The following is a 57671-nucleotide window of genomic DNA, read 5'->3' as shown; positions in this document are numbered from 1 at the left end:
CGCTCACCGCGCCGCGAATCAAGTCCAGCAGGTCTTCGGTCGGAAAGCCGTCGGAGTCGGCGACGTCCTCGATGACCATCGAGTGATGGGCAACGATCAACGCCGAGACCATCCGCGCGAGCCAGATCGGGTCGCCGTCGCGAATCGTGCCTTCTTCCTGCCCGCGAGCGATGGCAGAGGCGAAGAGCTTCATACCGCTGTGGTAGCTCTCGGTGTAGTCGGCGAAGTCCGGCAGGACCTCCAGCCCGGTGGCATACACCCGCATGGTCAGCCGGCCGTACGCCGGGTATTTGTGATAAAAAGCCATGCTCGCGGACGCGATGCACAGCAGCTGATCTTGCCCGCTTCGGTCATCGGTAAGGCACGCGCGGATGAGCTCGCCCTGTTCCGCGCTGCGCCGATTCATCACGGCCGAAAGCAGATCACGCTTGCTCTTGAAGAATGTGTATACGGCGCCGACCGAAAATTCGCTCGCTGCGGCAACCTGCTCGAGGCTCGTTCCTTGGTAACCCTGATTGCCGAACAGTTGCTCGGCCGCGTCGAGAACCTGCTCCTGGTTCAGCTGAATGCGCTGCAGGCGGCGTTTCTCGCGCAGACTCAACGCGTCGTTCTCCGGCTCTGGTGCGGTCACGGACCCAGCTCGCTTAGGCGCAACTTTCGCCGCCCTCGGAGACTTCGCAGACTTGGTCGGCGATTTGACACCCTTGGCTGCGGCAGGACTCCTTGGCATGCTCACATTGTTACACGGGCCAAGCGGCGGGCCGTGTTGCATCGAGGAAAACGCGACGAAAACTACTGCTTCACGGCTGCCGAATGCGCCTTCAATTGACCGAGGTCACACTCGGTCAAGATGTTGCCGACATTGCTAGGACCGCAGTGATGCCTCAAGATACGCTCCAGCCGTACTCAGTACCGCTCGAAGCCAATCCAGCGATGAACGGACCGCCTGATGAGTCAACCTGCCCTTACCCGGCGCGAACTCGGCAAGCAGCTGTACGCCGAGATAATGACCGTGCCAGCGCCCGCGGACTCAGATCCGTTCAATGACGCGCTATTGGAATTCGTCTTTGCCGAGATCTGGTCTCGTCCGGGCCTGAGTAGGCGTGACCGCCGTTTCGTGACGCTTGCCTGTGTCGCGGCAGCTGACACGATCCAGCCGATCGAAGATCACGTTTACGCAGCGCTCAACAGCGGTGACATCACGATCGACGAGATGTTGGAAACAGTTCTGCACTTCGCGGTCTACTGCGGGTGGCCGAAAGGCTCACTGTTCAACCAGATCGTGGCTGAGCAGTGGGCTCGAATCCATTCCGAACGCGGTCTAGCGGTTCCCGAGCCGACGCCCATTCTGCCCCTGACAACCTCGGCCGATCCCGAGCTGCGACTTCAAGGTGGCGAGAAGGCGTTCAAGGACATCAACGTGCTGGCCGGCGCGCCCCCACGCGACAATCCGTATTCCGGAGCGGGGATCTTGAACTTCGTGTTCGGCGAGATGTGGCAGCGCCCCGGATTGGGGTTGCGCGAACGGCGCCTCATCACCGTGGCATGCGTGGCGCTCGATGACACCGCGATTCCAATCCAGTCTCACGTCTACGCATCGATGGCAAGCGGCGACGTCACCGTTGAGCAGATGAAGGAGCTCGCGCTGCAGTTCGCCGCTTACTACGGCTGGCCCAAGGGCTCATACCTGAACTCGACCATCGACGAACAGCACACCCGCATCGAGGCCGAACGAGCCGCTACTTCTTGATCCTCGGCTCGTTATCGATCACCGGCCCGTTCTCGATCATCGGACCTGCTCGATCATCGGCCCTGCTCGGCAGACCGTCGGCGTCGCCCCGCACACGTCAGGATCGCGCCACCGACCAGCAATCCGAGGCCTGCAACCAGGATCGGACGCGATGCCGCGCCGGTATTGGCCAGTTCGGCAGCGGGGTCGGCGGCAGCCTGCTCAACCGTGCCCGCCGCCGCTGGTGGCTTGACGATCGGAACAGCCACTGCCTGCAGCGATATCGAGGTCAGATCACAATCGAGGTTGAGGCAGGACGGATCTCCAGCGGTGGACACTGCGAACAACCCGACCTTCGCCGTCCCCAACTTGATTGCTTTGACTGTGAGTACCACGCTGGCTGATTGGCCAACGGCCAGATTGCCGACGAACCACACCCTGCCGTCGCTGGAGTTCAAAAGGTTCGTCAGCACCGAGTTGTCCGCCGGTACAAGGGTATTGCCCTGGCCGGGCGTGGCCACCGATGCGAGTAGAGCGTGAGCGGCGGGCACGCTGGCGCTCATACCCGCTATCGGCGAGCCCACATCCCCGCTGAAATCGGTGATACTGAAGTTGTCGCCGACGAGAATGCCGATTGCGATGGTGTCATTGGCTGGCTGCGGTCCGCTGTTGTGCACGGTCAAGGTGATGCTCGCCTGACCTGCGAGTTGGACCTTCGTCTTGTTCGACGTGATCGAGTAGCTCAGCGCCGCGGAACCGGTGAAGCTGAATTGCGGATTCACCTCGTTGTTCGTCGGATCAGTATCGGTGCCTTCGCCCGGATTCACCCCCGCACTGACGGCGAGTGTCGCGACTTGCCCGACCGGCGGGGTGGCCGCCGTGGTGATGTTGATGTAGATCGTCGGATCCATCGTCGTGACGTAGTGGCCGAGGCTACCGATGAGGCAGCTGACGTGTTGTGGGTCGGACGAATCAGGCGTGCAACTCAATGGGTCGCCGTCCGAGTCGCGGTAGACGCCATCGGCTGCCAACACGGTCCCGGGCGGCAGAACGACATCCAAGGTGGTCTGAGGCGTGCCGTAGCCGAGATTCTTGACGTCAACCGCCAGCGAGAGTTCGACGCCAGTTCCCAGTGCACCCACCTGATCTTCGCCGCTGTCGGGGGTGAGCGTCACCTCGATATCGGGCTGGTTGATCGCGACCGGCACCGCATTCGACAGGGCCGATTGCGGCGACGCGCCAGCTACCCAGGCCAGTGTCGCGGTGGCGGATGTGGTGGCTGAAGCACCCGCACCGACTGTGGCGACAAAGGTGATGATATGTGTGCCAGCGGCCAGACCGTCGGTCGGATCGGCTCCGGTCTGGACGGTGATGTCAACCGAATCGGGCTGGCTGACCTGTCCGGCCGGCACCGGCAGTCCGTCGAGGGTCACGCCCGCAACCAGGGCTGGCAACTCCGCTGGCTGATGCGTGGTGAGCGTTGTCGAGCCGATGTTCGACAACACGTCGATCGAGTAGCTGAAGATGACGGTTCCAGGGCCGTGCACCGTGGCCGGCGCCGATCCGGTAACACTCACCGTCGGTAACGCTCCCGCCGGGCTCGCAAGTATTGCCGTCGTTCCGAGCGCAAGCAGGATGGCGGCCGTCGAAGCGGCCAGCCGAGTATGAAGTCGCATGATCCCCGTGGTTTTCAATTGTCGCGATGGTCGACGCAACCTATCCGAGTCGGCCCCCGGTATCAAGTCCTTGTTAGAAACGCATCTCCGGCACGAGTGTCATAGGCTGGCGTGAACATCGTCTGACGCCGACCTCGGAGGGCCCGATACACGTGACGGAAGCCGGTACTCAAACCATCCTCGAAGTGCTCACCAGTGATCATCGGGGGATTCGCTCGCTGCTAGAGACGTGTCGAACCTCGGTATCGAGCGAGAATGGTCAGGCTGAGCGTGAACTCCTCGTTTCAGAGTTGGTGCGACATTTCGTCGCCGAAGAGCAGTTCTTGTACCCGCTGATCCGAGACAACATCGATGGCGGCGATGCAATTGCAGATGATGCATTTCATGCTGATCGTCGCGGTGAGAAAGCCATGCGGTCATTGGAAGATCACGATGAGACCATCGACGAAGTCACCCGTTCCTTGGATTCGCTCGATGCGCAGCTCGCTGAACACATTCGGTTGCTGGAGACGGAGCTGTTCCCGCAGCTTGCCGGCAAGCTGACACCCGAAGAACTACGCGAGCTCGGCGACCAGGCATTGGGGGCCGAGCAGCTGGCCCCGACCCGCCCGCGGCGTTTCGCTACCGAGTCCGCTCCACTGAACAAGGTAGCGAGCGCCGTCGAGGGGTGGGTCGACAAGGTTCGAGATTCCTATGGTCACCGAGGGACTGAGCCGACGAACGTCGACGAGGTCTAGGCAACCCATGGCGGTCTGCTTACCGGTGACGCGTCACGTCTGTGAACGCTGGACAGCCTCTTCATAGAGTCGGACCACTTCGGCGCGCACCTGCGAACGCTCACTGATCCGCTCGCTCCAAGGCAGCCGGACTTGCACATCGCGACCGGTGACCCGGGCGAGAAACTCGATGCCGTCGGCGTCCATGCCACTCATCATCGCCCTTTCCGCTGAAGGGAGTTCGCCCAGCACCTGAACGATCAGCACGTTGTCATCGGCGTGATCCTCGTTCATATGGCGCATGATCTGCGCCACCACTTCCGGTGTGAATTGATCGCTGCAATCGGTCATTGCGTTCCCAGTCTCAACGATATCTGGCCGAGCCGGCCGGACGCCGCAACGTCGAGGCCATAAGCACACCACATCCGGCCAGGACCAGGGCTATTCCGAGGAGTAGAGCTGTCTTGGAACTCGCGCCGGTGCTTGCCAGACTGCCGCTCATCCCCGGATCGAGCAAGGCCACCGGGGCTGACGACGACGTCCGGTCGAGGGCGGCCGCCGGGTTCAGGACGGTGAACGTCGCTTGCACAGTCTTGGCCGAACTCAATCCGAGCAGGTTGACGGTGTGTACCCCGGCGCTGAGATCAACGGGAACGCTGACGCTCAACCGATACGTTCCGGTGCTCGATGCCTGGCTGATGCCCAGGTCGATGGGATCCGAATGCAGGATCGCCTGTACCTGCTCGCCGGCGTCGAATCCCGATGCGGTGACGATGAAATTTCCTCCGGGCTGCACGGTCGTGTCCGACAGTGCAATAGCGGCTGAGGTCGATGCGCTCCGAGTGGGTGATGAACTCGGGCCGGCCTGACCCGGATTCGGAAAGCCAGCAAAGGTGATCACCGTGTGCGTGTCCTGGCTACGGTCGGGCGATCCGTGCGCAGCAAGGGTGTAGATGGCACACTGCGTCACGGTGCAATCGGTCGCGTTGGTTCCAGAGCCGAACGTCGCCGGAAAGCTCAGCGTCGTGGTGAAAGATCCGTCAGCTGTGAGGACGTCCTGCCCGGGACCCGGCGACGCGCCAAGGTGAACCCATTTGACCGCGCCGAACACGTCAGCGTTGGTCGGGTCGTACTTGGCGGTCGCGGCGACCCCCACGTAAATCCCATTTCCAGTAGTGGCGAAACCAGATCCAGTCACCGTCACGGTCGCCGAGTCGAGGGCGAGATCACTGCTGGGTTGCACGGAAACCCGGATAGCCCCCGGCGCATGCGTTGGCGGTGCACTGGTGGCTGGCGTGCTGGTTGCGAACGTGATCGGCGACCAGACATCCTGATCACGATTGGCCAGATCGGTGTGGTCATTGAAGCTGGCGATGTAGCACGAAACGGCCAGGCAGTCGGTCACTTCGGTCGCTCGGGCGGGGGTGTAAGTCGCTGTCAACGTGACCGTAGTGCTGAACGTCCCATCGGCTCCGACCGCGGGAACGTACTGAGCGTTTGCATAGTTCGATGGCACTCCGCTGGCGGGATGTGCGACGGTCTGGGCCACGTAGACCCCCTTGCCCGGCTTGAATCCGCGCCCTGAGACGGTGACCGCTTGGCCTGGTTGCAGTGCGGTGGCCGCGCTCAGGGTCAGCTTCGGGCCGAAGAAGGTCAGCGCACTTTCCGTGTCCTGACTGCGATCCGGCGAGCCATGTGCCGCAAGGGTGAAGACGGCGCACTCGTCGATCGTGCAGTCCGTTGCAGTGCTACCGCTTCCGAACAGGGCGGCCACGTTCAACGTGGTGCTGAAGGTTCCGTCCGCACTGAGCGCGTCCTCGCTTGCCGACGCGGTCCCTCCAGGGTGGATCCACTTCACCGCGCCGAACGCGGCTGCGTTCGTCGGACTGAACTTCGCCGTGTCGGCGATACCGAGGTAAATGCCAGCGCCCGTCGTGGAAAACCCCGATCCAGAGATCGTCACTGCGTCGCCGGCGGGTAGCAACCCGGCTGATTTGGACAGCGTGACGCTCGGGCCGGGTGCGACGCCGACGGCGGCACCGGCTTGCGAGCTCAGGCTCAGCACGGCTCCGCCCACGATCAACGCGCCCGACAAGACCAGCGCCCCGAGATGCCTCTTTCGACTGCGACTCTTCTCCATGCCTTCGATCTCCCGTTCACAGTTGCTCAATGGATTGCTGCTGAAACTCGTTCGCGATCAGTCGTGACGAACCCACCGCCCGAGCACTCTGCGGGCAGCGAAGCCGCTGGCGGCGAGCACGACGGCGATCGCGCCGAGGACCCAGGGCAGCACCGGTCGTCCATCGGAATCCACCGCCGCATCAGCCGCCGTACCAGCCGCCGCCGGCGGCATATCGACCGCGATCGAGCTCGCCGACTTCGTTTTGACCGGTTCGGGGGTCAGGCCGGCCGTGCGGCTCTTGGCGGCCGCGCTACTCGCGGAGCTAGCCGCCGTGCGGGAAGGAGCGAGCGTTGGCTGGGCCGCCGATGTCACAGCTACCGTCGGGGTTGGCGCCACGGCGACTTTCGGTGGAGCTTTCGGTGGAGCTTTCGGTGGGGCTTTGGGTGGCGCCACGGGTGACCCCTTGGGGGGCGCAGTGGCAGCGGCCGGCGACGCAAACGACACCCCGACGAAGGCGTCCTGGCTGCGGTCGGACGAGCCATGCGCCGCCATCGTCAGAATCTTGCAGGCGCCGGCGGTGCTGCAGCTGTGACCGTTGATGGCTCCGGTGACCGTGAGGCTGACCGAGAACGTGCCGCCCGCGGTGAGGGGGGCCTGACCGGCTCCGGCGCCGCCGACATGAACCCAGCGAGCATCGGCGCAGTTGTCGGCGCTGGCCCAGTATTGGGGAACGAGCCGGCACCAGGCCACGTAGACACCGTTTCCGGTCGTGGCATAGCCCGCGCCGGTCACCGTGACGACCGCGCCCGTCGGCGGGACGCCGGACACCGGCGAGGCATCCAACCGCGGACTTGCGCCAGCTTCTGGACTCGCCAGTACGAGGGCCGCAAAGGCAAACAGGCTGCCGGCGACAGCGGCCCCAGCGGTCGACCTCCGTGGCGTCCACATCTCATGCTCCTTAAATTAGGGCTACCTAAGTTAGGAGAGGCTAACCTATGCTTCAGCCACACTGTCAAGGAGGTCTCACATGGTCATGTCGAGTAGCAGGATTCACGGCCCAACGCGAGCCGCTGAACCGATTGGCTTCGCCGCGATGCTTCGCAACGCCACGTGGAGCGCTCACGGCAAGGCCGAAACCGGCGGCGCGCTGAGCACCTTGATCCGCGGTCATGGGGATCTGCTGCTCTATCGCACTCTGCTGAGCCAGCTCTACTTCGTGTACGCCGAACTCGAATCTGCGACCGAGGCCATGCGCGTCGATCCGGTTGTCGCACGATTCGCGGCGTTCGAACTCACTCGCTTGCCCGCACTACAAGCCGACCTGGACACCGTGGCCGGACCCGGCTGGGCAGCCACCATTGCGCCTTTGGCCGAGACCGAGCACTACCTGACCCGATTGCGCCAGGTGGCCAAAAGCTCGTCCGGCCGATTCATTGCGCACCACTACACGCGCTATCTCGGCGACCTCTCCGGTGGCTTTGCGATCGGCTCGGCGGTTCGGCGCTCACTCGGGCTGACCGGTCCGGACGGACGAAGATTCTTCATTTTCGAAGACATCGCCGACCCGATCGCCTTCAAGGAAAACTATCGCCGGGAACTTGACCGAGCCGCTTGGACAAACCTGGAACGGGACGAAATCGCCGCCGAGACTCGGCACGCCTACCGGCTCAATACCGCGTTGCAGGTTGCCGTCGAGCGTGCGGCACATCGAGAACGAGCCACCGGCCAGTGATCAAACGACTAGTCACCCGACCGAACCTCACGGTCGCGGCCGCGCTGATCGCAGTGCTCTTCGTTGCCCTGCCGGCCAATGCATCCTCCCAAATCACCAACGGACAGGGCAGCGATGGACAGGGCAGCGATGGCCAACGACTGGCCCTCTCACAGTCAAGCCACCTGAACGATGCCGGCCAGACGATCACCGTGACAGGCAGCGGCTTCAACACCGCGAAGGGCATCTACCTGGCGTTCTGCGTCAAACCCAAACCTGGCGCGGTTCCCACGCCGTGCGGCGGAGGCGCCGATACCAGCGGCAAGACCGGTAGCTCAGTGTGGATCTCATCCAACCCGCCGAGCTACGGCAAAGGCCTTGCCGTTTCGTATGGTGCCGGAGGCACCTTCACCGTGCAGCTGCATATCGCCGCGACGCTCAACGAGACCACCGACTGCCGCAAGGTGCGGTGCGCAGTGGTGACCCGTGCCGATCACACCCGTACCGAGGACCGCAGCCAGGACGTCATCGTCGCGGTGAGCTTTGACGGCAAGGCAACGAGCACGAGTAAACAAATACTGCGGTTTCTCGTCCCGCTCGGTTTGTTCGGCGTCCTCGCCGCAATCGGCACACGCTGGTGGATCCGTCGGCGGGTAGGTCAGAGCATCGATGCGTAGCAGTCACCGCGGGGCGAGCGTGATCGCGATTCTCAGCACGTCCATTCTGGTATCGGCCTGTGGCCAAACGCCATCGATCAGCACGGCTGGCAGCGCGGTAAACGCCAAGACACTTCACGTGTTACCGGGCACCCGGGTGCCGGCGTTGCCGGTGTCGATCGTGGGCGCCGACGGTCGAAGGGTCACGGTCACAGACGTCAGTCGCATCATCGCGCTGACCGGAAGCATCGCCGAGGTGGTGTTCTCGCTGAACCTAGGTTCGCGCGTCGTAGCACGCGACATCTCCACTACCTTCAAGCAGGCTTCGGGACTCCCCGTCGTCACCCGAGCGCACGATGTCTCGGCAGAATCCGTGTTGTCCTTGCGCCCGACTGTTGTATTGGCCGACACCGATACCGGGCCACCCGAGGCGATCGCGCAGCTCAGGGCTGCCGGGGTACCGGTGGTGATCCTGCCGATCGCGGACTCGGTAGCCGACGTAGTACCCCGCATCCACGCCGTCGCGAACGCGCTCGGCGTTGCGTCAGCGGGCGACCAGCTGGCTAACCGGACGACCCTGAACATCGCTACCGCTCGCGGCGCGGTCGACCGGGGCACGAAGAAGCCCACGGTGGCCTTTCTCTACCTGCGCGGCAGCGCTGGCGTCTATCTGATCGGGGGTAAAGGCAGCGGCGCTGATTCCTTGATAGACGCAGCCGGTGGTGTAGATGCCGGGACCGCGATGGGTCTCGGACCGTTCACCCCGATCACGAGCGAGGCTCTCATCGGGGCTCAGCCGGACGTTTTGCTTCTGATGACGGATGGATTGGAATCAGTCGGTGGTGTGGCGGGGCTCGAGAAGATTCCCGGTATCGCTCAAACGCCGGCCGGCGCGCATAAGCGCGTCATCACGGTCGAGGACGGCGTGTTGCTTAATTTCGGCCCGCGGACGGCCGAGGTCATCACGGCTATCGCCAGCGCCCTCGAGCAGGCACAGTGAGCACCCTAGCGGCAAGAGCTGAGCCGAAACGAACCGTGGTGCTCCTCACGGCGTTATCGGCGACGCTCGTCGTCGTATCGGTTTTGTCCGCAGGGATGGGGGCATTCGCTATCCCGCCGGCGCAAATTCTCGGTTCGCTACTGGAGCGACTGCACATACCGTTTGCCACCCACCCAGATCAGCTGTCCGAGCGGGTGTTGTGGGGGGTGCGGTTTCCGCGGGTGCTGCTAGCGCTTCTCGTCGGTGCCAGCCTCGGTTGCGCGGGCGCCCTGATGCAGGGCGTTTTCGGCAATCCCCTGGCCGAGCCAGGCATTGTGGGAATCTCGTCGGGGGCAGCAGTCGGGGCGATCGTATCGATCATCGCCGGTCTGAGCTTTGCTTCGTGGTCGGTCAGCGGGCCGGCCTTCGTTGCGGGCCTGTTCACTGTTCTGCTGGTCTACGGCGTCTCCCGATCGAATGGGCGCACCGAGGTCGTGACCCTGATTCTCGCGGGTATTGCGATAAACACGATCACGGGGGCTGGTATCGGGTTGCTCACGTACTTCTCCACCGACTCGCAACTGCGCAGTATCACGTTCTGGAGTCTGGGGAGTGTGTCCGGCGCGACCTGGCCGGCGGTCGCGGCGGTCGCACCGTGCGCGTTGGTCGGCTTGCTGCTGGCGCCGCGATTCGCGCGGGCGCTTGACCTGCTTTCGCTCGGTGAACAACCGGCAAGGCATCTAGGGGTGAACGTCGAACGCGTTCGAGTCGCAGTGATCGTCGTGGTCGCCATCCTCACCGCGGCCGCTGTCTCGGTGGCCGGGGCGATCAGTTTCGTCGGTCTGGTCGTGCCGCATCTGGTGCGCATGGTCAGCGGCCCTGGTCACCGGATCCTCATCCCGGCCAGTGCTCTCGGTGGTGCGATCGTCCTTACCTTGGCGGATTTACTCTGCCGGACCGTGGCCGCGCCGGCCGAAATACCGCTGGGCTCCGTCACAGCCCTCGTCGGCGGACCGTTCTTCTTCTGGCTGCTGTTACGCACGCGGACCAAGCAGGGCGGCTGGGCGTGATCGCTCTGTCGGTTCGCCGCGCGGTCGCCACCCGTGGCCGGCGGGCGGTTCTCGACGGTATCGATCTTGACGTCGAGACGGGTGAATTACTGGCGCTAGTTGGTCCTAACGGCGCCGGCAAAAGCACTTTGCTGCACCTGATGGCCGGCGACGAGCGCCCGGCTACGGGTGAGGTGAGCCTGCTCGGGCGCGGGGTGCATGCCTGGTCGCCGCGGGAGGCCGCGCTGCGGCGGTCTGTGCTACCTCAGCAGCACAGCATGGCGTTTCCCTTTGCGGTTGCCGATGTCGTCGCGATGGGACGCTGGCCGTGGCGAGGTATGGCCGAGGCCGCCGAGGACGAACGAGAAATCGAGGCTGCCATGCAGAAGACGGCCGTCGCCGAATTTCGCCATCGGGCCTTCACGTCGCTGTCTGGCGGTGAGGCGGCGCGCGTCAGCCTCGCTCGGGTGCTCGCGCAGCGCAGCCGCGTGCTGTTGCTCGACGAGCCCACAGCCGCACTGGATCCGCACCATCAAGAACGTACCTTTGCAGTCTTGCGCGAACTCGCCGATGCCGGCCATGCGGTGGTAGCGGTGGTGCACGACCTCAATCTCGCCGGCGCGTATTCCGATCGCGTTGCCATTCTTGGTCGAGGCAAGATTCAGGCCAGCGGTCCGCCGTCCGCTGTCTTGCGGACTGACGTACTCAGCGAGGTCTACGGCCACGCGATGGAGGTCATCGAACACCCTCGCACCGGGCTGCCCCTCATTGGTCCCCGCCGCTAGCCATTTCGCTGCTAGCCATTTCGCTGCTAGCTATTTGGTGTGACGACTGCCACGAAATCCGGACTCCGGGAACCGGTGACGCCGCAGGCCCGACTTAGCCGGGCAGACAGCCAACCCGGCACAGCGCAGCCAACCCGGCAGAGCGCAGCACAGGAGGATTCACGCGTGAGGTTCTTGCCCGCAAACACCCTGGGTCGGCGTGCAGCAGCCGCAGCCGTCCTCACCGTCGGTTTTGCCGGTGCCGCGTTGATCACGGCTGGCGGTGCCTCCGCCCACGTCACGGTCGCTGCTCCGGGTGTGACGGCGGGCGCCAGCGATGCAGTCATCACGTTCCGAGTGCCGAACGAGAGCGATAAGGCCAGCACGGTCGGGTTGAAGGTGCAACTGCCAACCGACCACCCGATCGCGGGCGTGTTGGTGTCGCCGATGCCAGGGTGGACCTCGCGTATCACGCAGACAACTTTGAGTACCCCGATCAAGACCGACGACGGCGATATCACTCAGATCGTCTCGGAGATCGATTGGACGGCGGATGCCAGTTCCGGCATCAAGCCCGGCTACTTCGGGCAGTTCACCATCATCGGCGGCAAGCTTCCCGACGATGTGACGACCTTGACATTCAAGGCGATTCAGACCTACAGCGACAAGAGTGTGGTCTCGTGGATCGAGCAACCGGCGCCCGGTAGCAACGCCGAACCCGATCATCCAGCGCCGTCACTTGATTTGTCCGCCAGCACCGCGGCGCCGCCGGCCAGCGCAACCGCCACGGATACCGACGACAGCCGTGCAAACGTCGGCATCGCGCTTGGAGCCGTTGGGGTCGTCCTCGGTTCTGCTGGGCTGGCAATAGTCGTGCTGCGTCGTCGTCCCACGTCGTCGTCCTAACCCACCGCCGAATTCGACAACCACTGAGCGTTCAGGCAGCTTTAATCGGTGACCGAATCTGAATCGCAGGTTGGCCGGCGACGGTTCCTGTCGTCAGCCGGCCTGCTTGCCGGTGGCGCAGCAGCGGGCGTCGCTGTCGGCGCTGTCGGTGGCGCTGTCGGCAAAACCGCCATAGATCGGCACGATGACCAAAGCGGTCCCGCTGTCCCGGCGGTGAGCACTATTGCCTTCGAGGGCACGCATCAGGCCGGCGTCGTCGACCGGCAACCTGCGTACTTTCGATTTCTCGCTCTAGATCTGGTCAGCGGCAACGCCACGGCGGCTGGCCGTGCCTCATTGAGGGCCGCTCTGCTGCACCTGTCGAGTACTGCCCGATCCGCGATGGCGGGCCGCCCGTCCGGGCCGTCCGCCGACATCGCAGCCGGGCTACGTCCAGCGCAGCTGAGCGTCACCATCGGGATCGGTGCAAGTGCCCTGGTACGCGCCGGCCTGTCAGTGCCCGAGCAACTCCGGGCGCTACCGACGTTCAGCACTGATCACCTTGATCCTGCTCATTGTGGCGGCGATCTCGGCGTCCAGATCTGCGGCGAAGACCCGATGGTCGTCGCCGCGACCGCGCGCTCGCTGGTCACTGGGTCTCTGGGCGGTTTGTCGGTGCGTTGGTCGCAGGGGGGATTCCTGCGCAGTGCCGCGGCGGCGGTGCAGCCGACCGCAACCCCACGAAATCTGATGGGCCAACTGGACGGCACGGACAATCCGACCGGCACACGCCAAACGCTCGCCGTTTGGGTTCCCGAGGCCGGTTCGCCACCGTGGATGCGGAACGGCACGTACCTCGTCTGCCGTCGGATCCGGATGCTGCTCGACGAGTGGGACCGGACGAGCGTCAACTCGCAGGAGCGGGTGATCGGCCGCTTCAAAGACAGCGGCGCCCCGCTATCAGGGCATTTGGAACACGACGTGCCGCAATTTACGGCTACCCAGTCCGACGGGTCGCTGACGATCCCGGCGGACGCCCACGTCCGCCTGACCCATCCAGCGAACAATTCGGCGGCGACCATGTTCCGTCGCGGCTACTCCTTCGACGACGGTATCGACGCTTCCGGGCAGCTCGACGCCGGCTTGTTCTTTCAGGCGTTCCAGACCGATCCGCAGCAGACGTTCGTGCCGATCCAGCACAAGCTCGCGCGCTCCGACGCCTTGAACAGCTTCATCCGGCACGAGGGGTCGGCGGTTTTCGCGATACCACCAGGAGCCAGCCCCGGAGGCTTCGTAGGTGAAGGCCTCTTTTGAGTACGTTTGAAGTCGGCAGTTAGGAGCAGACGATGAGCAGAGCCCGCGACAGGTCAACGGTGGATGACGCGATCGACACCGTCACCGACGTCCTGGAGACCGGTACCGACGCAGTTTCGGAGGCAGCCAAGCGGGCTCGAATGCGACTCAAGGCCGAATCCAAGTCGCTGCGTGCTGAGTCGAGGAGGCTACGAGCAGAGGCAAAGGCGCGCGGCAGGCGCCTCAACAGAAAGACCCGCCGAGCAGCGCGGAGAGCCTCGAGACGGGCACGTCGACAGGCCGAACGTGCCTTGAAACTGGTTATCTCGGATGCGAAATCACAGCAGACCAGGCGGCGCAGGAAGAAGGTCGTAAGGGCCGTGCTCGTCTCCGGCGCTGGCGCCGCGGTCGCAGCACAGGCGCTGCGCCGGCCGAATCCTTAGACACCGTTGGTCACCCTTAGTCATCGCCGTCGCAGACGCCCTCGGCGGCTCGGGCAGCGATCTTGTCGTGCACCTTCTCCGAGATCGCGGTCAGGCTGTCGATCTCGTCCTCAGTGAGCAGATCCACGAAATACGCCCGGACGGCCGCCACATGCGGTGGCGCGGCGGCCTCGATGGTCCGCCAGCCCTTTTCGGTCAGCTGGATGAACGTCCCGCGCGCGTCGGTGGGGCAGTCGGTTCGTTCGATCAGGCCGCGCTGCTCCATGCGCTTGATCTGGTGCGACAGCCGGCTGCGATCCCACGTCATCTGCAGGCCGAGATCACGAGCTCGCAACCGGCGATCGGGGGCCTCGGAAAGAGGCACGAGCACCGCGAAGTCGGCCGAGGACAGGCCGGATTCGGCAGACATCTCCTGCTCGAGCACCCGATCGAGCGACGTGTGCATGGACCGGAAGGCCCGCCACATTCGGTGCTCGGAGTCGTTGAGCCAGTTCGCGTCCGTCATAGCTACATCCTAGCGTGGGAATGTTGACACGTCAGCAAATGTTGGTAAGGTCGTTGACACATCAGCAAAACAGCTGACAACGATTCTTTCAGGAGCCAGCATTATGACTGCAGCCACTCTCACCGACATTACCGGCGACTACACCCTCGACGTGGCGCACAGCCGGGTTGGGTTCGTTGCGCGTCACGCCATGGTCACCAAGGTCCGCGGCGGATTCAACGACTTCACCGGCACCCTGCATCTGGACGGCAACGACCCGACCAAGTCCAGCGCTCAGTTGAGCATCGAGGTCGCAAGCATCGACACCCGCAACGAGCAGCGCGACGGCCACCTCCGCACCAACGATTTCTTCGACGCACCCGCCCACCCGCAGATCACGTTTACCAGCACCTCGGTCGAGAAGCTCGACGACGAGAACTTCCGCGTGACCGGCGACCTCACGATCAAGGGCATCACCAAGTCGGTAACCATTGACTGGGAATACGCGGGCGTGGCAACCGACCCGTTCGGCAACGTCCGGGTTGGCTTCGAGGGCAAAGCCACTCTGAACCGCAGCGACTTCGGCGTAGCGTTCAATGCCGCGCTCGAGACCGGTGGCGTACTCGTCTCCGAGAAGATCAACCTCGAGTTCGAGATCTCGGCGATCAAGAACGCTGCCTGATAGCGCATAGCAGGTAACGCACCACAACGCACCACGCCGGGCGACCACCTCAGGTCGCCCGGCTGCGTCTGACCGGCTGGTCCTGAGCGCCCGGTAGCGTCACGCCGTATGAGTGCCTCGGTCGTCGTCCATTCAGTTGCAGCGACGTCGGGCGAACGCACCCTGTTCAGCGACCTTAATCTCGTGGCTGCGCCCGGCGACGTCGTTGGCCTGGTTGGCGTAAACGGGGCCGGCAAGTCCACCCTGTTACGCATCTTGGCCGGCCTGCGAAAGCCCGACGAAGGCAGCGTGAAGCTGAGCCCGCCGACCGCGACCGTGGGTTACCTCAGTCAGGAGAGGTCGGCCCGCCCCGGTGAGACCGTCGCTGAATTCATCGGCCGACGGACGGGTGTGACCGAGGCGCAGTCGCGAATGGATGCGGCCGCGATCAAGCTGGGCCAGGATCACGGCGCAACCGATGGCGCGATCGACAGCGCGGCGGACGAGTACACGCACGCCTTCGAGCGCTGGCTCGGCCTGGGCGGTGCGGACCTGCCAGAACGGTGCGCAGCGCTGGCTCATGACATCGGACTCGGCGCCTCGCCCGATGCCGAGATGTCGACATTGTCCGGCGGCCAGGCCGCGCGAGCCGGGCTCGCGGCGTTGCTACTGAGCCGATTCGATGTCGTTCTCCTGGACGAACCGACGAACGATCTCGACCTGGCCGGGCTCGAGCGCCTGGAACGATTCGTCCGAGGGCTGCGGGTGGCGACCATACTCGTCAGCCACGACCGCGAATTTCTGGCGCGAACGGTCACCAGTGTGCTCGAACTCGACCTGGCTCAACAGAAGATCAGACAGGTGTCGGGCGGCTACGCCGCGTACCTGGAAGAACGCGAGATCGAGCGCCGTCACGAACGCCAGGCCTACGACGAATTTGCCGATCGAAAAGATGCGTTGCTGGCTCGCGCCCACACCCAACGAGCCTGGATGGAAAAGGGTGTCGCGAACGCTCGTCGTAAGGCGCCCGACAATGACAAGATCGGACGCAAGTTCCGAACCGAATCGACTGAGAAGCAAGCGGCCAAGGCCCGGCAGACCGAACGGCTGATCGAACGCCTTGACGATGTCGTCGAGCCGCGCAAGGAATGGCAATTGCGGATGGAGATTGCGGCCGCACCCCGGTCGGGCTCGATCGCAGCCATAGCCAACGCCGCGGTGGTCAAACGCGGCGACTTCGTCCTCGGACCAGTTGACCTGCAAGTGAATTGGGCTGACCGGGTTGCCATCACCGGCCCGAACGGCGCAGGCAAGACCACCTTGCTGCAATTGTTGCTAGGACGGATCATCCCTGATTCCGGTACGGCCGCACTGGGCGCAGGAGTCATCGTGGGTGAGGTCGACCAGGCTCGTGGGCTGTTCAACAGCGCTGCCGATCTGCCGCAGGCAATGGGTGAACAGCTGCCCAACCTGGACGACGCGGCCGTGCGAACCCTGCTCGCCAAATTCGGTCTGCGGGCTGAACACGTCCGCCGCCCGTCCAACACGCTGTCGCCCGGCGAGCGCACCCGGGCGGCGCTTGCCCTGCTGCAAGCACGCGGTGTCAACCTCTTGGTGTTGGACGAGCCAACGAATCACCTTGATCTGGCAGCAATCGAACAGCTCGAGTCCGCGCTCGACTCGTTCGGCGCAACGGTGCTGCTTGTTACCCATGACCGGCAGATGCTGGCGAAGGTCCGCACCACCCGCCACCTTGCCGTCGCCGCCGGAAAGGTCACTGGGCAGTGACGGAGTCCGGCACCGTCCACTCATCGCGAGCCAGCAACACCTCGCGAAGCAGGTCCGGCCGATCGGTGATGATGCCGTCCACTCCCTCATCCAACAGCCGGTGCATCTGTGCTGGATCGTCCACGGTCCAGACGATCACTCGAATACCGAGCCGGTGCGCGCGCGCGATCAGCCGTTCGCCGAACACCGGAAGTCGTCCGATCCGCAGCGGAACATGGGCGAAACTCCCATTGAGCTGTCCACCCGGAAACGCGATCCTGGTGTGCGCCGAAGCAACCAACCGACACAGGTCGCGCCAACCCAATGCCGTGGTGATCTGCGCCCCGCCCCGTGAGCCGATGGCCGCGGCCAATTGGCGCAACCAGTGATCCCAAGCGCCGGCGATGCAAACCCGGTTCGTCGCCCCGGTACGCAACAGCACCTGGGCGAGCGGCTTGATGGCGGCTTCGTCCTTCAGATCAATCGTGAAGTATGCGTCCGGAAACGCCTCGAGTACGGCGGCGAGCGTCGGCACCGGATCGGTGGCGAAGACCCGCAACTTGCTGAGCCCGGCAAAGTTCTGATTGCGCAGTGGGCCGCGTCCGTCGGTGACACGGTCCAGGTTTGCGTCATGAAAGGCGACCACGACGCCGTCGGAGGTCACTCGGATGTCGGTCTCGAGATACCGGATCCCGAGCGCATAGGAGCGTCCGAACGCCTCGAGCGTGTTCTCAGCCGCCAAGCCAGCACCCCCGCGGTGGGCAATCGCAAGCGGCGCTGAACCGCAACCGTAGGCCAGCTCCTCTCGCACACCGTAACTGTCCGACAGCTGAGCGAGTTAGGACAGCGGTTGTGGACGGTTACGCCTATACGTTCACCAGAGCTTCGCCCGTGAGATGCCTGTTAGTCGCCCGATCGGATAGCTGACTACAGCGTTGTGATCAAACCGCCGTCGATGACGAAGTCGGAGCCAGTGACGTTGCCGGCACGATCACTGGCCAACAGCGCGACCAGGTCGGCCACCTCTTGTGGCTCGGTAAACCGGTTCGTTACCGATTGGCCTGCGGCCTGTGCTGCTACGGCCTTTGCATCGCCACCGGTCGCGCGGGCGACGGTTGCTGCAACGCCACTGTCACCGAGCCAGAGCGCGGTCGCAACCGGACCAGGGCTGACCGTATTCACCCGGATGCCACGAGAGCCGAACTCCTTGGACAGTGCCTTGGAGAAACTGGCGAGCGCAGCCTTGGCTGCGCTGTAGTCCATGACTGCCGGGTCAGGCAATCTGGCGTTTACCGAGCAGGTGGTGACGATATTGCCGCGCCCGGCAGCGAGCATGCTCGGCAATGCCGCACGCACGGTCCGGACTGCGGCGAGCAGATTGATGTTCAATGTGCCCAACCACTGGTCATCGGTTATGGCAAGAAAACCCGCCACTCGGGTCGTCGCTCCGCCGACGTTGTTGACCAGGATGTCGATCTGACCGCGGGCCAGCGCAAACGCCACCAGTTCATCAGGACCGGCCGGGTCCGCGAGGTCAACCGTGACCGCTTCAACTTGGCCGCCATCGACCAGTTCGGTCAGCTCATCACTCGTGGTGCGAGATCCGGCGATGACGTGGACGCCCTCCGCTACCAGCGTCTGGGTGATCGCCAGACCAATGCCCTTGCTGGCGCCGGTGACGATCGCCGTCTTGCCCTGCAAGCCGAGATCCATCGCTTCTTACAGGCCGTTCGTCTTCAGCCAGGCAAGCGACGACTCGGCGACCTCGCGCCATCCGCTGTCGATCACCAGCGAGTGCCCCCGATCTGCAAACTCGACAAGCTCGGTGAGTGCGGTCGAGTGGCGGTACTGCTTCAGTGTCGATTTGGTGATGGCCTCGGGAACCGTATGGTCCTTGCCGCCCATGATCAGCAGCAACGGGCCACGTTCTGAGTTCTCGGTGTCGACCTTCGCTTCGGAATGCGGTGAGAAGTTCGCGGTGGCCGCTTGGAACAACGGCTTGCCAGGCGCCGGGATCGACCACCGCTCGTAGAGTTCGTTGGACTCCGTCTCCGGTAGCGCGTTGCCGAAGGCGTACCGAAACTGCTCGGCGGTCAGCGAGACCGCACGGTCTTTGTTCGCCGGGTTGTGCAGTACCGGAAATGCCGCCCGTAGCGCGGAAATCGGCACCGGAAGCACACCCTTGATCGGTGCGGCATCGATAGCAATCGCAGCCGCGCCGAGGTTCTGGCCAAGCAACTTCTCGACGATCGTGCCGCCGAAGGAGTGGCCGATGAGGATCGGTTTCGCGTCCAAGCCATTGATGATGTCGGTGTAGTGAGCGACGACATCGTCGATTCCGTGACCGGCGATGGCGTCGGAGTTCTCTCTTGTCGAAGCTACAGTTTCTCCATCGCCGGGCCAGCCTGGTGCCGATGCGCTATAGCCTGCCCCGTTGAAGAAGTCGACCCACGGGCCCCACGAACTCGCATGCAGCCACAAGCCATGGACGAACAGGACAGGGGTGGTAGGTGCGGTCATGTAGTGCCTCACGTGTCTAGAGGAGAGCCGCAGGATCGGCCGAAACGGGCCAGCTGAATGATCAAGCCGAACCTAGCGTTAGCCGAGGGCCCAAGGCAACTCCCGCGCAGACCGCTCGAAGTCTGAGGCAGGATGGCAGCATGCGACCCGTAGCAGAGCATCAGTCTGTTGTAGCCGACTTGATCAGCGAACCGGCGCCACGACACCTGCCACTTGCCGAAGCCGCCGGACGAGTGCTGGCGACCCCCGTCATTGCGGCTCGGCCGTTGCCGCCGTTCGATAATTCGGCCATGGACGGCTACGCGGTTCGCGCTGCCGAGATCGCTGACGCCACCCGGACTGAGCCGGTGATCCTGCCGGTAGCTGAAGACATTCCGGCGGGACGGGTGGACGGACCGCCGCTGCGTGCGGCCACCGCGCACCGCATCATGACCGGAGCGCCGATGCCCGAAGGCGCAGACGCGGTCGTCCAGGTCGAGGCTACTGACGGTGGGGCGAGCACCGTGACCATCTACGAACCGCGGAAATCAGGGACCCATGTGAGGCGAGCGGGCGAAGACGTCGCCGCCGGCGAAGAGGTGCTTGCCGCCGGCATCACACTGGGCGCTGCCCAACTCGGTTTGCTCGCTGCGCTCGGCGAAGCGGTCGTCTCGGTCATCCCGCCGTTGAAGGTGCTCGTGCTCTCCACGGGCTCTGAGCTCGTCGAGCCCGGGCAGCCGCTGCAGCACGGTCAGATCCATGAGTCCAACGGTCTGATGCTTGCGACCGCAGTCCGGGCAGCCGGTGCCGAAGCCGAGCAGTTTCACTTCGTCGCCGACGACGTGGTGGCCTTTCACGCAGCGCTGGATTCCCGCCTCAACGACGTCGACCTCGTGCTCACCTCAGGTGGTGTCAGCGCCGGAGCGTATGAGGTCGTCAAGGACGCGCTGATGGGTCAGGGCGTGGAGTTCGTCAAGGTTGCCATGCAGCCCGGGATGCCACAGGGAGCAGGGCTGTTCAAAGGTGTACCGATCATTACGCTGCCCGGCAATCCCGTTAGCGCGCTCGTGTCGTTCGAAGTCTTTCTCCGTCCGGCGTTGCGTAAGGCGATGGGATACGCCGACTACGCCCGGCCGATCGTCCAGGCCGAGTTGAGCACAGAGTTGCAATCGCCGGCCGGGAAGCGCCAATTCCGCCGGGGCTACTTCGAGCGCGCATCCAATACGGTGCGTCCGATCGGGCCGCCCGGGTCACATTTTCTACGGTGGCTGGCCGCATCGGATTGCTTGATCGATCTTGACGAAGACACAACTGAGCTACCTGCGGGCTCACAGGTAGCTGTGTGGCTTCTGAACTGAACTTTGCGGGCTGCTTGGCGTCGAGCCGTGACTCAAGCTCGGTGTACTCAAAGCTGCACTGGATGTATCAGGAGGACCTACGTCAACTCCTGAGATGTGCCGGCCAAGTACGGACGTCGCAGACGAGAGGAAGACATACGAAGGCGACCTCAATTGAGGCCGCCAGGGTTTGCACGTCAGTGACTCGATTTACCAGTTGTGGTTCGTCATCGGGGGCGTCCTTTCGGTGCGGTGCTGCGGTGGCTGTTTTGCTCGGGCGGTCGATTTACCAGTTGTGGTTCGTCATCGGGGCTGTCCTTTCGGTGCGGTGCTGCGGTGGCTGTTTTGCTCGGGCGGTCGATTTACCAGTTGTGGTTCGTCATCGGGAGCGTCCTTTCGGTGCGGCGCTGCGCTGGTTGTTTGCGGTTTCGTCGGGCGGTCGATTTACCAGTTGTGGTTCGTCATGTCCGCGTCTCCTTCCGGGGTCACGTTCTGGCTACGCTCTGTAATCCGTACTAAAGCGATATTTCGGAAGACAAGGCTAATATCCACGCGACGATGGCTCTGCGTGATGAAGCCCATCATTCCGCTTGGGGTGTAAGTTCAATGTTTGGTCGCACAGTGTGATATCGAGGTTAAAAAATAAGAGGTAGGTAAGAGACGAAATATGACGGTTTAAGGCCTCTTAAACCCGGCGCGAGCGCTGCAGAAGATGCCCAAATCACATTCGAGAAACTCGTGACAGAGCGTCAAATCTGCGTTATCTTTATTCGACAAGTAGACGGTTCAACAATCTGGAGCCAGCGGCATGGCGCTACCTACGCGACCCAAGTCGTCGCGAAGCATGGGTAGACGCCAGTGGATTGTGAATACACTTCCGCTCAGCATGCGGGCTTACCTTTTCACCGTCGAGGCCGTCGCAGCCGTTTTTGCCCTCACCTCCGTCGTGGTCATGGTCATGACGATGTCCGTCTCGCTGGCCGCCGCAGCCCGTTTCGTGATCTTCATCGGCCTGTTTGCCTTCTTCCAGCGGGTCTCTTCACGCACTGAACGACTCCGAATCCGGGTCTTCGACAGTCACCAGATCGATATGACTTCGGTCTGGACCTTCGCCGGCGTCGTTGCACTTCCGATGGGGCTTTCGGCAACGCTTGCCATCGTCATCACCACATCGATGTTCGGCTTGCGGTTACGTAACGGTCGGCCGCCGCATCGGCAGGTGTTCAACGCCGCGACGGTGGTGCTCGCGTGTATCGCCGGCTCAGCGGTGCTACACGATGCGCGTCCACACTTCGCCCTGCTTTCGCCAGGCGCGACCGAGGCCGTGTGCGTGGCCATCGCGATCGTGATCTACACGCTCGTTCAGACCACTCTGGTCGGCGGCGCCATCTACCTCGCGGCCCACCCGATTCCGGTCCGCTCGCTCTTCGGAACGTGGGAAGAGAACGCTCTCGAACTCGCGACCCTCTGCCTCGGTGGCATGACGGCGATCGTCGCGCTTTATGTGCCATGGCTGACCGCCTTGGCCGTGGTACCCATGGTCGTGCTCCAGCGGGGTGCGCTCTTCAAGCAGCTCGAAGCCGCCGCCACCACGGACCAGAAGACTGGGCTTCTCAACGCCGTCACCTGGCGCCAGATCGTGGGCAAGGAACTTGCTCGCGCCGAGCGTGACCGCCAGGGTGCCGCCATGCTCATCATCGACATGGACAAGTTCAAGTCGGTCAACGACACCTACGGTCACATGGTCGGCGACGCGGTGTTGAAGGCCGCTGCTGACGCACTCACGACGGAATTGCGCGAGTACGACACGATCGGGCGCTTCGGGGGCGAGGAATTCGTCGCGCTGCTTCCGGACGTGAACCCCGATGTCCTCTCAGTGATCACCGAACGCGTGTTGGCCCGCATCCGCGCGCTGGAAATCCAGTCGCCGGACAACCCGGACCGGATGCTCACCGGCTTCTCTGCATCCATCGGCGTGGCTCTGTACCCGCACCACGGCACCGAAGTCGAGCTGCTGCTGCATGCGGCCGACGCGGCGCTTTACGAGGCGAAGCGTGGCGGCCGCGATCGCGTGCAGTTCGTGGGTACGACCGCGTAGGAGCTCGAGGCCGCCTATGCTTCCCACGGGTGAGCGCCCGATCCGTAATAATGGTCCAATGACGGCCAAGTAAATCCCACTGCACGCTGTGCACGAGGGCAACACCGCGGGCACGGTAGCGAAGTGGAGGCTTCTCGTTTTGTCACGCACAGAAGCCCGCCGGATCACCTTCACGGACGTTCTTCGCATCCGTGAATACCGGATGCTTTGGCTGGCCGACGCGCAGTCGAGCCTTGGCGATCAGCTGGCTCGAGTCGCCCTGACGATCTTGGTTTACGACCGGACGGGTTCGGCGGCACTGACGTCGTCGACGTATGCGCTGACGTTCCTGCCCGCACTGCTCGGCGGGGTGCTGCTGTCGGGGATCGCGGATCGCGTGGCGCGCAGAACAGTGCTCGTCGTGTGCGACCTGATTCGCGCAGTGTTGCTCGCGTTCATGGCGATGCCCTCAGTGCCGCTCGTCGTGGTCTGTGTCCTGCTGGTATTCGTTGTACTCGTCGGGACGCCGTTCAGCGCAGCCCAGGCTTCGATCCTGCCCGACATTCTCGACACCGAACGGTATCCGGTCGCGGTTGCGTTGCGTTCGCTCACCGGTCAGCTAGCCCAGTTGGCCGGTTTCGCCGGCGGTGGTCTGTTGATCGCCGCGGTCGGTCCGAGGACCGGTCTGTTCGTAGATGCGGTGACCTTCGTGCTGTCGGCCGCGATCCTGCGGGTCGGGCTGAACGGGCATCCCGCAGGTGGCATCCCGCCGGCCGCGCAGGACCCCGAACCTCGGACGTACCTATCCGGCCTGCGGACCGCGGCTCGATTGATCAGTCGAAACCGCCGCTTGCGTTCGCTGTTGGGATTGGCGTGGCTGGTCGGTCTGTACGTGATTCCAGAAGGGATTGCGGCTCCCTTCGCGGCATCGGTGGACGGCGGCACGGCGGCGACCGGCATCATCATGGCGGCTGCGCCCGCCGGAACTGCAGTCGGTGCGTTTCTGTTGATTCGACTGGTCAGCCCGGAATTTCGGCGACAATGGGTTGGGCCGATGGCAGCCGCCGCGGGACTGCCACTGGTCTGCTTCGCCATCGTGCCGAACGTCGCCGTTGCCGTTGTACTGCTATTTGTGTCGGGTGTCCTGACCGCTTATCTGATCGAGGCCATGTCGTCGTTCACCCAGGCTGTGCCGACCCAGCATCGTGGCCAGGTGGTCGGATTGGCGTCATCGGGATTCCTGGTAGCTCAAGGTGCCGGCTTGCTCCTTGCGGGTATTGCCAGTGAGCACATCAGTCCATCGGCAACGATCGCAATCGGCGGTGCTATCGGGACGGTGCTTGCGCTTGGATTCTCCGTCAGCTTGAGCAACCTGGAAGGTCGGCACAGCGCAGCATCGGTCTGATTGAGGTCCCTTCGGCGCTTTCGCGCGGTATCAGGCGACTGTGTGGTGACTCCTCCCTGATGAATTCGCTGAACGCATTTGAGTTCGCCAATCGCATTTCGCCGCAAGGAGCGCCACATGAGCCTGATCATCGGAGACCGCGGGATTGACTACTCGGCGGCACGATCCTCGTCGGCCGATGCCAACCAATATCACACGGTCGACTTTGCGCTGCTGGCTGCGCACCTGGAACGTCTCATCGAGCCCGGCGACCTCGACCCGGATACGAGCAGTGGAAGCAAGACCCCCTGATCGTTGAGGCCAGAGTTCTGTCCCGCTCGGAATCCATCGGTGCCGCGACTCGTTCAACTCGCGTGGATGAGCCAGACTTTGAATACTCGAATCTCAGCGGCCGGCCACCGGGGCCATTTGTCTCCGTAGCCGCACGGCTGATGTCGGGGGTCAAGGCAGTTCAGGACGAGATAGCGCCCTACGCCGAGTCGTGGCGTCGCGCGAACGCCGTCGCCATGGCGTCAGCGGGTCCGCTGTGGGTCGTCATCGGGGATTCGATGTCTCAGGGCATCGGGGCGAGCGCCTTCGACCGAGGATGGGTCAACCAGACTGCGGTCGAGCTCGTCGCACGTGGTCTACCCGCTTATCGAATCGTCAATTTCTCGACCAGCGGTGCTCGGGTTGAGGATGTCCTCGAGCGTCAACTTCCGGCGATACAACGCCTAGGCGTGCAACCAGATCTGGTCACTGTGATGATCGGATCGAACGATCTGATTCGCCGCCGATATCGCGTTGGCCTGCCCGATCGGTTCGCCGAGATGGTTCGGGTATTGCCAGCCGGCAGCGTCGTTGCCAATCTTCCGAATCCGCGGACGGCGGCCGCAATCGTTAACAGACAGCTCGACAAGGCTGCCCCCGAACGTGGCCTGATCGTCGCGGATATGCGCCAACGACGTCCAGGATCTTGGAAAGGCAAACTGGCCGAAGATCATTTTCATCCGAACGAACTCGGCTACGCGGGCATGGCCGCCGTATTCGCCGACACAATCGCCCGGCACAAGCTCGGCCTCCCTGACGTCCGTAGCTAGAACGGACAGCCATCGCCGGGAGGTATCGCGGGCACGTCAAGGTCGTTCGGGCCGCGATCGTTCTGAGCAATCTTGGGCGCGTTGTTGTTCGTGGGCGCGTTGTTCGTGGGCGCGTTGTTGTTCGTGGGCGCGTTGTTCGTGGGCGCGTTGTTGTTCGTGGGCGCGTTGTTCGTGTGAGGGAAATGCCAGCGTTCAGGGGGCTGGTTTTGATGAATCCGACCCTGCGGGCTCGTCCACGTGACGACGTTGGTCTGCGGGTCGCGCCTCACCTGCCACTGGCCGTGGGTTTTGCTGTTGTGATGACGCCGGTGGGCCGGGGCAAGGTTGGCGGCACTGGTTTCACCCCGCGGGAACGGAATCAGATGATCCAGATCGCATAGCCGTGCTGGCGTCATACACGTCGGAAACGTGCACCACCCGTCCCTTGCGACTACATGATCATGAAGATGCTTGGGCGGCGTGTACGTCGTGCGGCCGTAGTCCAGCAACGCCCCCTGTACGGGATCGATCAGCAATCGCCGCCATGTCCCCGACGGGTCGTGAGCTAACTCGCGCGCTGTCTCAGCCGTGACCGGCCCATACCCGGTCAACCAGCCTGGCTCATCATCCTGGTGAAGCAATGTCGAGGCCGACACAATCACCTGCACCTCGGGATACCGCGGCGGACGCACAACACCTCCGCCCAGAAGAGCGGCGTCAGCACCACGCGGGTCGCGACGGCCCGCCTGGAGGTTGCCCGGGACTGAACCAACAGCATCGAGATCGCTCGGGACTGAACCGACAGCATCGAGATCGCCTAGGTCGCCGAGGTCGCCGTTGCTGGGGTTGGTTGGCTGTGGATTGAGGCCGGTGAGCAGGGCCGCGACGAAAACATCGGCCCGTCGCTGCGCCAACGTCAACCCCTCCTCAACCTCGCGGCCGTCACCGCAAAGCCCAGCATCAGACCCACCATCAGACCGAGCATCAGACCCAGCAGCAGACCCAGCATCAGCGCAGGGGCCCGCCACGTCACCAGGCATAGTGCCCCTGTGAACGTTGTTGATGCCCACGCGGCGGGCGATTCGGTCGATGCCCTGCACACAGGCCTGCGCATCAGCCGCGGGCAATAACGCTGACAACCAGGCCATTCCGTCACCGGCATCACCAACCCGGACCTGACGGTCAGCCACCGCGGTCCGCCGCCGCTGCTCACCCGAACGCGGATCGGCACTCAACACCGCCCGCCGCACCATCTGCCCGAATTGCCCCGGCGTCTGACCCGACGCCCGCGCCAACACTCGCTCCTCCACCTTCGGATAGATCTCCACCGGCAACGGCCAGACCGCCCGCGCCATAGCCACCGCTTGCGCCCCACCGATTCGACCGGCGCGCAATGCCGCCAACGTCGCAGGCAACCCCTCACACAACGTCCGCGCTACGTGCACCCGGCCGGCCACCGTCAACGGCGCCAGCCCCAAGACCGCCCCCACCTCTTCGCGCGACCACTTCTCCCGCGAGGTATCAGCGGCATCGACAGCAGCCAACAACTCCAACTGCACCGACTCCAGCCACGCCCGACACCGCTCCACCTCCACCAGCGCGTCCACTCGACCCACCTGGCTCAACGTCGCAACATCCAGATCGAGCAGCGCGGCGAACCCCGACACCGACGGCAGCCACGCAGCACCGCCATCAGAGCCGTCGGAGTCGTCAGAGTCGTCACCGGCAAACGCGGTGGAGATCGGGCCCTTGACGCTGTCCATGATCAACAGCCTAACGCACCTGCTCGGAAGAAAAGCCAATATCCACAAGGTGAAACCGCGCCGACAGCTCAAATATGGCGAGCCCGTCAGGACCGTAGACCGAGCGTCCGACAACAATCACCGACCATCCACAGGCCGATCAACCCATGGCCTCGGCCAAGTACACGGTGCCGTCGAGATAGCGCACACAGCCACCACTGATGCGGACTCGTCCTGAAGAGACCCGACAACGCAGCGTTCCTCCTCGCGACGACAGCTGACGGGCTACCAACTCTTGGCGCTCGAGAACGCGTGACCAATATGGCGCCAGCTGGGAATGAGCCGATCCGGTAACCGGATCCTCATCGATGCCAGCCTGAGCACCGAACCATCGGGACACGAAATCGATACCCGCCTCGTCGCCGAGTGCTGTGACCGCTAAACCCCGAACCGGTAGCGACCGCAGCACCGCGAAATTCGGTGCCATCGACCGAATCGCTTCAGCGGACTCCGCGAAGTAGACGAGGTCGGTCCCTTTCATTGCTCCGTTGATTGAAATACCGAGCGCGTCGACAATAGCGGGGTCGACGTCGACATCGTCCAGCGTCTCCGTGGGAAGTTCCATCGTGATCAATCCCGCGGCGTCGCGCTCGACCGCCAACCAACCGCTTCGGGTCCAGAATGCGAGTCGGGTAGCGGCCTGATGCAGGTCGTCGAAGATGAAGGCCGATGTTGCGAGCGTGGCGTGCCCGCAGAGATCCACCTCGATCGCCGGCGTGAACCATCGCAGGTGATATGTCGGTGCCTCGAACGGAGGTTCGCCGGCCTCGGACGGCACGTTGGAGACGAAGAACGCCGTCTCGGAGAGATTGTTCTCCCGAGCAAGCTGAGCTAACACCGCATCGTCCAGCCAATGTGGCAGTGGCATCACCGCAGCTGGATTACCCTCGAACAGTCGGTCGGCAAATGCATCGATCTGGGCGAGTCGAAGTTCCATCGTTCGATTGTTGCATCGAGCCAACCTCGAGAAACGCGAGCACGGCAAACCGCGAGCACGGCAAACCGTGAGCACGGCAAACCGCGAGCACGGAGAGGCGCGAGAGGAGTCAGCGTGACGACGTTGCGCGAGACAGTGCGCGCGGGAATTGCCGTGTACATCGCACAGCCGGTTGCGAACCCGTTCTTGCTGAGTTTGCTGGATGAAGCCGAGCGCGAGCGCTACTACCAACTGCTGCACGAACGTGACCGCGCCCGCTTTGCGGCGGCGCACGGGCTGACCAGGCTGGCTCTGTCGCGCACGGTCGGTCGTCCCCCAGCGGAGCTGGCCATCGAGGCGCGGTGCTTGAGCTGCGGTGGCCCGCACGGCAAGCCGATGCTCGCGAGACCAGCCGATACCATCGCGGACCAGGCCGCCAACTGCCGGGTTCACTTCAGCCTTTCGCACGCGGCAGATCTGGTGTCAGTCGCGATCACCGAACTCGGTCCGATCGGCATCGACATCGAGGCGGCGGACGGACTCGCCCTGCCCGACGAAGCAGCTGGAGCAAACGGAATCGCGGACGTCGCCCTGACCGCGTCTGAACGGGCCGCCGAGTACTACGAGAACAGATCCCTGAGCGAGCGGGACCTCCTTCGTTATTGGGTACGCAAAGAGGCGCTGTTGAAGGCAACCGGCCATGGCCTGGCCGTCGCACCGTCGCTGATCGAAGTGAGCGGCCCGGACGAACCCCCGAGGCTGGTTCGCTGGAACGCGCCGGATGCGCCGCTGTCGCCACCGTTCCTCGCGGATCTCGCCCTGGGGCCGGACTATCTCGGCTGCGTCGCGGTTCTCACAGGGCGTCCAAGGGCAACGCTAGAGATCATCACGCGGCGCGTCGACGAATGGCTTACCGGGACGGGAGTTTAGGCAGTTCGCGCTCGAACAGCCAGGCATTGAACAACCCGGCCAGTGGTTGCTCCCGAAAACGGCCGACATGCGCGATGAATCCTTCGGTGGTGACGTTCGCATGCCGATGCAGTCGCGTCCATTCCCGCAGCATGTCGAAGAAATCGTCATCGCCCAACGTCCGCCGCAGTGCGTGCAGCGTCAATGCTCCTCGTTTGTACAACCGATCATCGAACATCAGGCGGGCGCCCGGTGCTGCAATTACCAGGTCCTGCGGCAGTTCATCAAGCCGATCCCAATACCGCTTCGCCAATTTGTCGGCAGATTGTCCACCGCTGAATTCGGACCACAACCATTCTGCATAGCAGGCGAAGCCCTCATGCAGCCAGATGTGCTGCCAGCTGTCGACCGTCAGGCTGTTGCCGAACCATTGATGCGCAAGCTCATGCGCCACCAATCGTTCTTCGCCGCGTTGGCCGTCGAGGTAATTCGAACCGAAGATCGACATACCTTGCGCCTCAACGGGAATCTCGAGCTCATCCTCGGTTACGACCACGGTGTAGCCGGCGAACGGATACGGACCGAACAGTCGACCGAAGGTCACCAACATCTCGTCCTGGCGGCCGAAATCCCGTCGGAAGTCATCCTTTGCGGCGCGGGGTACCGCGGCGTGTGAACGTACCGTTCCTCCGGAGGTTTCCACCGTGCCGAGGTCCAGACGCTCGTACTGTCCGATCTGGACGCTTGCCAGGTACGTCGCCATCGGTTCCGGCTGGTCATAGACCCAGGTGGTCTGGCTGGCCCGCACCGATTTCGAGGTCAGGACACCGTTGCATACGACCTGGTAGGGCGAATCGGTGGTCATCGATATTCGGTAACTCGCCTTGTTGCTCGGGTGATCGTTGCACGGAAACCACGAGGGTGCCCCGTTCGGCTGCCCGGCCACCAGCACGCCATCATCGAGCTCTTCCCAGCCGACGTCGCCCCACAGCCCGGGTAGCGGTGCCGGGTTGCCCGAATAGTGGATCTCGATGTTCAAGCTGCTGCCGACCGGCAGCGCTTCCCTAGGCCAGATATGCAACTTCCGGCCGCTCGTAGTGAACTTGTGGACGCGTTGGGAGTTCACGGACACCTTGCTCACCTTGAAGCCGGCGAGATCGAGGCTCAGCCGCGTCAGCTCCTGGACGGCCACGGCGGACAGTTTGGCTATGCCCGTGAGCCGGTTACTCCTCATACGGTAGGTCAGGTCCAGGTCGTAGCGGCTGACCCGATAGCCGCCATTGCCGCTCTGCGGTAAGTACGGGTCGTCCGCACTTACCGCGCCGTGCCTCCCATCGTAGGTAGCCGGCTTCACTGGAGAACCCGCTCAGCTTGCTTGGCCCACGAACTGATCGGGTTACCGATCCACCGAGTCGCGGGCGGCACGTCCTCGCCGCGCATGACGAGTGAGGCTGGTCCGACCGTTGCCGAAGCACCGATCGAGGCCGCAGGCAAGATCACACCATGCGGGCCGAGAGTGGCGCCGGGCTCGAGGGTGACCGTGTCCATACGCATGATTCGATCATGGAAGAGATGTGTCTGCAGCACGCACCCGCGATTTACCGTTGCTGCATCGCCCAACGTGATCAAGTCCGCTTCGGGCAGCCAGTACGTCTCACACCACACTCCCCGGCCGATCTTGGCGCCCAGGCTGCGCAGCCAGACGTTCAGCACGCTCGTGCCGGAGGCGGCGCGAGCGAACCACGGCGCGGCCACCATCTCGACGAACACGTCCACGACCTCGTTGCGCCAGACGAAGGAACTCCACAGCGGGTACTCAACGGCCTTCGTTCGCCCGACCAGCAACCACTTGGCCACCGACGTCGCCGCTCCAGCCACGGCGCCGGCAACCAGCAGCAGTAAGCCGCTGAGCGCTCCGGCCCAGATGTAGCCGAAACGGCCGACCATCGCCTCCAGGGTGAGCAGGACACCGAAGCCGATGGCGACGGTGACCATGACGGGAATGATCCGGCTGATCTCGACTGCCGCTCGGGCGAGTTTCAATCGGTCAGGCGGGTCGAAAGTACGGCTCAGGTCTCCCCCGCCGGCCGCCCGTCGCAGCTGCACCGGCGGACTCCCCAACCACGACGATCCCTTCTTCGCCTTCTGCGGGGCGGCGGAAAGGACGGCGACCAGGCCGTTCTTCGGCACGACACGACCGGGTGCGGCCATCCCCGAATTACCGAGAAAAGCACGCTTACCGATCTTGGCCGGCGCGATGTGCAACCACCCGCCGCCCAATTCGTAGGAGGCGATCATCGTGTCGTCGGCCAGGAAGGCCCCGTCGCCGACCTCCGTCATCTTGGGCAGAAGAAGCACGGTCGAAGCCTCCACGCCTGCTCCAACCCTGGCCCCGAGCGCCCTCAACCAGAACGGCGTCAGCAGGCTTGAATAGAGCGGAAAGAGCAGGCTTCGGGCCGAATCCATCATCCGCTCGGTGGCCCAAACCTGCCAGCCGATCCGGCTGCGCACCGGATGATGACCTTCGGTGAGACCGAGTCCCAGTGCCCGCACGATGAGGATCGTCAGTGCCGCAAAGACGAACAACCACACCACGGTGAAGGCGGGGACTGCCGCCAGGACGCGTCCGATCGCCTGCCCGAGCGACCTGGGGTGTCCGAGGAAGGCAGCAAGAATCAGCACGCTGGGCACCGCGGCGAGCAACGGAAGCGCGGAGAGCACCGCGGAGGCGACGCCGTAGCCGAGCACCCAGGCCGGCGCTCGGGGCGGTCGCGTTGCGGGCCAACTGGGCGTCGCAGCACCGATCCGAACGGCGGGCGCACCCGCCCAGTGTTCGGCCTCCCCGACATCGCCTGAGACCCACGAGCCCGGGGCGATCTCAGCCTTTCGGCCAATCCTGGTGCCAGGCTCGAGCGTGCTTCGTGAGCCGATGGTGGCCTCGGCGCCGATCCTGATCGAGCCGACCCGGAGCAGATCGCCATCAACCCAGTAGCCGGACAGGTCAACTTCAGGCTCGACGGCGGCTTGACGACCGAGGGTCAGCATTCCGGTGATCGGCGGCAGGGTGTGCAGGTCGACGCCGCGGCCGACCTTCGCACCCAACGCCCGTGCGTAGTAGATGATCCACGGCGCCCCAGCGAGATTTGCCGCCCCGACCGCCTCGGCCAGTCGCTCCGCGGACCAGAGTCGGAGGTGAACGCTGCCGCCGCGTGGGTAGTTGCCCGGTTTGAGGCCGCGCAACAGCAATCTCGCGCCCGCGACAGAAATCGCCATTCGCCCTAGCGGGCTTATGAACGCCACGAACCCCGCGAGCACCCACCACCACGACACGGTCGGCGCCCAGCCATACGCTCCAACCGGCTGTCCCGATGAATCGGCAAGCCAGTCATGAAGAAGGTTGTTCAGTGCACCCAGAATCGTCAGCCAGCGCAAGCCGGCGAGCGTGTTGACGAACGCAGTGACCGCAATCTGCACGCACTGGCTGATCACCGGGGTTGGACGGACGGTACGCGGGGGCCCTGCGTCGAGGAGTGCCGGCGCTGACTTCTCCAGCATCGACGCCATGTCGCCCAAACGGGGATTGGCATAGATATCAGCAACGGTTACTTGCGGATTACGGGTACGCAGCGATGAAACCAGCCTCGCCGCGGCCAGGCTGCCGCCGCCATGGGCGAAGAAATCATCGTCGGCATCGGTGATTGCCGCGCCGAGCACCTCGGTCCAGCGGTCCGCCAGCCAGCCCTGGACCCCGTGTAAATCGTGGTAAGCCGAGGCACTGTTATCTGAGCCGGGCAACGGCCAGGGCAACGCGGCCCGGTCGACCTTGCCCGAGGTCCGAGTCGGTAGGGTCGCGACCGAGGCCAGCATCGGGACGAGCGCCGCCGGCAGCATCTCGCGAAGCTGCGCAAGCGCCGCCGCTTGATCCAACGCCTGGCCAGCTGCTGGGACGACATACCCAACCAGGATCTGGATGCCCGCTCTGGTGGTCTTCACCGCAGCCGCGCCGCCCGCCACTTGAGGCAGCGCCTGGAGCGCGGCGTCCACCTCGCCCAACTCGATCCGTCGACCGCCGAGCTTGACCTGCTCGTCCGCTCGGCCCTGAAATATCAGGCCAGCTTGCTCGTACCGCACGAGATCGCCGCTTCGGTAAGCACGATCCCAACCCAGACTAGGCATGGCGCCAAACTTCTCGGCGTCTTTCGCAGGGTCAAGGTAGCGGGCCAGGCCAACCCCACCGATGATCAGTTCACCGACCTCGCCAGCCTTGACCCGTCGCTGCTCTGCGTCCACCACCGCCAGATCCCAGCCATCCAGCGGTAAACCGATTCGCACCGGGCCGTCCTCGGTCAGCTGGGCCGCGCACGCGACCACGGTCGCTTCGGTCGGGCCGTAGGTGTTCCAGACTTCCCGCTCCTCTGACACCAGTCGTTCGGCGAGTTCGGGCGGGCACGCCTCGCCTCCGAAGATGAGAAGCCTGACGCTGTCGAGGGATTCTGCCGGCCACAGGGCAGCCAAGGTTGGCACCGTTGAGACGATGTTCACGCCCTGGGTGACCAGCCACGGCCCAAGATCCATGCCGCTGCGCACCAGAGAACGGGGTGCCGGAACCAGGCAGGCACCGTAGCGCCACGCAAGCCACATCTCTTCGCAGGAGGCGTCGAAGGCCACCGACAGGCCCGCCAGAACTCGGTCGCCGGGAGAAATTGGTTTATCGCGTAAGAACAATCTTGCTTCGGCGTCGACAAACGCAGCCGCGCTGCGATGGGTTACTGCGACTCCCTTCGGAGTGCCGGTCGAACCGGAGGTGAAGATGATCCAGGCATCGTCGACAACTTCGGGGGTCGGCACCGTCGCGCCAAAATCCCCCGCCTCTGAAGGCGCCGCCCCCAAAGCGCCCGCCTCTGAAGACGCTGACAGCAAAGGTGATTCGATCGTCAGGACGAGAGCGACCCCGGCCTCGGAGAATACCAACTCGGCGCGCTCGGCAGGGTCGTCCAAATCGACTGGAACGTAGGCGGCACCGCTACGCAAGATGCCCAGGATCGCGATGTAGAGCTCGTGTGTGCCCGACGGCAACCGAACGCCCACCCGGTCGCCGCGGCTCACCCCGGCCGCCGCCAATCGGCCGGCCAGCTGCTCGACGCGATCGATGAGCTCGGTGTAGGAAAGCGTGCTCGTGCCGTTGTCCAGCGCGGCGGCCCTCGGATGTGCGGCGGCAGTGGCATACAGAATGTCGACGAGAGTGCGGGGTGGCGGTGCGTATGACAGCCGTCCGAGGGGGTTTGTCGACCCCTGCTGTGGCAGGTCCCGGTGCTCGGCCTCGTCGATAGCGCTCACCTGATTCCTGTCTCACCGGTTTTCGGTGCCCGGAACATTTTGGCAGAAGAATGCGAACGCTGGCCCGTCTCCAGGCGTGCCGAATCCGCTGGCCGCCCTGCGAGCCTACTGAGATCGTGTCGCTGCTCAGTCCTCCTGGACACGACGAGCCGGTGAACCCAAGGTCTCAGCGCCGCCGTGGATGTGCTGAGAGCTGGCTGGTCTCTGGAACAGAGTCGTACGGGGGTGGCTCCGCGACCACGGATACCGGGTTAGCCTGGAATGGATCAGCTGAGCCAACAGCTTCGGGCACTGCCCTTGCTTGGGGGAGTTATTTCCGACCAGAAGGACCTCGGTCCCGATACCCAGGCCATGCCGCCTCTGTCGGCGATGCCGCAGACCGGTTGGGTGATCGCGAACCGATACCAAGTTCTCGATCGGGTGGGCGCCGGCGGTCTGGCTGATGTGTTCCGAGCTCACGACGGCCTGCTCGGCCGCGACGTCGCTGTGAAGGTATTCAGGTCACAGGGCGACACGGACGACAACATCGGCGGTAAGACCCGGCAGCAGCTCGAGCTGCAGGCGTTGGCCGGACTCAGCCACCCGAACCTCATCACTCTGTTCGACGGATCGATCGACGCCTCGAACGGCCCGGCCTTTCTGGTCATGGAGCTGATCACCGGACCGAGCCTGTCGGCCCGGATCAGCGAAGGGCCGCTTGCCGAGCCCGAGGTCCGTCAGGTGGCGACCCAAATCGCCGATGCTCTGGATTACGTCCACGAGCGGGGGATGGTCCACCGCGACGTGAAGCCCGCCAACATCCTGCTCGGCACCGATTCGTCCAACTACCCCGAACTCAGCGTCCGGGCCCGGCTCTCGGACTTCGGCATCGTTCGGCTGTTGGGCAGCGAGCGGCTCACGAGCGCGGACTTCATGGTCGGGACGGCCACCTATCTGGCGCCTGAGCAGGCTCGGGGTGCCGATGTCGGGCCAAAGGCGGACGTCTACTCGCTTGGGTTGGTGCTGATCGAGGCCCTCACGGGTGCACGCTCGTTCGAGGGTCCACCGCTCGCGGCGGTCATGGCCAGGCTGGAACGTTCGCCCGATATCCCGGAACAGCTGCCGCACCCCTGGCCGAACCTGCTACGCGATATGACTGCGACCGAGGTCGACCATCGACCCAGCGCAGCCGAAGTCGCACGGATCCTCCGTGGGGCCGCGACAACAATCCCGCCGATGGTGGCTGTGCCCGTCCCAAAGCCGGTCCCAGAGCTGGTCCCAAGGCCCGTCCCAGAGCCGGTTGCTGCAACGTCCGTCGCCGCAATGTCTGCGCAGGGGCCACCAGGTGGACCACCGCAGCAGATACCGCCCGAACAGGCGCCGCGCAACCAGCCGGGCCGACCGCCGGCAGGACAGTCAGCGCGGCAGCGGGTGATCGGCTGGGTTGCGGCCGCCGCGGTGGTCCTAGCGTTGGGAGCTACCGGCTTCGCCCTGGCGAACAGGGGATCGGACAGCAGCGGCCAGAACACTCCGCCGAAAGCGCCGGCCAGTGACGGCTCCACTACCGGCCGACCTGGCGGCGTCGGGCCAGGGGTGGTATCTCCCGCTGTGGAGGCGAGTGCCCCAACGACAACGAGCGATCCCGACTCGAGCACCGACAGCTTGCCGACCCCCAGCACGACGGCGAGCAGCAGCCCTGCGGACGGCGTTGGCGTCACCGCACCAGCGAGCAGCACACCAGCCGCGAGCTCCTCCGCGCCGACGTCGGCTGCGCCATCCAGCGGCAGCTCATCGAGCACCGCCGCATCGAGCTCCAACCCGCCGTCGAGCTCGCCGGCGACCTCACCGAGTGCGTCCGGGGCATCGGCGGCCGCCGCTCTGGGCTGACCGGCTCTGGGCTGACCGGCTCTGGACCCTCAACGCCGAACAGAGCAGCGCTCTCGTTTCGTTTTACCGATCCGGTTCTCGTGGCACACTGAGTCCCATGACTTCCGGATTGCGGGCCCGGGTGCGCGCCGAGATGACCAACGAAATCAAGGCCGCCGCCCGAAAGCATCTTGCGACTGACGGCGCCAACCTCTCGCTGAGGGCCGTGGCCCGCGACTTGGGAATGGTCTCGTCCGCCATCTATCGCTACTTTCCCAGCAGGGACGATCTGCTCACCGCGCTGATCATCGACGCCTACAACGACCTCGGCGAAGCTACCGAGCAGGCTGAGGGCAGCGTCGAGAGATCGGACCTGACCGGGCGCTACACCGCGGTCGCGCACGCCATTCGCAACTGGGCCCGGGCCAACCCGCCGGAGTACGCACTCTTGTACGGCAGCCCGGTGCCCGGGTACGCGGCACCGCAAAGCACCATCGAGCCGGCGACGCGACCGGTGCTGGTGCTGATGGCCATCCTGCGCGACGGCGTCGCGGCGGGCGTGATCGCCGCGGCGCCAGCGTTGCCACCGGGTTCACGGATGCCTAAGACCACTCGAGCAGACCTCAAGCAGGTCGCGGCGCTGCCCGATTTCGCCGGCATTCCCGAGACCGTACTGGCCCAAGGCATCGCGTCCTGGGCCCTGCTCTTCGGTCTGATCAGCTTCGAATTGTTCGGACGGCTCGTCAACACGATCAACGACTATGACGCGTTCTACGACTACCAGGTCAAGGCCATCGCCCAGGGCCTCGGACTGGGTTAGCTGCAATGTCAAAGGTGGCGGTCGGGCCTGTCCTCACCGACCTGGCGCTCAACCGTGCCCTGCTCGCGCGCCAGGGTCTACTCGGACGGTGGCACTTGCCGGTCACAGACGCGATCGAAAGGCTGGTCGGGCTGCAATCGCAAGCGCCGAACGCGCCCTACACCGCTCTCTGGGCGCGCCTCGATAGCTTCGATCCAACCGACCTCAGCACCTTGATGCTCGACCGACAGTGCGTGCGAATTGCCCTCATGCGATCGACCATCTTTCTCGTTACCGCGCAGGACTGTCTGCGGCTACGCCCGGTCATGCAGGCAGCATCGGAGCGGACTGTGCTCAGCAATGCCGGCAAACGCACCCAGGGCATCGACCTCGACCGACTGCTCGAACGGGCTGACGAGCTGTTCGCGGAGAAGCCGCGCACGCCGAACGAACTGGGCGCCCTGCTCGCACCCGAGTTCAGCGACTACCTGCCGGCCGACCTGGCATCGCGGGTACGAGTCGGCCTGGCCCTGGTGCAGGTCACCCCGCGAGGGGTCTGGGGCATGAGCGGAGCCCCCTCACACACGACCGCCGAAAGGTGGCTCGACCGACCGTTGGAGGTAAATCCGAATCCCGAGGACGCCATTCTTCGCTATCTGGCCGCTTTCGGGCCAGCAACCGTCGCCGATATCGGCGTGTGGAGTGGGCTATCCGGGTTGCGCGCACCGATAGATCGACTGCGGCCCGGGCTGAGCGTGTTCCGCAACGAGCGCGGCCAAGAACTGTTCGACGTGCCGGACGGCCTGCTTCCCGATCCGCAAACCCCGGCACCTGTCCGGATCCTGGCCGAGTTCGACAACATCCTGCTCTCGCACGCTGATCGCGGCCGAATCTTCGACGACGCCAACCGGATGCGATTCATGAGCGCCAACGGCCTGATCAAATCGACCTTTCTGGTGAACGGCTTCGTCGCCGGGGTGTGCACCGTCCTCAGCGCAAGATCAACGGCGACGCTAACCTTCCGGCCGTTTGGAGAGCTGACGAAAAGGACGCGCTCGGCGCTGGCCAGCGAAGGCGAACGGCTCCTCGAATTTCTCGCACCGGGTAGAACCCATGAGCTTGGCTTCGATGCGGCACAGCCGAGCTGACATGCTGGCGGGCATGAACGTTGCAGTGCTGTCTGATACCCATGCCCCGCGACGATGGCGAAGCTGCCCACCCGCGGTCGCGGCACTGCTGAGCGATGTCGACGTCATTCTGCATGCCGGCGACGTGTGCACGCCCGCGGTGCTCGATGAACTGTCCAGGTGGGCCGAAGTCCATGTCGTCCTCGGCAACAACGACGGTCCGGACGTTGCGGGGTGGGGCGCCGGCGAAACCGCCGAAATCGAACTGGACGGCTTGCGTGTTGCGATGATCCACGACAGCGGCACGGCTGCCGGTCGGGCACCGCGGTTGCGTCGCCGGTTCCCATCGGCCGACCTCGTGGTGTTCGGCCATTCCCACATACCGCTGAACGAAATGCACAACGGTCAGCGGATCTTCAACCCAGGATCTCCGACTGACCGCCGTCGCCAACCGCACGGCACGATGGGCCTGCTGAGGATCGAGCGCGGCGCCCTGACCGAGGCCCGAATCGTCCCGGTGACCTGAAAGTCAGAACGTCAAGACCGGGCGGAATCGCCCAGCACTCGAAGGATGTTCTCCGCGGTCAGGCAGGCAAGGTCCGCCTCTGACCAATGCCGATCGAGGAGTTCGGCGATCAGGTTCGGGTACCTGCTGACATCCTCGAGACCCACCGGTAACCGGTCGCAACCGTCGTAATCGCCACCGATGCCCACGTGGGCGATACCCGCGACTTCCCTGACGTGGTCGATATGATCGGCAACCTGAGCCACCGTCGCTACCGGGCGGGCATGACTGTCTGCGTAGCGGGCGATGGCTCTCATGCGGGCGTACCAATCCCGCACGTTCTCACCGCGACGCCTCATGTCGGCGCCGACTTCCTCGTCAAACAGGCGGCATTCCTCACTGACGAAGTACGGCACGAACGTGACCATGCACAGACCGCCGTTGGTCGGAAGCGCGGCAAGCACGTCGTCGGGCACGTTGCGAACGTGATCACAGACGGCACGGGCTGACGAATGGCTGAAAATAACAGGCGATTGGGTGACCGCAAGCGCATCATGCATGGTACCGACCGACACATGCGAGAGATCGACGAGCATGCCGATCCGGTTCAGCTCGGCCACCACCTCGCGGCCGAAATCGTTCAGGCCACCGTGCACTTCGACATCCGTCGCCGAGTCGGCCCATTCGACGTTGTCGTTGTGGGTCAAGGTGAGATACCGAACGCCCAGGGCATACATCGCGCGCAGCACGCCGAGGGAGGAGTTGATCTGGTGGCCACCTTCGGCGCCCAGCAGGCTCGCGATCCGGCCGCGTGACCAGGCTTGCCGCACATCATCGGCGGTGGCCGCGAAGCTGAGATGTTGCGGGTGCTCAGCGATCATTCGATGCACGAGGTCGATCTGTTCGAGCGTTGCCGTCACGGCGCGCTCTCCACGCCAGGTGGAAGGCACGAAGACCGACCAGAACTGGGCACCGACACCGCCCTCACGCAGCCGTACCAAGTCGGTGTGCGTTCGGGTCTGGCGTTGCGCAAGATCGTAGGCCGACGCGCCGGCGTCTCCGGCCAGAGCCCTCATTATCCGCAATTCGAACGGCAGATCGTTGTGCCCGTCGAAGATCGGATGTCTGGCGAGCACGCTGTCCGCCGGAGCAGAAGACGTCACAGCTCGACGGTTTGGCGTGCGTCCAACTGGGAGAAGTTGGTGTTGCCGTACAGCTCAGTGCTTCGGGTCACCAGGCCGCCGTAAAAATTCCTGCCGATCTCAGTTATCAACGCGTCGTGGATCTGAAATGCCTGCCTGGCCCGTACCGCGGTCGTGAAGTCGATGGTCTCGGACACCTTTGCCCACGGTGCATTCAGCGGGATCAGCACGGTGTCGACGATCGCGTTGGGCACCGTGTACGAGTCACCGGGGTGATAGATCGCGTCGCCGATCAGATAAGCGACGTTTGAGATCATCGGTACCGACGAGTGGATCAGGGCATGCTGGCCACCATAGGTCCGCACTTGGAGGCCGCCAGCGACGAACGATTCGCCTGGACCGACCGCGGTAAGCCGACCCTCGAACACAGCGATCTTTGCCAGTTGGTCAACCGTGTCCTTCGGAGCCCAGATCTTCAGGGCCGGGTTTGCCGCGACCGCGGCAGTGAGTCGGGCCACGTCGATGTGATCGGCGTGCTGGTGGGTGATGAGGACGGCGTCGATGCCGTCGAGCGCCTCGTCGACTTCGCTGAACGCCCCAGGGTCGACGACCAGTTTTCGATCGAGGTCATCGGAGATCCGAACACACGAGTGCGTGAATTTCGTCAGCTGCATGTCTCCAGTCCATCACAAAATCCCGCTCACCGGTTGCGGACTTTGTCGCATACGGTCGATGAATGCCGACCGTGATGTGGTTTCGCCGAGATCTGCGGGTCAGCGACAACCCTGCCCTGGCCCAAGCCGCCAAGGACGACGCAGTGCTGGGCGTCTTTGTCCTCGACCCGGCATTGGCGAGACCGGCTGGTGACGTCCGTTTGGCCATGCTGTACCGAACGCTGCGGGCGTTGAACGACCAACTGAGCGGGCGGCTCGTCGTACGGCACGGTAAGCCGGCGAGTGTGCTCGCGCAACTGTGTCGCCAGATACATGCAGACAGGGTCCATTGCGCGCACGATTTCGGTCCCTACGGCTCCGTTCGGGATGACGCCGTCGAGGTGGCCCTGCAGGACATCGGAGCCCAACTGGTCCGGACGGGGTCGCCGTATGCGGTAGAGCCGGGGACGGTGACAAACGGCTCAGGTGGGCCCTACCAGGTATTCACGCCCTTCTATCGTGCGTGGCTGGACCGGGGCTGGGAGGCACCCCACCCGAAACCGGCCGTGCGCTGGCTGCAGGCGAACAGTGATTCGATCCCGCAGGATCCGTCGTTGCCCGGCGGATTGACGCTTCCGGACGTCGGCGAGGACGCTGCGCTGAAGCGGTGGACGACCTTCATGGCCAAGGGAATCGACAATTACGCCGACCAGCGCGACCGACCCGATCTGGACTCGACCTCGCGGATGTCAGTTCACCTCAAGTGGGGCACGATCCATCCCCGAACCCTGCTGAGGGCACTGAACGAAAGGCCGCAACGCCCCGGTCACGGCGACAGCGACGGTCACGGCGACGGCGACAGCGGCCGACTCGACCGCAGTGGGCGGGAGGTCTACCGCAAGGAGCTTGCCTGGCGGGAGTTCTACGCCGATGTGCTGTACCGCCGCCCCGACTCGGCTCGCGAGTACTACCACCCCCGGCTCAAGGGATTACCGTATTGCTCGGGCAAACCGGCGACGGATCGCTTCGCGGCGTGGGCCGCTGGCCAAACCGGCTATCCGATCGTCGATGCGGGCATGCGCCAGCTACGCGCCGAGGGCTGGATGCACAATCGGGTACGGATGATCGTGGCCTCCTTTCTGATCAAGGACCTTCGCCTGGAATGGACTCTGGGCGCGCGGCACTTCATGCAATACCTCGCTGACGGCGACCTGGCCAGCAACAATCACGGCTGGCAATGGGTGGCCGGAAGCGGAACTGACGCTGCCCCGTACTTCCGGATCTTCAACCCGACCTTGCAGGGCAAGAAGTTCGACCCGCACGGGGACTACGTGCGGCGTTGGGTTCCCGAGCTGAATCATCTGGGCGCCAGGGTGATTCACGAGCCGTGGTCAGATCCCAACGGCGCGCCGGCGGGCTATCCCGAACCAATCGTCGATCACGCCGTCGAGCGGGATGCCGCCCTTGCCGACTACAAAGCGCTCGGTTGACCAACCGCGGCGCGGATGCCCCACTCGGCCGACCAACTCTGGCCAGGCGACAGTTCGATCAAACCGGCGCCGGAGTTGAACGCGTTGGCCGGACAGGTCATCGGCTCGATTGCGATCGCGGTTCGTTTGAAACGCTCCACGGGGGGCCTGAAGACCTGAACATACTTGAATTCCTCGCTCCACCAGAGTTCGGTGACATTCCCGCCGGCCTTGATCGTGGCCTGCGAACCAGTGAGGTCGGTGAAACCATGATCGACCTGCAGGTCGCCGACCCGGCGCAGTGGGCTCAGCTGGTAAGGCGTACCGGCGACGGGCTGGCGTTCGGTCGGAATCTGATGGTCATTGGTGAGCAGCATCGTCGAGGCCGGCACTTCGATCTCGGCGTCGGCGATGTCATGGCCATCAAGGTCGAGGTAGGGATGAAACCCAGCCCCGAACGGGGCAGTCGCGGCGCCATGATTCTGCGCCCTGAGGCCGACGGTCAACCCAGATTCAGCGGACACGGTATAGCGAATCTCGAACTTCAACTCGAATGGGTAACCGGTCTGCGGCACCAGATCATGACTGACGGTGACGTGGTCGGTGTCCTGCCCAGCGAGATCCCACCGCACCCAGCGGGTCAGGCCATGACTGGCGTTGTGCTGGGCAGGTTCGGTCAGCGGCAGCTGAAAATCGCTCGGGCCGAACGAGTACTTGCCATCGGCGATCCGATTCGGCCATGGCAGCAGGACGGCACCGCTGGACATCGGTGGCAGCACTCCGTCCGGCCAAGGCGACGTGATCGGACGGTCGCCGAACCACAACCCAGCGAGGCCTGCGCCCACCTCGGAGATGCTCGCCCGATACTGACCCGCCCGAATTTCGAACGCCTGCCCGGTGATCGCCATATTGCAGACGGTATCGGGCCGCGCAACCACCCAACGTGGCATCGTCCTGAGGGTCAGCGCTCCTGCGCGTCGGCGACAGCCGCATCCAACAGGCTGACCGGGTCAGACATCTCCCCCTGTGCTGCCTGCCCCGACACCGGAGCCGCGTCTGGCTCCGCCGACTCGCCCGGGCGGACAGCCTGCGCGTCGTAACGCCAGAACGGCCGGACCATCACCGCTGCAATGATCACGAGGACGACACACATCAGACCGCCGCCGACCCAGGAGAACGTGACCGACGTTGCCGCTGCCGTCGCACCGGCGCGGAGATCGCCGAGGCGCGGCCCGCCGGCCACCACGACGATGAAGACCCCTTGCATCCGGCCACGCATCTCGTCCGGCGCGTACGTCTGCAGGATCGTCTGCCGGTACACCGAGCTGACCAGGTCAGCGGCACCCGCCACGGCCAACAGCAGAACGGCCAGCCACAGCTGATGTGCCAGCCCCGACGCGGCCACGCACAACCCCCAACCAACGATGGCGCCGGTGAGCGCCACTCCTTGACGCCGGATCCGACCGATCCAGCCGCTGGAAAGGCCGGCGATCACTGCGCCGATCGCGATCGCGGCGTACAGCGGGCCGACCTGACCATGCCAGCGGTCCGCGGCGACTTGCGGGTACAACGCACGCGGCATGGCGAAGACCATGGCCACGATGTCGACACCGAAGGACATCAGCAGAACCGGACGGACCGCGATGAAGGACAAGCCCTCGATGACCGACCGGAAGCCCGCCTTCGGAGCCATCCCGTCCGGTGGGATGTGTGGCAACCGCAGGGCCGCGTACAACGCCATAGTGAACAGGATCGCGTCGATGCTGTAGGCGTACTGGAAACCATTGGTTCGGGTCACGAGCACACCTGCGATGAGCGGGCCGATCACCTGACCGACGCTGCTGACCGTGAAGGTCAAGGTGTTGGCGGCCGGTACGAGCTCCTTACCGACGATCCGCGGGATGATCGCGCCGCGGGCAGCGGAGGAGACTGCGAACAGCGCCGATTGCACTGCCATCAGGCCCAGGATGAGCGGGACGCTGTTGGCGTGCAGCACGGTCTGCGCGAGCAGCCCGAGGGTGACGAGCCAAACGCCGACCGAGGACAAGAAGTACAGCGTTCGCCGATCGACCACGTCGGCGATCGCGCCACCGTAGAGGCCGAAGATGACCAGCGGGATGAAGCCGACCAGACCTACCAAGCCGACTTGCAGCGAGGAGTGGGACAGGTCATAGACCTGGACGGGGACCGCGACCTGGGTCAACATCGATCCGATGAAGGCGGTGCCCTGCCCCATCACCTGGCGACGGAACGCTGGGATCTGCAACGGACGGGTGTCCACCGCGTGATGACCGAACCAGCTGCGGAAGCCGCCGCCATGCTCCTGGTCGGCGCCGGCGTTGTCGCTAGAGCTCACGGAGCAAGCCGCTCGACGATCCAACGCTCGCCGTGCGCGGCTGTCGCGGTCACTACCCGGCGGTATCGCAACCGATCATGCAGGCGGAACGGCCGGCCCTGCCAGAATTCGATCTCCGAGACTGCGATCCGATACCCGCCCCAGTCCGGCGGCGGCGGGACGTCGCGCCCTTTGAATCGCGCGGTGTAGGCGGCTAGTCGTTGATCGAGGACGTGACGTCCGGCGATGACCTCGGACTGCGGCGATGACCAGGCGCCGATCTGGGCGTCACGCGGCCGAGAGGCGAAATATGCCTCGGTCTCGGCAGCGCTGACCTTGGAGACCTCGCCGCGAAAACGTGCCTGACGCTCCAGCGGCAGCCATGCGAACACGGCCGCGGCTGTCGGACGCAACGCGAGTTGACGTCCTTTGGCCGAGTTGTAGTTTGTGTAGAAGACGATTCCGGTTTGATCGAAGCTGCGGGCGAGCACGGTGCGGACATCTGCCGAGCCATCGCGCTCCACGGTGGCAAGCTGCATCGCGTTCGGATCGGTGATTGCCGGATGCGCTGCAGCCTCGTCGTACCAGCGTTGCAACTGTTCCAGCCAACTCGGCGCCAGCGAATCCTCGGTCAGGTCACCGGCTTGGTATGAGCGCCGCACGGTGGCGAGATCGCGGGGAGCGGTCCCGGCGCCGTCGGAGCCCGGGGCGTTGTTCACAACTACATCTTCCCAGTCGAGGGCGGGCCAATGCCGCACTGGGGATCAATTACACCTGCCGGACGGTAGTGCCCGCTGGTCCCAAGCCGCCGCCGGGGCGGACCTGCATAGCTGACGTTCAGGAAGATAGGCAAGAATGGCCGGTTGGAAGCCCGGTCATCCCCGGCGCGACCGAACGGCTCAGCACCCAGCACGGCCGAGAACAGTCCGGGCGTCGCTGATCTGACAGATGATCGGAGATTGTGCATGTCCGACGATTTCAGCCCCGGACTCGAGGGCGTCATCGCATTCGAAACCGAAATTGCAGAGCCCGACAAGGACGGCGGCGCGCTCCGCTATCGGGGCGTGAACATCGAAGACCTCGCCGGCCACGTCACGTTCGGAAACGTCTGGGCGCTGCTCGTGGACGGCAAGTTCGGGCCTGGTCTACCGCCCGCGGAGCCATTCCCGATCCCGGTCCACACCGGTGACGTCCGAGTCGACGTTCAGGCTGCCCTGGCAATGCTGTCGCCCATCTGGGGCTACCGGCCACTGCTCGACATCAGTGACGACGAGGCCCGCGAACAGGCTGCCCGCGCCTCGGTGATGGCGCTGTCCTACGTCGCCCAGTCCGCCCGCGGCGTCGGCGCTCCTGCTGTGCCGCAGGCCCGGATCGACCAGTCACGCACCATCGTCGAACGATTCATGACCCGCTGGCGCGGTGAGCCCGATCCGGCACACGTCGCGGCGGTCGACGCCTACTTCGTCTCTGCTGCCGAACACGGTATGAACGCCTCCACGTTCACCGCCCGGGTCATTGCCTCGACCGGCGCCGACGTGGCAGCCGCCATTTCAGGTGCGGTCGGCGCGATGTCCGGTCCGCTGCACGGTGGCGCGCCGGCTCGTGTGCTGCCGATGATCGAAGAGGTCGAGCGAACCGGTGACGCGGCCAAGGTAGTGAAAGACATCTTGGACCGCAAGGAACGGATGATGGGCTTCGGACACCGGGTCTATCGCGCCGAAGATCCGCGAGCGCGTGTTCTTCGCCGGACCTGCGCGGAGCTCAACGCCCCGCGCTACGACGTGGCAGTCGCACTGGAACAGGCCGCGCTGAAGGAACTGCGCGAGCGCCGGCCCGACCACCCCATCGAGACCAACGTCGAATTCTGGGCGGCGATCGTCCTCGACTTCGCCGAGGTACCGCCGCACATGATGCCCGCCCTCTTCAGCTGTGCCCGTACGGCTGGCTGGTGCGCGCACATCATGGAGCAGAAGAAGACCGGCCGTCTGGTTCGGCCGTCCGCCCGCTACATCGGTCCGGACCCGCGCAGCCCGAAGGACGTCGAGGGCTGGGACAACATCGCCCACCAGTAGCTACATCTGCTGGCCGATCACCCGAAGTTCTTGCCCTCACCGCGGTAGGAGGGCACCTCGTCGGTGACGCTCGAGCCTGCGATCAGGTGCACGGTGTCGAAGCGCTCGAGCAGCTCGCCTGCTTTGGCATGCCGTAGCCAGACCCGGTCTCCGACGTCCAACGACCTGGCCCCGCGGCCTCGCAGCGGTGTCTGGACTTCGCCGGCCCCTTCGGTGCCGATGAGCTTCAGCCCATCGGTGACCGGCTGGGGTTGGCGCGATTTCTTGGCGGGACCGGAGGCGATGTAGCCGCCGCCGAAGGCAGTGGCAATGTGCTGGGCGGGTCGCCGAACGACGGGTAGTGCAAAGAACAGGGCCGGATCGGACTCGAAGTTGTCATAGCCGTCGAACAAGGTTGGCGAGTAGAGCCCGCTCCCGGCGGTTATCTCGGTCACCGTCGGATCGGCCGCTGACAGCTCGACGCTGCCGGTGCCGCCACCGTTGACGAACAACAGGTTGGCACCGGCCGTGCGTACGGCTGCCGCTACGGCCGAACGCCGAACGGCCAGATCCTCGGCCGAGCGCCGTTTCACCAACGCAACCGCCGGCGAGGTGTCCGGCAGGCCGGCGATCTGCGCGTCGTAGAACATCAGGCCGACTACCGAGAAGCCCTTACGCCGCAGCGCATCGGTGGTCAGCCGAGCTGCTTGTACAGGTGTGCGGATGGGCGATCGGCGAACGCCCAGATGGGCTGGGCCGATTCGAAGTGAGGCGTCGATGTCGAGACAGATTCGAAATGGCTGCCCGCTCGCTTCGCTTGCGTCAAGCCGCCCGGAACCGCCATGCTCGGCAATGAAGTCGAGCTGCCGGGAGTCATCGGCCATCAAGGTGATCTGAGCGCGTAGCTGGTCGTCAGTCCCGAGCTCAGCGAGGGCGCCGCGGTCGGCGCTCGGATACCCGACAAGCACATCGGTGAAACCGCTCCGGACGAGCCAGATCGCCTCGCGGAGCGAATACGCCATGATCCCGGAAAACCCTGGCCTGGCCAGCACGTTCTCCAACACCCAGCGGCACCTGATCGACTTGCTCGCGAGTCGGATCGGCTTACCGTCGGCGCGCCGGATCAGATCGGTGGCGTTGCGTTCAAGCGCCGCCACATCCAGCACGGCCAGCGGCGGGTCAAGGTGCGCGGTTGCCGCGGTGAGCCGGTGCGCCGTCGTGCCGATCACCGCACGGTTCCGTTTCGCTGCACGGCTCTGTTTCACTGCACCGCCGCGTCTCACTGCACCGCCGCGTCTCACCGCACCGCCGCCTTCGCTTGAGTGATTGGTTTCGGATCGAAGGCGGGCGCCAGGAACAGCAGGGCCAACGCGAGTATCACCGGCACGATGAAGCCGTAGCGCAGGCTCGTCGCGGTTCCGATACCGCCGACGGCGACTCCACCGATGATCGAGCCCACGTAGTTGAAGATGTTTACCCGAGCGACCACGGTCGCCACGACAGCGTCCGGCTGGCCTTGCGCCAAGGTCCCGCAGGCCGAAAAGCACAAGGGTGCCACCACCGGCAATCCACAACCGACGATGGCGAACCCGACGATGGCAATCCACGGCGACGGCGCGCAGATGGCCACCAGCAGCCCGGCGGCTCCGACCACCGCACCGATCCGTACCGTCGGCTCGATGCCGATCCGGCGAACGACCTGGTCCCCCGCCATCCGCGACACCAGCGCTGTCGACTGATAGGCCGCAAAGGCAACCGGAGCCAACGAGGACGAGGCCTTCAAGACATCATGCGCATACGTGGTGGCCCACGAGCCGGCACCGGCGTCGGTGACGTAGAAACACACCATCGCAGCCCCCAACAACAGAATGGGCCGCCATGGCACCGACACGGCGGGTGACGGGTTCTGCGAGCCGCCGGTCGTCGTAGCGGGGCCAGGGTCTGACTGCAGCAGTATTCGTCCTGCGAGCAGCCCGAGCGCGGTAACCACCAACGCCGCAATGGCAATTGACGTACCGAGACTCACCTGCAGCCGCTCGGTCCCCGCGACATACAGCGCGCCGATGATGCCGCCTGCTGACCAACAGGCATGAAATGACGTCAGGATGCTGCGCCCGTAACGGAACTGAATCGCCACCGCCTGCATGTTCGTGCCTGCATCGACGGCACCCAGGCCGAAGCCGTATACGACAAAGCCGCCGAAGAAGAGGACCCGGCTCGGCCCGAGGGCTGAGGTGGATGACGCGGCAATGGCCAGCGCGGCCAGCCCGATCCAGATCAGGCCCAACTGGAGGCTGAGCTTCGAACCGAACCTCGCCGCGACTGCCTCGGCACCGATGCTGCCCGCGCCGGCGATGATCGATACCACCAGGATGACGATGGTGATGCCGCCGTCGCCAACATCGAAGGCAGACTTGAATTGCGGTACGTGGGTCAACAACACGGCGAACAACAGCCCTTGCGCTCCGAAGGCAAGACTCGCCCCGAGGCGGCTACGACGCAGCTCCGCGTTCGCGGCCGAGATCCGGTCGGCCTGGGATGACACCATGTGGGCACTGTAGGGGAGGTCACTCTCGGCCGGCCGCGGCAGGCGTCCTATAGTCGGGCGCAGGATGGCGGAGAATTCGGGTACCTGGAGCAACTGGGCGGGCAGTTATTCGGTGACGCCGCGCCGCGTATCGCACCCGCGCACGGCCGACGAGATCGCTGACGAGATTCGCCGTGCGGGCGAGAACGACCTTTCGGTCAAAGCGATTGGTGCTGGCCACAGCTTCACCGACATCGGTGGGACCCGCGGTGTGATGATGTTTCTCGATCAGTTCCGGGGCATCACCTCGGCTGACCTGTCCACCGGCCTGGTGACCGTCGCCGCCGGCACTACGCTGGGCGAGCTCAACACCGCGCTGTGGAACATGGGGCTCGGCCTGTCGAACCTCGGCGATATCGACGCGCAGACGATCAGTGGCGCAATCTCGACAGGCACGCACGGCACTGGCGTGAAGTTCGGCGGCCTCGCGACCCAGATTCGCGCCTTGCAGCTGGTGACTGCCGACGGCGCGGTGCTGAATTGTTCGCCGACCGAGAACGCTGAGGTTTTCGCCGTAGCCCGGGTCGGGCTTGGTGCCCTCGGTGTGATCACGGCGGTGACCCTGCAATGCGAGCCCGCGTTTGCGTTGCATGCCGTTGAGACTCCGGGCAGCTACGACGCGCTACTGGAGACCGTGGGCGCCTCCGTGGCGAACAATGATCATTTCGAGTTCTACTGGTTTCCGCACACCAGGCGCGTTCTGACCAAGACCAACAACCGCATTGCGCTCGATGCCGCCAAGCGACGACGCGGACGCATCAAGGGCTGGGTCGACGACCAGTTCCTGGCCAACACGGTGTTCGAGGCGATGAACCGCGTCACCACCGCGCGTCCGGGTCTGATCCGGACGGCCAACCGCATCGCCGCCCGCGCTCTCACGTCGCGGGAGTTCACCGATCGGTCCTATCGGGTCTTCACCTCGCCGCGCAGGGTCAAATTCCACGAGATGGAGTACGCGCTGCCGCGCAAGACGATGTCCTACGTGATCGATGAACTCGAGGGCTGGTTCAAACGTAGCGGTGAAAAGGTCGGCTTTCCGGTCGAGGTCCGGTTTGCCGCGGCCGACGACATCGCGCTGTCAACCGCGTATGGACGCGAGACCTGCTATGTCGCTGTGCACCAATATCACCGTCGTGCGTACGAGAAATACTTTCTCGCCTTCGAGCGCATCGTCCAGTCGGTGGACGGTCGTCCGCACTGGGGCAAGGCCCACTTCAGGGTGGCTGAGAACTTGGCGCCGCTGTATCCGCTCTTCGACGAATTCGTCAAGGTCCGCGATGTGTTGGATCCGGATCGCCGGTTCAGCAACGACTACCTGCGGCGGGTTCTCGGTACCTGAGGTCAGGAAAATGAGCATGCGGCCACCTGGGATGATTGTCTGGTGACTGCCGCCCCGCCGACACCCGCCATCCCTGCCGAGCTCTTACCGCGGGACGGGCGCTTCGGATCGGGACCATCGAAGGTTCCCCCCGCGCTGCTGGCGGACTTCGCCGTGCGAGGTGTGAAGGTGATGGGCACCTCTCATCGCCAGCCGCCGGTGAAGACCCTCGTAGGGCGCGTCCGGGCGGGCCTGATGGCGCTATTCAAGCCGCCGGCCGGTTACCAGGTCGTACTCGGCAACGGCGGGTCTACGGCATTCTGGGACGCTGCGGCCTTCGGTCTCGTCCGTCACCGCGCCCAGCACCTGGCGTTCGGAGAATTTTCCGCAAAATTCGCTGCTGTCACCCGCGGTGCGCCCTTTCTCGGTGAACCCACCGTCCGCTCGGCCGAGCTGGGTTCGGTCGCCGGCCCGGTCTTCGAAGACGACGTTGACAGCTACGCCTGGCCCCACAACGAGACTTCGACCGGTGTGATGGCGCCCGTAAAGCGGGTGCCCGGCGCGAGGGCCGATCAACTACATCTCATCGACGGCACCTCGGCCGCGGCCGGGCTGCCGGTCGATCTGGCCGAGTCCGACGTGTACTACTTCGCACCTCAGAAAGGCTTCGCCGGCGAAGGCGGTCTGTGGTTGGCTTTCTTCTCGCCGGCGGCTCTGGAGCGGGTCGCTGCGATCAAAGCTTCCGGTCGGTGGTTACCGCCTTCGTTGGATCTGAGCATCGCGATCGACAACAGCTCGAAGGATCAGACATACAACACCCCGGCGATCGCCACGCTGTGGCTGCTGGCCCACCAGATCGAGGCGATTCTCGACGCGGGCGGCCTCGAGCACAGCACCGGCCGTAGCGCGGAGTCGTCCAAGCGGCTGTACGCGTGGGCCGAGGCGTCGAACTACGCTCAGCCCTTCGTCTCTGAGCCCGCGAATCGCAGCAGCGTCGTCGCGACGATCGATTTCAGCGCCGATGTCGACGCCGCGCGGTTGGCAATGACGTTGCGCAGCAACGGCATCCTCGACACCGAGCCGTACCGCGGCCTCGCCCGCAATCAACTACGCATCGCGATGTTCCCGGCGATCGATCCCGATGACGTCAGCGCATTGACCGCTTGCATCGATTACCTCATACCTCGCATCTGAGGGCATCGGGGCCGAGTTCTCGGCTTACCTATGTTCGGGCGATCGGCGTGGACGCTGCCCTTGACCGGCCCGGAGAACGTATGGTCGGACAATGCGAGAGCTCCATTTCGTGGGTCCAGGAGATGACGGCACCGTCATCGTCCAGACTGCGGACGGCGCGGAGCAGTTCAGCCTGCTGGTGGACGAGCGATTGGTACGAGCCGCACACCCCGACACGGCGGGAGCATCGGGGCCGGCTGGGCCCTCCGGGGGACCAACGACCGGTGGGAAGGAAACCATGATCGACATCCGGCCACGAGACATTCAGATGCGGGTTCGAGCCGGCGAGGAAGCCCAGACCCTCGCCGACGAGGCCGGTGTGCCGCTGGACCGGATCATGCGATTCGCCTACCCCGTACTCCAGGAGCGGATCCGCGTCGTCGACGAGGCGCGGCGGGGTCGAGCGCGCAACGGCGACGGGCAGACCGTGGACTTCGGGGAGCTGTTCGATCATCGGGTCGCCGCGATCGGCACCGAGCCGTCGACCGTCGTCTGGAATTCCTTTCGTCGGCCGGACGGCGGCTGGACGGTCGTGGCTGATTTCATCGCGCCGACGTTTTCCGGCGACCATGCTCCACTGCTGGCCAAGTTCTCATTCGCACTACTCAACCGGTCGGTCGCTGCGCTCAACGATGTCGCCGCCGATCTGCTCACCGGCCGGCCGCTGAGCGTGTTGCGCGCACCGGCTGAACCGGAGCGAGCCTCGCAGGTGACGGCCGAAGACACGGCCCCAGCGCGCGACTCGGACGGCGACCCAGACGGGGAGAACGACGCTCTTGAGGACGACAGTGGCTTTGGTGGCGACCGGATTGGCGACGGGGGTGACGACGCCGCAGGGGGCACCGTGGACGCGCCGGCTGAGCGCACTCCGCTAGCGGTCGTAGCGCCCCCGCCGTCGTCGCACAGCCGCTCACCGCTGCGGCTGCCGTCGCGGCGGCAACGGGCCCACACGCACCCGATTCCGGTGCCGATGGATGACGAGATGTTCGACGACCTGTTCGACCAGGACGCGGCAGATCCGGCCGGTAACGGTGGTTGGCACGAGCCCCCGCTGCCGCTCGATCTGGGTGCGAACGTTGACCAGCGACAGTCGGGGGATCAGCCCGGCGATCCGAGCGCGGCGACCGATGAGCCCGCCGCTGACCAGTCGGGCGGCGACAACAGCCACCGCCGCTCTGGACGCGCCGGCGACAAGCCGCGAATGCCATCCTGGGACGACATCCTGCTCGGGGTACGCCGCAAGTCCGACTGAGCGGCCCTTAGAACGAAAGCCGTTGGGACGAGCCCCTTAGGACGAGCCCCTAGGACGAGAGCAATGCGGCCATAGCTACGGCACCGGCGGTCGCGACATTCAGCGAATCGACGCCATCGGCCATCGGTATCCGGACCCATTCGTCCGCCATCTCCAACGCCGGCTCCGACAGGCCTGGCCCCTCGGCGCCCAGAAGTACCGCCCATCGTGGCGGCGCAGCGAGTGAACCTATCGACTTCGCATCGGCACGAGGGGTCATTGCGAGTAGCTGCACGCCCGCCCCGCGTAGCACGGCGAGTGACTGCGGCCACGGATCGGCCAGCACCGCAAAGGGCATCGAGAAGACGTAGCCCATCGATACCCGCACGCTGCGCCGGTACAAGGGGTCTGCGCAGCGTGGATCGAGCAGCACGCCGTCGATGCCGAACGCGGCAGCGTTACGAAAGATCGAACCAAGATTCTCGAAGTCATTGATACCTTCGAGCACCACGAAACGGCGCCCTTGGTCAACGAGTTCGACCGGGTCCGCGACAGCAGGACGATCTGCCGCGGCGAGTACGCCCCTGGTGACCCGGAAGCCCACCAGATCGGACAGCGCCCACTTGTCGAGGCAATACACCGGCACGGGTGCTGATTCAGTGATCGTGGGCCTCAGCGCGGTCAACTTCGACTCGACCCCGACGATCGCTCGCACGCGATAGTTAGACCGCAGCAGGCGCTCGACGACATTGACGCCTTCGGCTATGACGACGCCGCGGCGATCGGCGCGTACATCGGCGTCGATCAGAGCCCGGAAATCGTCCAGCCTGGGGTCGGTCGGATCGGTGAGCGCCGGGAATGTCACGCCCGAACGATAGCGAAGCGCCCCCACAGGCCGCTGAAGCCAATTCGGCGGCGAGCCACAAGCCACAGACCGATGGCGATCGTGATGACCAACGAGATGATGCCGCCTCCCAACATCCCCCAGCGCGGCCCGAACTGCTCGGCCACCCAGCCGACTATCGGGGCGCCGGCCGGGGTGCCGCCGAGGAAGCAGATCAGGTACAACGCCATCACCCGGCCGCGCATGGTCGGCTCGACGCCGAGCTGCACCATCGCATTGGCCGACTGCGCGAACACGATCATGGCCGCACCTGCGGGAACGAGAGCCGCGCCCATCAGGGCGAAGCTCGGCATCACGGAGGCGATGATTTCGAAGACGCCGAATCCCACGGCGGACAGGATCAGAAAGGTCCTCGACGGGCGCTTACGCCGGAACGTCCCGCCTAGCGCGCCCAACGTCGCGCCCACGGCCAGCAGCGTGGACAGCAAGCCATAGGCGTCCGCGCCTCGATGAAACACCTGCTTGGCGATGAGCGCGATAGTGATCTGGAAATTCATACCGAACGTTCCGACTACGAAGACCAGCACCATCGGCAAGATCAAGTCAGACCTGCTCGTGACGTAGCGCAGCGCCGCTCGATATTGACCGGGCTCGCGAACGACGGGTTTAGATGGAAACAACTCGGCCGGACGCATCAGCAACAGACCAGCCAATACGGCGATAGACGACGCGGCGTTCCCGATGAAGGCCCACCCGGTACCCACCGCGCTGATCAAAACTCCTGCAATGGCAGGTCCGATGATGCGAGCGAGATTGAAGATCGTCGCGTTCAGAGCTACCGCGTTCGGCAGGTCCTCCTGACCGACCATCTCGACGACGAAAGACTGCCGAATGGGGGTATCTATCGCGCCCGCCACCCCGAGGACAGCGGCAAGTGCCATGACGTGCCAGATCTGGACCAGACCGGAGACGTCGAGCAAGCCGAGCACCAGAGCGGTGAGGGCAATCGAGGTCTGGGTGAACAACAACAGCCGCCGCTTGTTGCCACGGTCGGCCAGCGCCCCGCCATACATCGACAAGAGCAGGGATGGCCCGAACTGCAACGCGGTCACGATACCCAGTGCGGTGCCGGAGTTCGTGAGTTGCAGGACCAGCCAGTCCTGGGCAACGCGTTGGGCCCACGTCCCGGTCAGCGACACCAACTGGCCGCCGGCGTACAACCGATAGTTGCGAACCCTCAAGGATTGAAAGGGGTTTACCCGCGGTTTGCGGCCATCTGGCAAGCGGGCAGCCGATGGTTCACCCGCTTCTGCCAATGCCTCCTGGGTGGCTTCAACGGACCGGGCGCGCACCTATGAACCGAGCCGGTTCAATACCTCGGTAGCCTGCGCCAGCTTGTCACGGTCTGCCTCGCTCAAGTCCGCGAGTCGGAGCGCCAGCCATTCGTCACGGGCGCGGGTTTCATTGTCGAGCAGGTCGCGGCCGGCATCGCTTATGGAGATGATCGACTGCCGCCGGTCTTCCGGGTGGGCGCCACGATCGATCAGGCCATCGGCTTCCAACGAGGCGAGGATCTTGGTCATGGACGGCGGCTGGACCTGCTCGATCGCAGCGATTTCGCCTGCGCTCAGCGGCCCGGACCTGGCAACCGTCGCCAGCGCGGACAGTTGCGAGAGCGTGACCGAAGTGTTCACCTGCTGCGAGCGCAGGCGCCGGGTCATCTTCAGAATCGACAGCCGGATGCTCGACGCGAGCTCCGTGTCGGACATGGGGACGGTGGTCGGCACATGGTTAGTCTAGCTAACGATTATCCGATCCGCTATGGACTTCCGTCATTCGCTGTCATCGGGAACGGTAGCCTGCCCAGTTGTGAGCGATAGTTCGACCGAACCGGCAGACAAACCCGCGAACAACGGTGCGCCACGATCGCCAGAATCTGCGGAAACGCCAGAATCTGCAGAATCACCGCAGTTTAATCGGCCCGTACCGGCGCACGTCGAGATGCTTTCCGTCGACGCCCGCAAGGTCATCCTCGCCGGCACGATCCTGTTCTTCGTGGCCTTTGTCGCCCTGTTGCCGTTTTGGAACTGGCTCGGCGACCACGGCCACCGCGTCTGGCTCTGGACCTGCCTCGCCGGTTGGCTGCTGGGGATTGCGGCGTTTCCGCTGATCCGTAAGCATTCGGACGAAGGTCGGCTTGGCTGAGATTCGGGTTCACCCCCTCGCCCTGATCACGACCGCAGGGCAGTTGGTGCGGGCCCTCAACGCGAGCCGCGAAATCGACGCGAGCGCGTTGACATACCTGAGCGGACGGTGGGCTGCTGGACGTGCGCTGATTGCCTGGGCCCCGCGGCAAGTTCTTTCCGGCGTCAGTGGGGGCGGCAGCGGGGGCGGCAGTCCGACCGCGCCGCCACGGCTGCAGGCCAGCGGCCCGGCGGGGGCTCTCGGCGGCGGCTGGTTCGGTTGGTTCGGTTTCGACGACGCGACCTCGTGGTGGGGGCGCTTCGAGACCGTGCTCCGCCAGGACGAGGTGGGCGATTGGTTTCTAGAGACCATTTCCGACGAGACAGACTTGGTGCAGTTAGCGGCCACGATCATGGCGATCGCGACTTCGGCCGAAGCAGGCTCGGAGAGCGCGCCGCAAGCCGCTTTCAGCTTCGCCGGGGTCAGCGCTACCCCCGAGCAGACGCACGTGGCTGCCGTCGAGCGGGCCATCTCAGCGATTCGGGCCGGGCAGCTTTACCAGGTCAATGTCTGCGCGCGCTTCACCGGCGAGCTGCACGGCTCCCCCCTCGACCTCTTCAGCACGGGCGTCGAACAGCTCGAGCCGGACTACGCCGCCTATCTGCAAACCCCGCACCGCACGATCGTGAGTTTCTCACCCGAACTGTTCTTGCATCGCGACGGTGCGACCCTCAGCACGGCTCCCATCAAGGGCACCGCGCTCCGGACGGTGGCCGGCGATCGATTGGATGACCCGGCCGCGGTCGGTCTGCGCCATTCGGCCAAGGATCGTGCCGAGAACATCATGATCACCGACCTCATGCGCAACGATATTTCCCGGGTCTGCGAGCCGGGCACGGTACGCACTCCGACGTTGCTGGCGATCCGTCCCGCGCCCGGCGTCTGGCACCTCGTCAGCGAAGTCACGGGCCGACTTCGTCCGGACGTGCTTGGCGGCGAAGTCGATTCGGCAATACTGGCAGCGACCTTTCCACCGGGCTCGGTGACGGGCGCGCCGAAGATCAGGGCGATCAGACTCATCGAGGAGCTCGAGGCCGTGCCCCGCGGAGTTTTCACCGGCGCCGTCGGGTATTTCGGCGCCAACGACACCGCGACCCTCAATGTGGCGATCCGTACCTTCGAGTTCAACCCCGAGCACGTCGCCAACTTGCAATCGCCTTCCTCCCGCTTCGAGTTGGGAGTTGGCGGAGGCATTACCGCCGATTCGGTGCCGATGGCCGAGTGGCGTGAATGCCTCATCAAAGCCGCTCCCCTGCTCGGTCTCGGCGGCATCGAGCTCGATACCGAGTCGGCCGAGCTACCCGAGGTGGTCGATCCGGACGACGGCATCTTCGACACGATGCTGGCCTCGAATGGCATCATCGCCGGTTTGAGCGACCACCTCGGTCGCCTTGATGCCTCGTTGCGTGAGCTGTACGGACGAGCTCTGCCCGCGGGCCTGCGCTCGGAGCTGGAAGCTGCGGCCCGGGAGCACCGCTCGGTTGCCAGTTATCGGATTCGGGTGGCGATCCGTCCGAGCACCGAGCGTGCTGAAATCTCGTTGTCAGCGGTCAAGGCGGACCCTGCACAGACCTCGAAGGCTGATGTCAGGCTGCGGACCGTGCGTGGCAGGGCTGGCAGCTGGCGTCACAAATACAACGATCGCCGCTACCTGGTCGACCTCGAGACGGCGGCGGGGCGGCCCGGCGAATTGCCGTTGTTCGTATGCGGAAAAGGCGCTGACGCGGTGGTAGCTGAAACGAGCCGAAGCAACATCGCAGTGATCGATGGCCGTGGTCGGTTGGCGACGCCGGTGCTGTCAGAAGCTGTCTTGCCCGGCGTCACTCGGCGCAGGCTGCTCGACGCTGCTCTCGATCGCGGTTGGTTGGTCGAGCTGCGCGATGTCAGCCTGGCCGAGCTGTTCGTCGGGTGCCTCGTGATCAGCATCAACAGCGCCGGAATCGGCGGCGTGGAGAGTATCGACGGTAGGCGACTCGATCTCGATCACCGCCTGCTCGCTGAGATCCGCGGCTG

General features: G+C 64.6%; 52 protein-coding genes and 1 pseudogene (2 of these 53 running past the window's edge). 29 read left to right on the top strand and 24 right to left on the bottom strand.

Going from position 1 to position 57671, the window contains the following annotated elements; genetic code table 11:
- Positions 1-631, bottom strand: partial view of a TetR/AcrR family transcriptional regulator gene (locus ACSMXN_RS03005; RefSeq protein ID WP_022914868.1) — the 5' portion only. The gene continues 59 nt to the left of window position 1, outside the view; the window shows 631 of its 690 coding nt (coding positions 1-631); its start codon is at positions 629-631; its stop codon lies off the left edge, out of view.
- Between the two features lie 318 nt (positions 632-949).
- Between ACSMXN_RS03005 and ACSMXN_RS03000 the strand changes: the two genes are divergently transcribed.
- Positions 950-1750, top strand: coding sequence for a carboxymuconolactone decarboxylase family protein (locus ACSMXN_RS03000; RefSeq protein ID WP_022914869.1), 801 nt, complete (start codon positions 950-952; stop codon positions 1748-1750).
- A 53-nt stretch (positions 1751-1803) separates the two neighbouring features.
- Here the strand turns inward: ACSMXN_RS03000 and ACSMXN_RS02995 are convergent, their stop codons facing one another.
- Positions 1804-3405 (bottom strand): hypothetical protein, encoded by a 1602-nt coding sequence (locus ACSMXN_RS02995; protein ID WP_022914870.1) that lies wholly within the window; start codon positions 3403-3405, stop codon positions 1804-1806.
- A gap of 152 nt (positions 3406-3557) precedes the next feature.
- On the opposite strand from ACSMXN_RS02995, the gene ACSMXN_RS02990 reads away from it, so the two are divergent.
- A complete protein-coding gene (locus ACSMXN_RS02990) occupies positions 3558-4142 on the top strand; it encodes a hemerythrin domain-containing protein (RefSeq protein ID WP_022914871.1) in 585 nt (194 codons plus the stop codon).
- Between the two features lie 33 nt (positions 4143-4175).
- Here ACSMXN_RS02990 and ACSMXN_RS02985 read toward each other — a convergent pair whose 3' ends face one another.
- From ACSMXN_RS02985 to ACSMXN_RS02975, 3 genes are read right to left on the bottom strand one after another with little or no spacing between them, the layout of a single operon-like run.
- Positions 4176-4472: a DUF2470 domain-containing protein gene (locus ACSMXN_RS02985; RefSeq protein ID WP_022914872.1), complete on the bottom strand. Its 297-nt coding sequence runs from the start codon at positions 4470-4472 to the stop codon at positions 4176-4178.
- A 13-nt stretch (positions 4473-4485) separates the two neighbouring features.
- Positions 4486-6261 (bottom strand): neocarzinostatin apoprotein domain-containing protein, encoded by a 1776-nt coding sequence (locus tag ACSMXN_RS02980; RefSeq protein WP_022914873.1) that lies wholly within the window; start codon positions 6259-6261, stop codon positions 4486-4488.
- Positions 6262-6318: 57 nt separating this feature from the next.
- A complete protein-coding gene (locus ACSMXN_RS02975; RefSeq protein WP_022914874.1) occupies positions 6319-7191 on the bottom strand; it encodes a hypothetical protein in 873 nt (290 codons plus the stop codon).
- Positions 7192-7270: 79 nt separating this feature from the next.
- On the opposite strand from ACSMXN_RS02975, the gene ACSMXN_RS02970 reads away from it, so the two are divergent.
- The 8 genes from ACSMXN_RS02970 (at position 7271) to ACSMXN_RS02935 (ending at position 14023) form a co-directional block, all read left to right on the top strand.
- A complete protein-coding gene (locus ACSMXN_RS02970; protein ID WP_022914875.1) occupies positions 7271-7975 on the top strand; it encodes a biliverdin-producing heme oxygenase in 705 nt (234 codons plus the stop codon).
- A complete protein-coding gene (locus tag ACSMXN_RS02965) occupies positions 7972-8631 on the top strand; it encodes a hypothetical protein (RefSeq protein WP_022914876.1) in 660 nt (219 codons plus the stop codon). The genes ACSMXN_RS02970 and ACSMXN_RS02965 overlap by 4 nt, the downstream gene beginning before the upstream one ends.
- Positions 8624-9610 carry an ABC transporter substrate-binding protein gene (locus ACSMXN_RS02960; RefSeq protein WP_022914877.1) on the top strand — a complete coding sequence of 329 codons (987 nt, stop codon included), beginning with the start codon at positions 8624-8626 and terminating at the stop codon, positions 9608-9610. Before ACSMXN_RS02965 ends, ACSMXN_RS02960 begins: the two co-directional genes overlap by 8 nt.
- Complete coding sequence (locus tag ACSMXN_RS02955) at positions 9607-10659, top strand: iron ABC transporter permease (protein WP_022914878.1); 1053 nt, start codon at positions 9607-9609, stop codon at positions 10657-10659. Before ACSMXN_RS02960 ends, ACSMXN_RS02955 begins: the two co-directional genes overlap by 4 nt.
- Positions 10656-11423 carry a heme ABC transporter ATP-binding protein gene (locus ACSMXN_RS02950; protein WP_022914879.1) on the top strand — a complete coding sequence of 256 codons (768 nt, stop codon included), beginning with the start codon at positions 10656-10658 and terminating at the stop codon, positions 11421-11423. The genes ACSMXN_RS02955 and ACSMXN_RS02950 overlap by 4 nt, the downstream gene beginning before the upstream one ends.
- Positions 11424-11588: 165 nt before the next feature.
- Positions 11589-12308: a YcnI family copper-binding membrane protein gene (locus tag ACSMXN_RS02945; RefSeq protein ID WP_455407682.1), complete on the top strand. Its 720-nt coding sequence runs from the start codon at positions 11589-11591 to the stop codon at positions 12306-12308.
- 48 nt (positions 12309-12356) lie between these two features.
- Entirely contained in the window at positions 12357-13601 is a 1245-nt protein-coding gene (locus ACSMXN_RS02940; RefSeq protein ID WP_022914881.1) for a Dyp-type peroxidase, read from the top strand.
- A 32-nt stretch (positions 13602-13633) separates the two neighbouring features.
- Entirely contained in the window at positions 13634-14023 is a 390-nt protein-coding gene (locus ACSMXN_RS02935) for a hypothetical protein (RefSeq protein WP_027139835.1), read from the top strand.
- A gap of 16 nt (positions 14024-14039) precedes the next feature.
- Here the strand turns inward: ACSMXN_RS02935 and ACSMXN_RS02930 are convergent, their stop codons facing one another.
- On the bottom strand, positions 14040-14528 hold the full coding sequence (locus ACSMXN_RS02930) for a MarR family transcriptional regulator (protein WP_022914883.1): 489 nt from the start codon (positions 14526-14528) through the stop codon (positions 14040-14042).
- A gap of 100 nt (positions 14529-14628) precedes the next feature.
- On the opposite strand from ACSMXN_RS02930, the gene ACSMXN_RS02925 reads away from it, so the two are divergent.
- Both ACSMXN_RS02925 and ACSMXN_RS02920 read left to right on the top strand, forming a co-directional pair.
- Positions 14629-15189 carry a YceI family protein gene (locus tag ACSMXN_RS02925; RefSeq protein ID WP_027139836.1) on the top strand — a complete coding sequence of 187 codons (561 nt, stop codon included), beginning with the start codon at positions 14629-14631 and terminating at the stop codon, positions 15187-15189.
- Between the two features lie 108 nt (positions 15190-15297).
- Positions 15298-16956 (top strand): ABC-F family ATP-binding cassette domain-containing protein, encoded by a 1659-nt coding sequence (locus ACSMXN_RS02920; RefSeq protein WP_022914885.1) that lies wholly within the window; start codon positions 15298-15300, stop codon positions 16954-16956.
- Here the strand turns inward: ACSMXN_RS02920 and ACSMXN_RS02915 are convergent.
- The 3 genes from ACSMXN_RS02915 to ACSMXN_RS02905 all read right to left on the bottom strand — a co-directional run bounded on the left by ACSMXN_RS02915 (position 16943) and on the right by ACSMXN_RS02905 (position 19455).
- Positions 16943-17746, bottom strand: coding sequence for a glycerophosphodiester phosphodiesterase family protein (locus ACSMXN_RS02915; protein WP_022914886.1), 804 nt, complete (start codon positions 17744-17746; stop codon positions 16943-16945). The two genes, ACSMXN_RS02920 and ACSMXN_RS02915, sit on opposite strands and share 14 nt — an antisense overlap.
- A 116-nt stretch (positions 17747-17862) precedes the next feature.
- On the bottom strand, positions 17863-18648 hold the full coding sequence (locus ACSMXN_RS02910) for an oxidoreductase (RefSeq protein WP_022914887.1): 786 nt from the start codon (positions 18646-18648) through the stop codon (positions 17863-17865).
- Between the two features lie 6 nt (positions 18649-18654).
- Positions 18655-19455: an alpha/beta fold hydrolase gene (locus ACSMXN_RS02905; protein WP_022914888.1), complete on the bottom strand. Its 801-nt coding sequence runs from the start codon at positions 19453-19455 to the stop codon at positions 18655-18657.
- 140 nt (positions 19456-19595) lie between these two features.
- On the opposite strand from ACSMXN_RS02905, the gene moeA reads away from it, so the two are divergent.
- The 5 genes from moeA to ACSMXN_RS02880 all read left to right on the top strand — a co-directional run bounded on the left by moeA (position 19596) and on the right by ACSMXN_RS02880 (position 25332).
- A complete protein-coding gene (gene moeA, locus ACSMXN_RS02900; protein WP_022914889.1) occupies positions 19596-20792 on the top strand; it encodes a molybdopterin molybdotransferase MoeA in 1197 nt (398 codons plus the stop codon).
- Between the two features lie 865 nt (positions 20793-21657).
- Entirely contained in the window at positions 21658-22869 is a 1212-nt protein-coding gene (locus tag ACSMXN_RS02895; RefSeq protein WP_022913773.1) for a GGDEF domain-containing protein, read from the top strand.
- A gap of 139 nt (positions 22870-23008) precedes the next feature.
- Positions 23009-24253: an MFS transporter gene (locus ACSMXN_RS02890; RefSeq protein WP_035944036.1), complete on the top strand. Its 1245-nt coding sequence runs from the start codon at positions 23009-23011 to the stop codon at positions 24251-24253.
- Between the two features lie 117 nt (positions 24254-24370).
- A complete protein-coding gene (locus ACSMXN_RS02885) occupies positions 24371-24544 on the top strand; it encodes a hypothetical protein (RefSeq protein WP_022913771.1) in 174 nt (57 codons plus the stop codon).
- 140 nt (positions 24545-24684) lie between these two features.
- Positions 24685-25332 (top strand): SGNH/GDSL hydrolase family protein, encoded by a 648-nt coding sequence (locus ACSMXN_RS02880; RefSeq protein WP_196811310.1) that lies wholly within the window; start codon positions 24685-24687, stop codon positions 25330-25332.
- On the opposite strand, the gene ACSMXN_RS02875 is transcribed toward ACSMXN_RS02880, so the two are convergent.
- Together ACSMXN_RS02875 and ACSMXN_RS02870 are read right to left on the bottom strand one after the other, a co-directional pair.
- Complete coding sequence (locus ACSMXN_RS02875) at positions 25329-27074, bottom strand: HNH endonuclease signature motif containing protein (RefSeq protein WP_022913769.1); 1746 nt, start codon at positions 27072-27074, stop codon at positions 25329-25331. The genes ACSMXN_RS02880 and ACSMXN_RS02875 overlap by 4 nt on opposite strands.
- 139 nt (positions 27075-27213) lie before the next feature.
- Entirely contained in the window at positions 27214-28050 is an 837-nt protein-coding gene (locus ACSMXN_RS02870) for a PhzF family phenazine biosynthesis protein (RefSeq protein WP_022913768.1), read from the bottom strand.
- 114 nt (positions 28051-28164) lie between these two features.
- Here ACSMXN_RS02870 and ACSMXN_RS02865 point away from each other — a divergent pair, with 114 nt between their 5' ends.
- Positions 28165-28959: a 4'-phosphopantetheinyl transferase superfamily protein gene (locus ACSMXN_RS02865; RefSeq protein WP_022913767.1), complete on the top strand. Its 795-nt coding sequence runs from the start codon at positions 28165-28167 to the stop codon at positions 28957-28959.
- Here ACSMXN_RS02865 and ACSMXN_RS02860 read toward each other — a convergent pair.
- Both ACSMXN_RS02860 and ACSMXN_RS02855 read right to left on the bottom strand, forming a co-directional pair.
- Complete coding sequence (locus ACSMXN_RS02860) at positions 28940-30292, bottom strand: M1 family metallopeptidase (RefSeq protein WP_022913766.1); 1353 nt, start codon at positions 30290-30292, stop codon at positions 28940-28942. The two genes, ACSMXN_RS02865 and ACSMXN_RS02860, sit on opposite strands and share 20 nt — an antisense overlap.
- Positions 30289-34266: a Pls/PosA family non-ribosomal peptide synthetase gene (locus tag ACSMXN_RS02855; RefSeq protein ID WP_081649167.1), complete on the bottom strand. Its 3978-nt coding sequence runs from the start codon at positions 34264-34266 to the stop codon at positions 30289-30291. Before ACSMXN_RS02855 ends, ACSMXN_RS02860 begins: the two co-directional genes overlap by 4 nt.
- Positions 34267-34536: 270 nt before the next feature.
- Here ACSMXN_RS02855 and ACSMXN_RS02850 point away from each other — a divergent pair, with 270 nt between their 5' ends.
- From ACSMXN_RS02850 to ACSMXN_RS02835, 4 genes are all read left to right on the top strand, one after another.
- Entirely contained in the window at positions 34537-36141 is a 1605-nt protein-coding gene (locus tag ACSMXN_RS02850; protein WP_022913764.1) for a serine/threonine-protein kinase, read from the top strand.
- A gap of 97 nt (positions 36142-36238) precedes the next feature.
- Entirely contained in the window at positions 36239-36940 is a 702-nt protein-coding gene (locus tag ACSMXN_RS02845) for a TetR/AcrR family transcriptional regulator (RefSeq protein WP_027139545.1), read from the top strand.
- A 5-nt stretch (positions 36941-36945) separates the two neighbouring features.
- Complete coding sequence (locus tag ACSMXN_RS02840) at positions 36946-38067, top strand: winged helix DNA-binding domain-containing protein (RefSeq protein ID WP_022913762.1); 1122 nt, start codon at positions 36946-36948, stop codon at positions 38065-38067.
- A 13-nt stretch (positions 38068-38080) separates the two neighbouring features.
- Positions 38081-38572 carry a metallophosphoesterase family protein gene (locus ACSMXN_RS02835; RefSeq protein WP_027139544.1) on the top strand — a complete coding sequence of 164 codons (492 nt, stop codon included), beginning with the start codon at positions 38081-38083 and terminating at the stop codon, positions 38570-38572.
- A gap of 11 nt (positions 38573-38583) precedes the next feature.
- Here the strand turns inward: ACSMXN_RS02835 and ACSMXN_RS02830 are convergent, their stop codons facing one another.
- Positions 38584-39714 carry a dipeptidase gene (locus tag ACSMXN_RS02830; protein WP_022913760.1) on the bottom strand — a complete coding sequence of 377 codons (1131 nt, stop codon included), beginning with the start codon at positions 39712-39714 and terminating at the stop codon, positions 38584-38586.
- Positions 39711-40367: an MBL fold metallo-hydrolase gene (locus tag ACSMXN_RS02825; RefSeq protein ID WP_022913759.1), complete on the bottom strand. Its 657-nt coding sequence runs from the start codon at positions 40365-40367 to the stop codon at positions 39711-39713. The genes ACSMXN_RS02830 and ACSMXN_RS02825 overlap by 4 nt, the downstream gene beginning before the upstream one ends.
- Before the next feature lie 62 nt (positions 40368-40429).
- Here ACSMXN_RS02825 and ACSMXN_RS02820 point away from each other — a divergent pair, with 62 nt between their 5' ends.
- On the top strand, positions 40430-41836 hold the full coding sequence (locus ACSMXN_RS02820) for a cryptochrome/photolyase family protein (protein ID WP_022913758.1): 1407 nt from the start codon (positions 40430-40432) through the stop codon (positions 41834-41836).
- Here ACSMXN_RS02820 and ACSMXN_RS02815 read toward each other — a convergent pair.
- The 3 genes from ACSMXN_RS02815 to pdxH are packed head-to-tail and all read right to left on the bottom strand — an operon-like array spanning position 41818 to position 44869.
- A complete protein-coding gene (locus ACSMXN_RS02815; protein ID WP_022913757.1) occupies positions 41818-42723 on the bottom strand; it encodes an aldose 1-epimerase family protein in 906 nt (301 codons plus the stop codon). The two genes, ACSMXN_RS02820 and ACSMXN_RS02815, sit on opposite strands and share 19 nt — an antisense overlap.
- A gap of 53 nt (positions 42724-42776) precedes the next feature.
- Entirely contained in the window at positions 42777-44171 is a 1395-nt protein-coding gene (locus ACSMXN_RS02810; protein WP_022913756.1) for an MFS transporter, read from the bottom strand.
- Positions 44168-44869 (bottom strand): pyridoxamine 5'-phosphate oxidase, encoded by a 702-nt coding sequence (gene pdxH / locus ACSMXN_RS02805; RefSeq protein ID WP_051148912.1) that lies wholly within the window; start codon positions 44867-44869, stop codon positions 44168-44170. The genes ACSMXN_RS02810 and pdxH overlap by 4 nt, the downstream gene beginning before the upstream one ends.
- A 246-nt stretch (positions 44870-45115) precedes the next feature.
- On the opposite strand from pdxH, the gene ACSMXN_RS02800 reads away from it, so the two are divergent.
- Positions 45116-46222 carry a citrate synthase 2 gene (locus tag ACSMXN_RS02800; RefSeq protein ID WP_022913754.1) on the top strand — a complete coding sequence of 369 codons (1107 nt, stop codon included), beginning with the start codon at positions 45116-45118 and terminating at the stop codon, positions 46220-46222.
- 17 nt (positions 46223-46239) lie between these two features.
- Here ACSMXN_RS02800 and ACSMXN_RS02795 read toward each other — a convergent pair whose 3' ends face one another.
- On the bottom strand, positions 46240-47427 hold the full coding sequence (locus ACSMXN_RS02795) for an amino acid deaminase/aldolase (RefSeq protein WP_035944031.1): 1188 nt from the start codon (positions 47425-47427) through the stop codon (positions 46240-46242).
- Positions 47428-47498: 71 nt separating this feature from the next.
- On the bottom strand, positions 47499-48749 hold the full coding sequence (locus tag ACSMXN_RS02790; RefSeq protein WP_022913752.1) for an MFS transporter: 1251 nt from the start codon (positions 48747-48749) through the stop codon (positions 47499-47501).
- Between the two features lie 64 nt (positions 48750-48813).
- Between ACSMXN_RS02790 and ACSMXN_RS02785 the strand changes: the two genes are divergently transcribed.
- The 3 genes from ACSMXN_RS02785 (at position 48814) to sepH (ending at position 52591) form a co-directional block, all read left to right on the top strand.
- A complete protein-coding gene (locus tag ACSMXN_RS02785; RefSeq protein WP_022913751.1) occupies positions 48814-50127 on the top strand; it encodes a D-arabinono-1,4-lactone oxidase in 1314 nt (437 codons plus the stop codon).
- 42 nt (positions 50128-50169) lie between these two features.
- Entirely contained in the window at positions 50170-51300 is a 1131-nt protein-coding gene (gene serC / locus ACSMXN_RS02780; RefSeq protein ID WP_022913750.1) for a phosphoserine transaminase, read from the top strand.
- 91 nt (positions 51301-51391) lie between these two features.
- Positions 51392-52591, top strand: a complete 1200-nt coding sequence (gene sepH, locus ACSMXN_RS02775; RefSeq protein WP_022913749.1) for a septation protein SepH — start codon at positions 51392-51394, stop codon at positions 52589-52591.
- Positions 52592-52640: 49 nt separating this feature from the next.
- On the opposite strand, the gene ACSMXN_RS02770 is transcribed toward sepH, so the two are convergent.
- Genes ACSMXN_RS02770 through ACSMXN_RS02760 form a run of 3 tightly spaced genes read right to left on the bottom strand, consistent with a single transcriptional unit; the run spans position 52641 to position 55201 of the window.
- Entirely contained in the window at positions 52641-53435 is a 795-nt protein-coding gene (locus ACSMXN_RS02770) for a TrmH family RNA methyltransferase (protein WP_022913748.1), read from the bottom strand.
- The gene (locus tag ACSMXN_RS02765) at positions 53432-54766 is read right to left on the bottom strand and encodes an MFS transporter (RefSeq protein ID WP_022913747.1); all 1335 of its coding nucleotides are present in this window, start codon (positions 54764-54766) and stop codon (positions 53432-53434) included. The genes ACSMXN_RS02770 and ACSMXN_RS02765 overlap by 4 nt, the downstream gene beginning before the upstream one ends.
- The gene (locus ACSMXN_RS02760; RefSeq protein ID WP_455407681.1) at positions 54767-55201 is read right to left on the bottom strand and encodes a MarR family winged helix-turn-helix transcriptional regulator; all 435 of its coding nucleotides are present in this window, start codon (positions 55199-55201) and stop codon (positions 54767-54769) included.
- An 82-nt stretch (positions 55202-55283) separates the two neighbouring features.
- Between ACSMXN_RS02760 and ACSMXN_RS02755 the strand changes: the two genes are divergently transcribed.
- Together ACSMXN_RS02755 and ACSMXN_RS02750 are read left to right on the top strand one after the other, a co-directional pair.
- The gene (locus tag ACSMXN_RS02755; RefSeq protein WP_051148898.1) at positions 55284-55619 is read left to right on the top strand and encodes a DUF2530 domain-containing protein; all 336 of its coding nucleotides are present in this window, start codon (positions 55284-55286) and stop codon (positions 55617-55619) included.
- A 391-nt stretch (positions 55620-56010) separates the two neighbouring features.
- A pseudogene (locus ACSMXN_RS02750) lies at positions 56011-57552 on the top strand (chorismate-binding protein); the annotation flags it as partial.
- On the opposite strand, the gene ACSMXN_RS02745 reads toward ACSMXN_RS02750, so the two are convergent.
- Positions 57457-57671, bottom strand: partial view of a DUF3027 domain-containing protein gene (locus tag ACSMXN_RS02745; protein ID WP_081649164.1) — the 3' portion only. The gene runs 805 nt beyond the window's last position; 215 of the gene's 1020 nt are visible here — the last part of the coding sequence; its start codon lies off the right edge, out of view; it ends in the stop codon at positions 57457-57459. The pseudogene ACSMXN_RS02750 and the gene ACSMXN_RS02745 overlap by 96 nt on opposite strands.

The sequence above is a fragment of the Parajatrophihabitans canadensis genome (genome assembly GCF_053764775.1).
This window is presented reverse-complemented; position numbering and strand designations above follow the sequence as displayed.

What these genes read in the sequence shown, in the direction of transcription:
- ACSMXN_RS02875 (WP_022913769.1), bottom strand. Translation starts at nt 27,074, where the DNA reads ATGGACAGCGTCAAGGGCCCGATCTCCACCGCGTTTGCCGGTGACGAC.
- moeA (WP_022914889.1), top strand. Translation starts at nt 19,596, where the DNA reads ATGCGACCCGTAGCAGAGCATCAGTCTGTTGTAGCCGACTTGATCAGC.
- ACSMXN_RS03000 (WP_022914869.1), top strand. Translation starts at nt 950, where the DNA reads ATGAGTCAACCTGCCCTTACCCGGCGCGAACTCGGCAAGCAGCTGTAC.
- ACSMXN_RS02790 (WP_022913752.1), bottom strand. Translation starts at nt 48,749, where the DNA reads ATGGTGTCATCCCAGGCCGACCGGATCTCGGCCGCGAACGCGGAGCTG.
- ACSMXN_RS02800 (WP_022913754.1), top strand. Translation starts at nt 45,116, where the DNA reads ATGTCCGACGATTTCAGCCCCGGACTCGAGGGCGTCATCGCATTCGAA.
- ACSMXN_RS02935 (WP_027139835.1), top strand. Translation starts at nt 13,634, where the DNA reads ATGAGCAGAGCCCGCGACAGGTCAACGGTGGATGACGCGATCGACACC.
- ACSMXN_RS02995 (WP_022914870.1), bottom strand. Translation starts at nt 3,405, where the DNA reads ATGCGACTTCATACTCGGCTGGCCGCTTCGACGGCCGCCATCCTGCTT.
- ACSMXN_RS02985 (WP_022914872.1), bottom strand. Translation starts at nt 4,472, where the DNA reads ATGACCGATTGCAGCGATCAATTCACACCGGAAGTGGTGGCGCAGATC.
- ACSMXN_RS02920 (WP_022914885.1), top strand. Translation starts at nt 15,298, where the DNA reads ATGAGTGCCTCGGTCGTCGTCCATTCAGTTGCAGCGACGTCGGGCGAA.
- ACSMXN_RS02970 (WP_022914875.1), top strand. Translation starts at nt 7,271, where the DNA reads ATGGTCATGTCGAGTAGCAGGATTCACGGCCCAACGCGAGCCGCTGAA.
- ACSMXN_RS02960 (WP_022914877.1), top strand. Translation starts at nt 8,624, where the DNA reads ATGCGTAGCAGTCACCGCGGGGCGAGCGTGATCGCGATTCTCAGCACG.
- ACSMXN_RS02975 (WP_022914874.1), bottom strand. Translation starts at nt 7,191, where the DNA reads ATGTGGACGCCACGGAGGTCGACCGCTGGGGCCGCTGTCGCCGGCAGC.
- ACSMXN_RS02930 (WP_022914883.1), bottom strand. Translation starts at nt 14,528, where the DNA reads ATGACGGACGCGAACTGGCTCAACGACTCCGAGCACCGAATGTGGCGG.
- ACSMXN_RS02905 (WP_022914888.1), bottom strand. Translation starts at nt 19,455, where the DNA reads ATGACCGCACCTACCACCCCTGTCCTGTTCGTCCATGGCTTGTGGCTG.
- ACSMXN_RS02850 (WP_022913764.1), top strand. Translation starts at nt 34,537, where the DNA reads ATGGATCAGCTGAGCCAACAGCTTCGGGCACTGCCCTTGCTTGGGGGA.
- ACSMXN_RS02820 (WP_022913758.1), top strand. Translation starts at nt 40,430, where the DNA reads ATGCCGACCGTGATGTGGTTTCGCCGAGATCTGCGGGTCAGCGACAAC.
- sepH (WP_022913749.1), top strand. Translation starts at nt 51,392, where the DNA reads ATGCGAGAGCTCCATTTCGTGGGTCCAGGAGATGACGGCACCGTCATC.
- ACSMXN_RS02845 (WP_027139545.1), top strand. Translation starts at nt 36,239, where the DNA reads ATGACTTCCGGATTGCGGGCCCGGGTGCGCGCCGAGATGACCAACGAA.
- ACSMXN_RS02870 (WP_022913768.1), bottom strand. Translation starts at nt 28,050, where the DNA reads ATGGAACTTCGACTCGCCCAGATCGATGCATTTGCCGACCGACTGTTC.
- ACSMXN_RS02840 (WP_022913762.1), top strand. Translation starts at nt 36,946, where the DNA reads ATGTCAAAGGTGGCGGTCGGGCCTGTCCTCACCGACCTGGCGCTCAAC.
- ACSMXN_RS02885 (WP_022913771.1), top strand. Translation starts at nt 24,371, where the DNA reads ATGAGCCTGATCATCGGAGACCGCGGGATTGACTACTCGGCGGCACGA.
- ACSMXN_RS02980 (WP_022914873.1), bottom strand. Translation starts at nt 6,261, where the DNA reads ATGGAGAAGAGTCGCAGTCGAAAGAGGCATCTCGGGGCGCTGGTCTTG.
- ACSMXN_RS02910 (WP_022914887.1), bottom strand. Translation starts at nt 18,648, where the DNA reads ATGGATCTCGGCTTGCAGGGCAAGACGGCGATCGTCACCGGCGCCAGC.
- ACSMXN_RS02880 (WP_196811310.1), top strand. Translation starts at nt 24,685, where the DNA reads ATGTCGGGGGTCAAGGCAGTTCAGGACGAGATAGCGCCCTACGCCGAG.
- ACSMXN_RS02815 (WP_022913757.1), bottom strand. Translation starts at nt 42,723, where the DNA reads ATGGCGATCACCGGGCAGGCGTTCGAAATTCGGGCGGGTCAGTATCGG.
- ACSMXN_RS02835 (WP_027139544.1), top strand. Translation starts at nt 38,081, where the DNA reads ATGAACGTTGCAGTGCTGTCTGATACCCATGCCCCGCGACGATGGCGA.
- ACSMXN_RS02785 (WP_022913751.1), top strand. Translation starts at nt 48,814, where the DNA reads ATGGCGGAGAATTCGGGTACCTGGAGCAACTGGGCGGGCAGTTATTCG.
- ACSMXN_RS02825 (WP_022913759.1), bottom strand. Translation starts at nt 40,367, where the DNA reads ATGCAGCTGACGAAATTCACGCACTCGTGTGTTCGGATCTCCGATGAC.
- ACSMXN_RS02895 (WP_022913773.1), top strand. Translation starts at nt 21,658, where the DNA reads ATGCGGGCTTACCTTTTCACCGTCGAGGCCGTCGCAGCCGTTTTTGCC.